Annotated in this window: 34 protein-coding genes (1 of these 34 running past the window's edge); 13 read left to right on the plus strand and 21 right to left on the minus strand. The window is 68.6% G+C overall.

Annotated features, from left to right (window positions below; translation table 11 throughout):
- Together ACTJLF_RS20990 and ACTJLF_RS20995 are read left to right on the plus strand one after the other, a co-directional pair.
- Positions 1-46: the 3' portion of a Crp/Fnr family transcriptional regulator gene (locus ACTJLF_RS20990; RefSeq protein ID WP_440883863.1), read on the plus strand. Its footprint begins 602 nt before the window's first position; the window shows 46 of its 648 coding nt (coding positions 603-648); the start codon falls outside the window, past its left edge; its stop codon occupies positions 44-46.
- Positions 47-134: 88 nt separating this feature from the next.
- Positions 135-773, plus strand: a complete 639-nt coding sequence (locus ACTJLF_RS20995) for a Crp/Fnr family transcriptional regulator (RefSeq protein ID WP_240649957.1) — start codon at positions 135-137, stop codon at positions 771-773.
- A gap of 51 nt (positions 774-824) precedes the next feature.
- Here the strand turns inward: ACTJLF_RS20995 and ACTJLF_RS21000 are convergent, their stop codons facing one another.
- From ACTJLF_RS21000 to ACTJLF_RS21025, 6 genes are all read right to left on the minus strand, one after another.
- On the minus strand, positions 825-1,607 hold the full coding sequence (locus tag ACTJLF_RS21000; protein WP_019657054.1) for a Crp/Fnr family transcriptional regulator: 783 nt from the start codon (positions 1,605-1,607) through the stop codon (positions 825-827).
- Between the two features lie 85 nt (positions 1,608-1,692).
- Positions 1,693-6,417, minus strand: coding sequence for a beta strand repeat-containing protein (locus ACTJLF_RS21005; protein WP_440883864.1), 4,725 nt, complete (start codon positions 6,415-6,417; stop codon positions 1,693-1,695).
- 108 nt (positions 6,418-6,525) lie between these two features.
- Positions 6,526-7,929 carry a CsgG/HfaB family protein gene (locus tag ACTJLF_RS21010; RefSeq protein ID WP_026346647.1) on the minus strand — a complete coding sequence of 468 codons (1,404 nt, stop codon included), beginning with the start codon at positions 7,927-7,929 and terminating at the stop codon, positions 6,526-6,528.
- 28 nt (positions 7,930-7,957) lie between these two features.
- Positions 7,958-8,554, minus strand: coding sequence for a hypothetical protein (locus ACTJLF_RS21015; protein WP_126183331.1), 597 nt, complete (start codon positions 8,552-8,554; stop codon positions 7,958-7,960).
- Between the two features lie 55 nt (positions 8,555-8,609).
- Positions 8,610-8,897 (minus strand): hypothetical protein, encoded by a 288-nt coding sequence (locus tag ACTJLF_RS21020; RefSeq protein ID WP_354327895.1) that lies wholly within the window; start codon positions 8,895-8,897, stop codon positions 8,610-8,612.
- Positions 8,894-10,165, minus strand: a complete 1,272-nt coding sequence (locus ACTJLF_RS21025) for an EAL domain-containing protein (protein WP_440883865.1) — start codon at positions 10,163-10,165, stop codon at positions 8,894-8,896. Before ACTJLF_RS21025 ends, ACTJLF_RS21020 begins: the two co-directional genes overlap by 4 nt.
- Before the next feature lie 776 nt (positions 10,166-10,941).
- On the opposite strand from ACTJLF_RS21025, the gene ACTJLF_RS21030 reads away from it, so the two are divergent.
- Positions 10,942-11,550 carry a trimeric intracellular cation channel family protein gene (locus tag ACTJLF_RS21030; RefSeq protein WP_440883866.1) on the plus strand — a complete coding sequence of 203 codons (609 nt, stop codon included), beginning with the start codon at positions 10,942-10,944 and terminating at the stop codon, positions 11,548-11,550.
- Positions 11,551-11,609: 59 nt separating this feature from the next.
- On the opposite strand, the gene ACTJLF_RS21035 is transcribed toward ACTJLF_RS21030, so the two are convergent.
- Positions 11,610-13,052: an MFS transporter gene (locus tag ACTJLF_RS21035; protein ID WP_440883867.1), complete on the minus strand. Its 1,443-nt coding sequence runs from the start codon at positions 13,050-13,052 to the stop codon at positions 11,610-11,612.
- Between the two features lie 144 nt (positions 13,053-13,196).
- Here ACTJLF_RS21035 and ACTJLF_RS21040 point away from each other — a divergent pair, with 144 nt between their 5' ends.
- Positions 13,197-14,129, plus strand: a complete 933-nt coding sequence (locus ACTJLF_RS21040) for a LysR family transcriptional regulator (RefSeq protein WP_354422365.1) — start codon at positions 13,197-13,199, stop codon at positions 14,127-14,129.
- 118 nt (positions 14,130-14,247) lie between these two features.
- Positions 14,248-15,288 (plus strand): sensor domain-containing diguanylate cyclase, encoded by a 1,041-nt coding sequence (locus ACTJLF_RS21045; protein ID WP_440883868.1) that lies wholly within the window; start codon positions 14,248-14,250, stop codon positions 15,286-15,288.
- Between the two features lie 18 nt (positions 15,289-15,306).
- On the opposite strand, the gene ACTJLF_RS21050 is transcribed toward ACTJLF_RS21045, so the two are convergent.
- Positions 15,307-15,741 carry an SgcJ/EcaC family oxidoreductase gene (locus ACTJLF_RS21050; protein ID WP_020723271.1) on the minus strand — a complete coding sequence of 145 codons (435 nt, stop codon included), beginning with the start codon at positions 15,739-15,741 and terminating at the stop codon, positions 15,307-15,309.
- A 146-nt stretch (positions 15,742-15,887) separates the two neighbouring features.
- Positions 15,888-16,244 (minus strand): hypothetical protein, encoded by a 357-nt coding sequence (locus ACTJLF_RS21055; protein WP_145761767.1) that lies wholly within the window; start codon positions 16,242-16,244, stop codon positions 15,888-15,890.
- Between the two features lie 156 nt (positions 16,245-16,400).
- On the opposite strand from ACTJLF_RS21055, the gene ACTJLF_RS21060 reads away from it, so the two are divergent.
- The 3 genes from ACTJLF_RS21060 (at position 16,401) to ACTJLF_RS21070 (ending at position 18,404) form a co-directional block, all read left to right on the plus strand.
- Complete coding sequence (locus ACTJLF_RS21060; RefSeq protein WP_440883869.1) at positions 16,401-16,526, plus strand: hypothetical protein; 126 nt, start codon at positions 16,401-16,403, stop codon at positions 16,524-16,526.
- Positions 16,523-17,329 carry a DUF1295 domain-containing protein gene (locus ACTJLF_RS21065; protein WP_019657066.1) on the plus strand — a complete coding sequence of 269 codons (807 nt, stop codon included), beginning with the start codon at positions 16,523-16,525 and terminating at the stop codon, positions 17,327-17,329. Before ACTJLF_RS21060 ends, ACTJLF_RS21065 begins: the two co-directional genes overlap by 4 nt.
- A gap of 76 nt (positions 17,330-17,405) precedes the next feature.
- The gene (locus ACTJLF_RS21070; RefSeq protein WP_440883870.1) at positions 17,406-18,404 is read left to right on the plus strand and encodes an alpha/beta fold hydrolase; all 999 of its coding nucleotides are present in this window, start codon (positions 17,406-17,408) and stop codon (positions 18,402-18,404) included.
- Positions 18,405-18,430: 26 nt separating this feature from the next.
- Here ACTJLF_RS21070 and ACTJLF_RS21075 read toward each other — a convergent pair whose 3' ends face one another.
- Together ACTJLF_RS21075 and ACTJLF_RS21080 are read right to left on the minus strand one after the other, a co-directional pair.
- The gene (locus ACTJLF_RS21075) at positions 18,431-21,553 is read right to left on the minus strand and encodes an autotransporter outer membrane beta-barrel domain-containing protein (RefSeq protein WP_440883871.1); all 3,123 of its coding nucleotides are present in this window, start codon (positions 21,551-21,553) and stop codon (positions 18,431-18,433) included.
- Positions 21,554-21,865: 312 nt separating this feature from the next.
- Positions 21,866-22,570, minus strand: coding sequence for a TetR family transcriptional regulator (locus ACTJLF_RS21080; RefSeq protein ID WP_206169132.1), 705 nt, complete (start codon positions 22,568-22,570; stop codon positions 21,866-21,868).
- An 82-nt stretch (positions 22,571-22,652) separates the two neighbouring features.
- On the opposite strand from ACTJLF_RS21080, the gene ACTJLF_RS21085 reads away from it, so the two are divergent.
- Together ACTJLF_RS21085 and ACTJLF_RS21090 are read left to right on the plus strand one after the other, a co-directional pair.
- Positions 22,653-23,318, plus strand: a complete 666-nt coding sequence (locus ACTJLF_RS21085) for an O-methyltransferase (RefSeq protein WP_440883872.1) — start codon at positions 22,653-22,655, stop codon at positions 23,316-23,318.
- A 170-nt stretch (positions 23,319-23,488) separates the two neighbouring features.
- Positions 23,489-24,718, plus strand: coding sequence for an arabinose transporter (locus ACTJLF_RS21090; RefSeq protein WP_416490390.1), 1,230 nt, complete (start codon positions 23,489-23,491; stop codon positions 24,716-24,718).
- On the opposite strand, the gene ACTJLF_RS21095 is transcribed toward ACTJLF_RS21090, so the two are convergent.
- The 6 genes from ACTJLF_RS21095 to ACTJLF_RS21120 form a co-directional block, all read right to left on the minus strand.
- Positions 24,681-25,052 carry a hypothetical protein gene (locus ACTJLF_RS21095; protein WP_132755021.1) on the minus strand — a complete coding sequence of 124 codons (372 nt, stop codon included), beginning with the start codon at positions 25,050-25,052 and terminating at the stop codon, positions 24,681-24,683. The genes ACTJLF_RS21090 and ACTJLF_RS21095 overlap by 38 nt on opposite strands.
- Positions 25,053-25,097: 45 nt before the next feature.
- On the minus strand, positions 25,098-26,417 hold the full coding sequence (locus ACTJLF_RS21100) for a c-type cytochrome (protein WP_440883873.1): 1,320 nt from the start codon (positions 26,415-26,417) through the stop codon (positions 25,098-25,100).
- Positions 26,414-28,693: a molybdopterin cofactor-binding domain-containing protein gene (locus ACTJLF_RS21105; RefSeq protein WP_440883874.1), complete on the minus strand. Its 2,280-nt coding sequence runs from the start codon at positions 28,691-28,693 to the stop codon at positions 26,414-26,416. The genes ACTJLF_RS21100 and ACTJLF_RS21105 overlap by 4 nt, the downstream gene beginning before the upstream one ends.
- Positions 28,690-29,193, minus strand: coding sequence for a (2Fe-2S)-binding protein (locus ACTJLF_RS21110; protein ID WP_019657075.1), 504 nt, complete (start codon positions 29,191-29,193; stop codon positions 28,690-28,692). The genes ACTJLF_RS21105 and ACTJLF_RS21110 overlap by 4 nt, the downstream gene beginning before the upstream one ends.
- Positions 29,194-29,389: 196 nt before the next feature.
- Complete coding sequence (locus ACTJLF_RS21115) at positions 29,390-29,614, minus strand: DUF1059 domain-containing protein (protein WP_019657076.1); 225 nt, start codon at positions 29,612-29,614, stop codon at positions 29,390-29,392.
- A 21-nt stretch (positions 29,615-29,635) separates the two neighbouring features.
- A complete protein-coding gene (locus ACTJLF_RS21120; protein WP_026346650.1) occupies positions 29,636-30,697 on the minus strand; it encodes a class I SAM-dependent methyltransferase in 1,062 nt (353 codons plus the stop codon).
- Positions 30,698-30,858: 161 nt separating this feature from the next.
- On the opposite strand from ACTJLF_RS21120, the gene ACTJLF_RS21125 reads away from it, so the two are divergent.
- Positions 30,859-31,317 (plus strand): helix-turn-helix transcriptional regulator, encoded by a 459-nt coding sequence (locus tag ACTJLF_RS21125; protein WP_126183350.1) that lies wholly within the window; start codon positions 30,859-30,861, stop codon positions 31,315-31,317.
- Between the two features lie 18 nt (positions 31,318-31,335).
- Here the strand turns inward: ACTJLF_RS21125 and ACTJLF_RS21130 are convergent, their stop codons facing one another.
- The 3 genes from ACTJLF_RS21130 to ACTJLF_RS21140 all read right to left on the minus strand — a co-directional run bounded on the left by ACTJLF_RS21130 (position 31,336) and on the right by ACTJLF_RS21140 (position 36,154).
- On the minus strand, positions 31,336-32,658 hold the full coding sequence (locus ACTJLF_RS21130; protein WP_019657079.1) for an MFS transporter: 1,323 nt from the start codon (positions 32,656-32,658) through the stop codon (positions 31,336-31,338).
- A gap of 62 nt (positions 32,659-32,720) precedes the next feature.
- Entirely contained in the window at positions 32,721-34,361 is a 1,641-nt protein-coding gene (locus tag ACTJLF_RS21135; protein WP_132755027.1) for a choline dehydrogenase, read from the minus strand.
- A gap of 155 nt (positions 34,362-34,516) precedes the next feature.
- Positions 34,517-36,154, minus strand: a complete 1,638-nt coding sequence (locus ACTJLF_RS21140) for a methyl-accepting chemotaxis protein (protein WP_132755087.1) — start codon at positions 36,152-36,154, stop codon at positions 34,517-34,519.
- 344 nt (positions 36,155-36,498) lie between these two features.
- Here ACTJLF_RS21140 and ACTJLF_RS21145 point away from each other — a divergent pair, with 344 nt between their 5' ends.
- Both ACTJLF_RS21145 and ACTJLF_RS21150 read left to right on the plus strand, forming a co-directional pair.
- Entirely contained in the window at positions 36,499-37,320 is an 822-nt protein-coding gene (locus tag ACTJLF_RS21145) for an IclR family transcriptional regulator (RefSeq protein WP_126183354.1), read from the plus strand.
- 89 nt (positions 37,321-37,409) lie between these two features.
- Positions 37,410-38,621 carry a DUF2252 domain-containing protein gene (locus ACTJLF_RS21150; RefSeq protein ID WP_440883875.1) on the plus strand — a complete coding sequence of 404 codons (1,212 nt, stop codon included), beginning with the start codon at positions 37,410-37,412 and terminating at the stop codon, positions 38,619-38,621.
- Between the two features lie 183 nt (positions 38,622-38,804).
- Here the strand turns inward: ACTJLF_RS21150 and ACTJLF_RS21155 are convergent, their stop codons facing one another.
- Positions 38,805-41,906, minus strand: a complete 3,102-nt coding sequence (locus tag ACTJLF_RS21155) for a putative Ig domain-containing protein (protein ID WP_440883876.1) — start codon at positions 41,904-41,906, stop codon at positions 38,805-38,807.
- Between the last annotated feature and the right edge of the window lie 73 nt (positions 41,907-41,979).

The raw sequence follows: 41,979 nt of genomic DNA on the forward strand, positions 1-41,979 counted from the left end.
CGCGCATGCGGTGCATGTCATGCATACATTTGCGCGTGCCGCCTGAGCGCATCGCATGCACGGCCTCCCATGTTTGTGTGTTCCCTCGAAGCGGCCTTGGGAAGCACCATTCGATGATGTACCTACATCCCCTGATGGCGAGTCTGCCGCTGGCGGAGCGCACCAAGCTCGGCGAATCCACCCGCCTGCATTCCTACAAGCGCAATGAAGTCGTGCTTGCAGCCGGCGATTCAACCGACCAGATCTACTGCGTGGCGAGCGGCCTGCTGCGCGTGGTCTCGTTGAATCAGCGAGGCGACGCGGAAATGACCACGGAGTTCATCGGTCCGAACGACTTCTTTTTCCATCTGTCGATGCAGGAAGACAGCTACTGCTCTAAGAAGACCTTGATTGCCGCACTGCCCTCGTCGGTGTATCTGATTCCGATCGGAGAGATGCGCAGCCTCTGCACCAGGCATCCGGAAGTGGCGCTCGGCCTGCTGGGGCTCGCGATGAAGCGCATGAGCACCTTGCGCGGCCAGTTCCATCGCATCTCCGTGCTGACGGCGGAAGACTCCGTGCTTCGCGTACTGCAGCAGCTCACGCGGCTCGCGCCGGCAGGCGAGCAAGGCTATGACAAGCGCATCACGCAATCGGTGATCGCCTCGTACGCCGGGCTGTCGCGCGAGGTGGTCAACAAGACCATGCGCGACTTCGAGCTGCGCGGCGTGGTGCGCCGTGACGACGACGGCGTGTACGTCGTCGACGATTTCGCGACGACCGACTTCGCCTGATCCGCTCGAGGTAGGGCAGGGGGCAGGCAGGCCGCAGCCGGCCTGCCGGATTCAATCTTCCTGCGATTCGCCGCTTCGGCCTGCGTGCCGCATGTCGAAGAACTCCGGCGGAAGCATCGGGTCGTGCTGGTAGGGCTCGACCGCCGACAGGCTCTGCTCGATGGGCAGCAGCCCGCCGAAGTCCGTGGCGGCGAAGTCGGGCTGCACATGAATTCCATCCTCGTCGCGCCGCACGAGGCCGCGGTTCTCCATGTCGCGCATGGTCTTGTTGACCACCTCGCGCGAGAGGCCCGAGTAGGAGGCGATCACCGATTGCGTGATGCGCTTGTCGTATCCGCCCGAACCCGCGGGCGCCAGCAGCGTGAGCTGGTGCAGCACACGGCCCACCAGGTCTTCGGCCGACAGCGCCGAGATGCGTCGCAGCTGGCTGCGGATGACGCTCATGCGCTTCATCGCAAGGGTCAGCAGGCCGATGGCCACTTCGGGATATGCGCCGCACAGCCGACGGATGGCGGCCACGGGCACCAGGTAGACGGCCGAAGGCAGCGCGGCGACCAGCGTCTGCATGGCCTGGTAGCGGTCTTCGGCGAAAGAGGGGCTCAGGAAGAAGTCGTCCTGGCGGATGAAGTCGGTGGTGACGTCGCTGGCCTGTGCGCTGCCCTTGCCGTGGGCGACCACACGCAGCAGCCCGCTGGCCACGCAGTAGATGCGGTCGGTCCAGGTGTCGGCCTCCAGCACGATTTCGTTGCGCCTGAATGAGCGCAGCTCGCAGCTCTGGACGAGCGCGGCTCGCTCCGCTGGCGGCACGTTGGCGATGAGTGGATGCAGGTACATGGTTCGCGCGAATGCCCGGCCCGGAGGCGGGCGGAAAAAGCCCCGGCAGGGCGCACAGCGCACCGGCCGGGGCAGGGGACGATGCTCAGCGGGCCGAGGCGATCGTCGACACGGCGGAGTTGCCCACCGCGGTCGCCGTCACCTGGTTGCCTGCGGCGCGCAGAGTGCTGCCTGCGGCCGCACCGGTGACGCCCACGCCGTAGTTCACGGCGGTGGCGGTCGCGGTGATGGCGCCGCTGTTGGTCTGGTAGTTGCCCACCGCGACCGTCGGACGGTTGGCCGCCGTGGCAGCCACGGTCACCGCGTTGGTGGCGGTGTTGCCGTAGGCCTGTGCGGCGACGGTGTTGCCCGTCAGCGCGGCGGTGCCGTTCGTGATGCCGGGGGCGGTGCCCGCGGTCACGCCGTTGAGCGCGACCTGGTACGTGCCGCTCGCACTGGCCGACACGTTGCCGCTATTGCCCTGCGTGTTGAGCAGTGCCGCCGTGGCCTGCGTGGCGCCGCCGGCCGAGCTGCCCGCGACCGGCGATGCCGCGGCATAGCCGCTGCCAGCCGACACGTTCAGCACGTTGCTGGCTGCGTTGCCGCGTGCCAGCGCCGTGGTGCTGTTGCCGTCGATGGTGATGCCGCTGTTCAGCGCCGCAGCCGTGGCCGGCGAGGTGCCTTCGAGCTTGAACGTCGCCGAGGTCGACGCGTTGGCCGTGACGGCCGCGCTGCTCGACTGGCTGTTGTTCAGGCCGGCGCTCGCGCCCAGCACCGCCGCGCCGTTGAGCGCAACGCTGTTATCGGCACGGTTGGCCGAGGCTTCGGCGGTCGTGGTGTTGCCGCTGATGGTTGCCGTGCCGTTGGCCAGGCCCGTCGTGGCCGAGGCCGTCTGGTCCTGGTTGTACAGGCGCGTGGTCGCGTTGCTGCTCACCGAGGTGGTGGCCGTCTGCGCGTTGTTCAGCACGTGGTCGCCGTTGGCGGTGCCGGCCGTCAGCTGTGCGTTGATGGCGGCGCCTGCCGGCGTCACGTTGGAGGCCGTCACGCTCAGCGAGTTGGTGGCATCGTTGATCACGCCCAGCGACACGTTCTTGTTGCGCGACAGGTCCACCGACGACGCGGAGACCGCGCCAGGCGCATACAGCTCGAGGTCGGAAGCCGCCGATACGGCCGCGTTGCCCGACTGCGCCGACGACAGCGCCGAGGTGCTCGCCACGTTGGTGCCGGTCACGCTCAGGCTGTTGGTGGCCGTGTTCGCCACCGCGCTGCCGCGCTGGCTGTTGTCGGACACGCTCAGCGTCGAGCCGGAGATGACCGCGCCGGCCGCCGCGTCGATGGCATAGGTGCCGTAGACGCTGGTCGACAGCGCCGCGCCGCCCGTGACCTGCTGCACGTTGGAGACCGTGTGGTCGGCCTGTGCGCCGGTCGCGCCGAGCGCGAGGCTGCCTGCGCTGGCCGTGGTCGCACCGCCCGAGGCGATCGCGTTGCCCGTGACCGAGGCGCTGTTGGTCGCGCTGTTGCCGGTGACGGCCGCGCTGCTGCCGTTGCCCTTGACGGCGAGTTGCGAGGCGGTGACGTTGCCGCCCACGGCGACGGTGACGCCGCCCTGGTTGGGGATGGCGGCGACGGCCGACGTGCCGGGGATGGTGGCGCCGAACGCGACCGACTGCGCGTTGCGCAGGTTGTCGTACGTGGTGGTCGTCACCGTGCCCAGGATGCTCGCCGGTGCCGTGAGCAGGCCACTGTTCACGCCAGTACCGACCGTCCAGCCGTGCGAGGTCAGGTAGGCGATCTCCTGCGAGGTCAGGCTCGACTGCTGCACGCCCAGCGTGCCGCTGGTGATGGTCGTGTTGCCGCCGAGCGTGCTGCCGCCCAGGGCATCCGGGTCCAGCACGTGGGCGTTGTACGTGAACGGCGTCGCAGGCGACGCGGGCGTGCCCGGCGTGCCGGCCTGGCCGGCGAGTGCCTGCACCGATGCGCTGCTGCCCTGCACGTTCTGCACCGCGCTGGAGGTCGAGAGGCTGTTGCCCGCGAGCGTCAGGCCGTTGGTGGCGCTGTTGGCCGTGGCGGCTGCGCTGGCGCTGTTGCCGTTCGACACCACGCTGGAGCCGGTCACGTCGCCGCCGATCTGGGTGCGGATCTGCGAAGCGGTCGCGCCCGGGGCGTCGCCGGAGCGCAGCGAGGCGGTGAGGCTGCCCGAGGCGGTCTGCGCGCTCTGCACGCTGAAGGCGGCATCGGTCGTGGCGGTGCCGCCGGCGATCACGGCGCGCGGCTGCGCGGTGACGGTCGCCAGCGTGTTGCCCGAGACGTCGAGCGTGTTGCCGCTCGCGCGGTTGCCGTAGGCCAGCGCCTGCAGCTGGTTGCCGGAGGTCGCGACCGTGGAGGCGGCGACGTCGTCCTCGATGGCCGTGGCCACCACGTTGGCGCCCGAAGCGGTCGCGGTGATGGTCGAGCCGGCGGCGTTCTGCACGCTGGTGACGTTGCCCACCGGTGCCGCGCCGGCCAGGGTGGCGCCCGTGCCCAGTGCCAGCTTGGCGGCGTTGGTCGCGTCGTTGCCGTAGGCGGCGGCGACGAAGGCATTGCCCTGGTTCGACACGCTGCCGCGGGTGACGTTGCCTTCGATCAGCACGGTTTGCGCGCCGATGGGCAGGATGCCTGCGCCGTCGGCCACCGCGCTCACTGCGCCGGCGGCCGTCTGGTTGCTCAGCACGCCATAGGCCGCGGTGACGGTGGCGGTGCCCAGCGCCGGCGTCGCGACCGATGCGGGCGAGTCGATGGCGGCCACGGTGGCGCTGTTGGCGGTCACGTTCAGGCTGTTCGCTGCCGAGTTGGCGTAGGCCACGGCGCGCTGCAGGTTGTTGGTGAGCGCGACGGTGCTGTCGGTGGCGTGCGTGCCCAGGTAGGCCGCGGCGGTGGAACCCGAGAGCAGGGCGCCGACCGGCGAGCCGCCGTCGGTCACCTGTACGCTGGAAACGCCTGCGCCCGAGCCCACGGTGGTGCCGGTCAGCGACAGTGCGTTGCTTGCGCTGTTGCTCACGCCCACGGCTTCCTGCGTGTTGCCGCCCACGGTGAAGCTGCTGGCGTGGATGGTGTCGCCGCCGGTGCCGCGCGAATCGGCCAGCACCCCGACGACGGAGCCCACCGTCTGCGCCGAGACCGGCGCCGAGTAGTTGCTCTGCAGGTTGGTGACCGTGGCCGCGCCGAACGCGTTGACGTTGCCGTCCGGCAGGCTGCCGCCTGCGAGCACGGCCGTGGTGCCCGACAACGGCAGCGCGTTGGCTTCGAGCGCGAGGCTCTGGCTGGCGTTGTTGCCGTAGGCGGTGGCGGCCGAGCGGTTGCCGGTGACCGAGACGGCTGCAGCGTTGTTGGTGCCGTTCTCGGTGCCGGTGGCGGCGCCGATGACGGTCGGGCCCGAGACGGCGCTCACGCCGCCGTTGTAGTTGCTCTGCTGGTTGGCCAGGGCGGCGGTCGCGGTGAACGCGGCGGCATCCTTGCCGCTGAGGATCGCGTTCGACGCGGCATTGCCGGTGGCCGAGGCGGTGGCCGCGTTGTTCGCGACCGTGACCGCGCCACCGTCCACCGACTGCGCGAAGGCGAGTGCGCCCGAGCCCTGCGTTGCGGCGGAGAGCGACACGCCCACGTTGCCCTGGCTGTTCGACACGGCCAGGTCGGCCATCAGCACGCTCGACAGGTTGCCGGCGCTGTACGAACCGTTGTTGATCGCCGGGCCGCCGGAGCCGGAGACCGACACGCCGTCGGCCAGCACGATGCGGTTGCCGGCCGTGCCGGCGGTGGCGCCGAGCGCTTCGTTGCCGGTGGCGGTGCTGGAGATGGTGTTGCCCTGAACCGAGAGCGAGCCGGTCAGCGTATTGGTGTCGCCGGCGGCATTGCCGCCGATGGAGGCGATCACGCCGTTGCCGGTGGCCGAGGCCGTGTGCGTGACGGGAGCGATCGACTGGTTCAGCTGCTGGTTCGATACCACGGCCGAGCCGGTGAAGGCCGGCGCGCCGCCCGACTGGACGCTGATGGTGCTGTTGGCGGTGTTGCCCTTGAGCGTGGCCGAGACCGTGTTGCCGTCGAGCGCGGGTGCGGCGGCGACGCTGTTCTCGCCATCGGCCGTCAGCGTGAGCGACACCGTGTTGCCGCTGGCGGCGGCGGTGGAGGCCGCGCCTGCGCCTTGCTGCACCGAGGTCGAGACCAGGCTGCCGCGCACGGCGCTGCTGGCGCCCACGGGCGAGTAGTTCAGCATGACCGAGCCGGGGGTGGTCGATGCGTAGTCCACCGGCACCGTGCCGGAGATGGTCGAGGAGCCGCTGTTGAGCGTGGTGTTCGCAGAGATGGTGTTGGCGGTGTTGGCCGCGCCGCCGCTGGAGAAGCCGTCGAGCTCGACCTTCACCGTGTTGCCGGTGGCGGCGCTGGAGATCACGCCGCTGTTGGTCTGCACGCCCAGCGAGGCCGCGCCTTCGGCGGGCACCGGGCCGGTGCCGCCTGCGAGCGACAGGTCGACGGCGTTGGTGAAGGTATTGGCCGTGGCGCTGGCCTTCACGCTGTTCTGCGTGACGGTGTTGTTGCCGCCGGTCTGGCCGCCGTTGGTCGTGACGTCGATGACGCTGCCGGCGGCGGTGGCCGTCACGGGCTGCGACTTGTCCTGCACCGACTGCACGCTCTGGTAGGCCGTGGTATTGACCGCCACCGCGGGGATGGTGGAGACGGTCGTGTCGGCTGCCTGCGCGCCGCCGGCCACGAGCGTGGCCAGCACGGCCAGGCCGATGCTGCTGAGCGGTGCGCCGTTGGCGCGGCCGCGCGGATTCCTGCTGCGGTTCTTCTGCATGGTTCTTCCTTTGATGGATCTGGAAAAAAGACTGGTTCGATGAAAAAAAGCGGGACGACGGACGTCGCGTCGTCCTGTGGTGAAGACTTGCTGGTGCCTTTCGGTTGCTTACTTCCCTCCGGTTGCGTTCTCCTCACGGACCGGACGGGCCGGCCCACCCCTTCCCGCGCCCTGGACGCGGAGCTTGGCGATCTCCTGCAGGCCGGGCCCGTCGCGGTGGATCGACGTGTCTGCCTTGTCCGGCCGCCATGTGACGCTGATGCCGCCGGGCGCGATGCCGCGCGAGGCGAGTGCGGTGGTGACCACGCCGATGCGCTGGTCGATGAGCAGGTCGCGCTTGCCCGCGTCCCAGTTCTCGGTGTCGCGAGCGACCAGCACCACCTCGGTGGGGGCCTTGGCAGCGGCCGCCGCGATCTGGTCGATGAGGTTCAGCGTCCCGCCGGTGAGCGCTGCCGCGCCGAACTCGAAGGGAATCTGGAGGCTGGTGCCCGTGAGGCTTGCGCCTGTCTGGCTGGCCGCGTTGACGGCCTCGCCCTGCTGCACCGGCATGCCCGAGGCGTCGACCAGCGGGTTGGGCACCGTGCGCATCTGCTCGGCGGGCTTGAGGCTGAGCTCGCCCGTCATGCGCATGCCCAGGCACGGGTTCGGGTCGACCTTGGACACCGCAGCCACCAGGCGCACCACGCCCTCTTCGAGCGCGGCGCGCACGCCCATCTGCACCGGCTCCTGGCCCTTGGCGCCGACGTCGATGTCGTAGAGCTTGCTGCCGAAGAAGCGGAAGACGTTGAAGCCGACCTCGTAGCCGTTGAACTGCTTCGTCAGGCTGATGGTCTTCACGATCATCAGCGTCTTGGTGTCGACGATGCGCAGGTCGATGCCCACCGACTGGCTGAAGGTGCGTGCCTTCACGCCCACCTGGTTCACGCCGATCTCGGCGCCGCCCGAATTGATGTTGTAGTTGAGCTCGGTGATGCCGCCGACGATGAAGTAGTCGGACTTGTTGATCGAGCCGCCGAAGTAGGGCAGCCACGGCACCGTCTGGCCGCCGTTGGGCCCTGCGAGCTGGTGGGTGCGGCCGTCGCCGAGCTGGCGCCGGTCGGCGTAGCCGAGCTCGCGCTCGGCGATCACCGGGTCGAAGCGCTCGGCCACCTGCACCGCACCTCCGAGCTTGCCCAGCGCCGAATACACCATCAGCGCGCCGCCCTGCGTGATGGCGTTGCCTTCGTTGATGCTGTACTTGCCGGTGTAGTCCTTCACGTCGCCCACGGTGATGACGATCGGCGGGCGCTGCGTGGCAGCCACGTGGTCGCCGAAGCAGGCGAGCACGGCTTCCATGGGCGTGACGTTCTCGCGCACGGCCGGGCCGAGCACCACGGGCGCTTCCTTGGGCGCCATCTGCTGCTGCGGCGCGACGACGCAGCCGGCCAGGCTCGTGACGGCCGCTGCGGCGGCCAGCGCGCGCGATGCGGCTTTTCCGCGCGGCAGCGCGCGGATCGACTTGAATGGGGTCATTCCTTTTTCTTCCCTGTCGGTTGGGTGGTCAGTTGAGTGCGCCGAATGCGCAGGCCGAGCTGCCGCTGATGCTTGCGCTCTGGCTGCCGGTGTTGGTCTGGTTGGAGTTCAGTGCCTGGCTCGACCAGCCCTGCACGTTGCTGGTGGTGGAGCCGATCACGGCCGAGCCCACGGCGCCGCTGTTGGCCTGGCCGGTGCTCACCGTGCCGCCGCCGCCCATGCCGGTGTTCGAGTTGCCGGTGGAGTTGGCCGACGCGCCGCTGGTGCCGGGCGAGTTGGCCGTGGTGCTGTTGGTGCCCTGGTTGCCCTGCGCGGTCGAGGTGACGTCGCAGTTGTACTGGCGGCCGATGTAGTTGTTGGTGGTGTAGTTGGCCGCGCCGTACGAGCCGGCCTTCTTGCGCTGGATCATGTCCTGCACGGCGGCCTGGTTGGCCTTGTCGGCGGCGGTCTGGAACTGCCAGGCGCTGTTCTCGCCGACGTTGTTGGCCGACGCACATGCGCATGCCGCGGTGAGCAGCAGGCACAGCGCGGTGCGCGCGGCTGCTGCCGAAGAGGAGACGGTGGACGGCCGCCGCGCACGCGCTGCACGCACGTTGCCGGAGACCTGGTCGAGTTGGATGGGCATGGAAGTCCTGCGAAGGGAAATGGAAAACATGGAGACCGGGCGAGCGCTCGCGCGCTCAGGCGCGCATCGCCCGCTGCACGGGTGGTGGAAAGCCGGGCCAGGCGAGCAGCTCGCCGCCCTCGCTGCGCTGCGAGCCCGGACCCGAGCCCGAACCCGGGTGCCTCGGCGCATGCAGCGCGGCTTCGAGCGCGCGGTACTGCGCTGCGGCGATGAGGTCCTGCTCGCTGGCGCCGGGGTCGCGCGGGCCGCATTCCTGCATGAGCTCCAGCACGGCGCGCTGCATCTGCAGCAGGTCGGTGCTCAGCCGCGCGAGGCGCAGCTGCATGTCGGCGGGGATGCTCATGGCTTGCCCCCCTCGCGGCCGATGCCGTAGCCCTGCAGCCACTGGGCGCCCGCGTCGGCTGCGATGTGCACGTCGTCGTCGCGCTCCACGCCGTCGACGACGACGTGCGGCGCGAAGTGCGCGCTCGTCGCCAGCATTCCGCGCAGGCACTCGCGGCCGAACTCGCTGTCGCGCGCGCGGCGCAGCAGGGCCGCGTCGAGCTTCACGATGTCGGGCTTGCAGGCCTGCACGGCCGCGACGTTGTCCGCGCCGCCGCCGAAGTCGCGGACGGCGATGCGGCAGCCGCGCATCTGCAGCTGCACGCAGAAGTCGTGCGCGGCCTCGAGGTCGGGCAGCGAGGCGCTGCCCGCGATCTCGATCACCAGGCGGGAGGCCAGCGCGGGCTCCCTTTCGAGAACCGCGAGCAGAGAAGCCCACCAGTGGTCGATCTGGATGCTCTGCGCCGAGATGCTCACGCCGATGTGCGCCGAAGGCTGCAGCCGCAGCGCGGCCACGGCCCGCCGCATCGCGGTGCGGTCGAAGGCGCGCGTGAGGCCCAGCCGCTGCAGGCAGGGCATGAACACTTCGGGCGCGAGCGAGGCCGCATCGCCGCGGCTGGGTGCGATGCGAGCGCGGCCCGATCGGTACAGCATGGTCGCGACGCTGCCGGGATGCACCACCGGCTGCCACGAGAACGAGAGCTCGTCGGCGCGCAGCGCTTCGCTCACGCGCACGGCGACGTCCATGTCGGCGCGATAGAGCTGGCGCCATCCGTCGGCGCGGCTCTCGCGCGAATCGGGAAAGGGCTGCGCGGTCCACAGCGTGAGTTCGATCTCGGAGGCGCCCATCTGCTGCGGCGAACGCACGTCGATCCAGTCGGCATGCAGCTGCACCAGCGCGGCGATGCCGCCGGAGCGCACCGGCTCCGCACCGAGCACCGCGAGCAGCGTCTCGACCGGGTGGCTCGCTCGCCGCGAGGCGCCCGATGCCTTGCCCGCTTCGTGGATGCCGAAGGGGCCGCATTCGAAGGCCTCGTTGGCCCACACCAGGAAGCAGTCGTCGCGCAGCCGCGCCATGTCGGACGAGGGCAGCGAGGTGAAGCCGGCGCACAGCCTGCGCTGCACCTCGAGGCTCGCGGCGGATGCGAAATCCTGCCCGTAGGCTTCGGCCAGGTGCGGCAGGTTCGCGATGAACACGAAGGCGCAGGCCCTGCGTGCGGCGGCGCGCTCCACGGGTGCGCCGGAGGCCCTGGACGTGGGCTCGGCTAGCGGCCCATGGGCGTCATGCATGCCTTGCGTGCCTTGTGCGCCATGTGAACCATGTGCGCGGTTGGCCGCGGACGTACGCTGCGCCCATGCGGCGGGCCGGTGCGTGCCTGCAGGCCAGGCGGTCGGTGATGAGAGAGCGGCCATTTGCGTCCTCGATCGAATTTCTTTTCTCGAACCCGGTGAAGGGAGAAGGGGCCGCGTTTCTTGCGGCAACACTTCTCCATTCCGCGCGGTGGTGCGGAATCAAGACGGAAAGCAGGAAATCACCGGACGTGCGAATCCCTCACGCAGTACGGCGCTCCTCGGCGGAGTGCCGGCGATCGGCTATCGGGTCACAGGTGGGAAAGGGGGCGCTTCGCCAACGGCGTCGCGCGGTACGCGGCGGCTAGGTGTACGGCATGGATGTGGCCTTCGGCTCGGCGGGGCCACGCGTTCGTGCGGCGGCCCCATGAACCGCATCGAGCGGCTCGTACGTTCGGTGGAACGAGGGTCTGCAGGCCATCACGTGCAAGCTCCGTAGGACAGTTGTGAAACAAAATGAATACTACGGATTGCATTAGGACCCCGCATTCGCTTTCGGACCGCGAATGTGTGCCAGTTCACATTTGTCAACACTGACCAGGACAAATCGCGGTTTCCGGGTCGAAGGCGGGTTCTCGGCCCGGCCCGAGCGGCTTCGCGGCGCCCTGCCTTGTTCGTGCATGCAGAATGCCGGGCACCGATTTCTCAGCACTCTTCGCCATCGCCGCGGCCTCCCCGCGGACCATGGCGGGAGTGGCACCGCACCGAGGGAGTCCATGCTGTTGTATCTGTTCGATCTCGCGGGCGTCGCCGTGTTCGCGATCAGCGGCGTGCTGGCCGCCGGACATGCGGGGCTCGACTGGCTGGGCGTGCTGGTGATCGCCTCCGTCACTGCCGTGGGGGGCGGCACCCTGCGCGACCTGCTGCTCGACCGCCATCCGGTGTTCTGGATACGAGACGTGCGCTATGTCTACGTGATCCTCGCGGCGACGGCGGCGGGCATCGCATGGGTGCACTTCATGCCGCTGCCCGAGCATGCGCTGGCCTTGGCCGATGCGCTGGGGCTGGGGCTCTTCGCCATCACCGGGGCTCAGATCGCCGAGGAGCGGCGGCTGCCCGTGGTCATCGTGACGCTGGTCGGCACCATGACCGGCGCGGCCGGCGGGCTGGTGCGCGACGTGCTCACCGCGCATGTCCCGCTGCTGCTGAGCAGCGGCATCTACGGCTCGGCCGCCATCGCGGGCATCGCCGCCTACCTGCTGCTCCAGGCGGCCGGCGTCGGCAGGCGCTGTGCCTTCCATGCGGGCGTGCTGGTGATCGTGGCGCTGCGCCTGGGCGGCATCTATGGCGGCTGGCATCTGCCGCTGCTGCGGCTGCCGGCCTAGATCGATGACTCCTTCCTGCTTGTTCCGGCGGCACGGCCGAGGTGGCCGAGCCGCTTCGCTCAGGCCGCGGCGGCCCTTCCGGGGCTCCTGAGCAGGCTCACCACGCTCCCCGCGAAAGCGGTCGATGCCGCCAGCGCGAGTCCCAGGTGGACGGCCGTGTGCGACGGCAGCAGCCCGAACAACAGGCTCATCGCGAGGCTTCCGAGCGTCAGCCCGGTGAGTCGCGCCGTTCCCTGCGCGCCGCCGGCCGCGCCGCTGCGTTCCTTGGGTGCGGACAGCAGCATGTTCTGGTTGTTGGGCGTCTGGAAGAGCCCGAAACCGAAGCCGGCGAGGCTGGTGAAGAGCGCGATCGGCAGCGCCGGGTTGCCGTGGATGGGCCACAGCGCGCACAGCGCCAGCCCGGTCGCGAGGAACGCGCTGCCCGCCGCGCAGAGCCATGCGGTGGGCACGCGTTGCGCGAGTCGCGCCGACAGCGGCGCTGCCAGCATCACCGCAAGGGGCCAGGGCGTCATCAGCAGGCCGGTGGCCGCGGTGCTCTGGCCCAGCTCGTGCTGGATGTAGAAGGGCAGTGCCACGTAGCTGGCCATCTGGCCGGTGAAGCAGCAGACCGAAGCGATGATCGAGATGCGGAAGGAGTGCACGCGCAGCAGGTCGAGCGGCACCAGCGGCGCCTTCCTGCTCGTCTCGCGTCGCACCAGCAGGACCATGGAAACCACCGCCACGCCGAGCAGTGCGCCGCCGTGCGTCAGGCTCGACGGCAGCCGGTCGCTTCCGAGCACGAAGGTGGCGAACATGACCGCGTTGAGCGCGATGCTCCAGAGATCGATGCGGTCGCTCGTCGATGCCGGGCGCGGCAGCTTCGTGCATGCGAGCAGCACGAGGATGCCGATCGGCAGGTTCACCGCGAAGAGCCACGGCCAGCTGGCGGTCGAGAGGATGAAGGCGCCGATGGAAGGCCCCGCCGCGGTGGCGCCCGCGATCGAGAGCGCGTTCCAGCCGATGGCGCGCGCCAGCAGCCGGCGCGGATAGGTGAAGCGCAGCAGCGCCAGGCCGAGCGGCATCACCGCGGCGGCGCCCAGCCCCTGCAGGCAACGCGCGGCAACCAGCCACGGCAATGACGGAGAAAGCGCGCACAGCACCGACGCGGCGGTGAACAGCGCGATGCCGCCCGCGAACACGCGGTGATAGCCCAGCCGCGCGCCGATGGCCGAGGCAGGCAGCAGGAACATGACGACCGCGAGCTGATAGGCCGTGATGATCCAGACCGCATCGGCAGCCGTCGCGTTCAACTGCCCGGAGATGGTCGGCAGCGCGACGTTGGCGATCGCGCCGTCGAGCACCACGAGGGCGCCCGCGCCGAGGATCGCGGCGGCGGCTGCGATGCGCCGAGGCATCGGCAGGCCGTCGGCATCGTTCGCCGCCTCTGGGGCAGCGGTGCGGGAATCGGCGGCAGATGAGTCGGCGGAGGAAGTGGGGGAATGGATCGGGGGTGAAAGCAGCATGGGAGTGGCCTTGTGGAGTGAAGACGCTCGATTGCGTGAATCCAGAATAGGACGCGGCGCAGCACCGGCCCAGAGCGCAGGACGCAGGTTGTTCCTGCATGCGGCGCCTGTTCCCGCACGCGGCGGCTGTGCTAGCGTCCGGTCATGCCGGACGCCGACCTCAACCTGCTGACCGCGCTCGACGCGCTGCTTTCCGAAGGCAATGTGGCGAAGGCCGCCGAGCGCATGGGGCTGAGCGAATCGGCCATGAGCCGCACGCTGGCGCGGCTGCGCGAGGCCACGGGCGACCAGCTCCTGGTGCGCGCAGGACGCGGCATGGTCCCCACGCCGCACGCCCTGGCACTGCGCGAGCGCGTGAGGGACCTGGTGCAGGAGTCGCACGCGGTGCTCCAGCCCGCCGATGCGGCCATGGACCCGCGCACGCTCCAGCGCCTTTTCACCATACGGGCCAACGACGGATTCATCGAAGCCTTCGCGCACGTGCTCGTTGCCCGTGTCGCGAAGGAGGCGCCCGGCGTCCGCCTGCGCTTCGCGCCCAAGCCCGACAAGGACGTGCGTCCGCTGCGCGAAGGACTGATCGATCTCGATGTGGGCGTGCTGAGCGATTCGGCGGGGCCGGAAGTGCGCGTGCAGGCGCTCTACCGGGACCGGTTCGTCGCCGCGGTGCGCGAGGGCCATCCGCTGCTGGCCGAAGCCGCGATCACGCCCGAGCGCTACGCCGCATGCGACCACGTGATCACTTCACGCCATGGCCGCAAGGAAGGACCGGCGGACGTGGCTCTGGCGGCAATGGGATTGAAGCGCAACGTCGCCGTCACGGTGCCCAGCTTCGGTTCTGCCCTGTCGATCGCGGCTGCGACCGATCTCGTGGCGCTGATACCGGCCTCGTACTTCGAGCGCCTGAGGGCCCAGAGCACGCTGCGCTCTTTTCCGCTACCCATGCCCACCGACCGGATCACCATCTCGCAGATGTGGCATCCGCGCATGGATCGCGATCCCGCGCACAGGTGGCTGCGCGGCATGGTGCTGGAGCTGTGCCGGAATCTGACGGGGGACGAGGGCCCGCCCGCGCGCTGACGGGAGCTGGCGAATGGTTTCTTCGTATCTTTCCTGATGTTTCGCTGACTCCGTAACCGTCGGGTAAAGGTCGCAGAGCGGCGCCTGGGGCGGGCGCTTCGCCGTCAAAATATCGTGTATGCAATCTCTGATCGAACAACTCTCCGACTCGGTGGCTTCGGCCAGGACGCTGGAAGACCTGACGCGTCCGATGCTCGAGATGCTCGGCGCGGTGACCGGGCTGGAATCGACCTATCTCACCACCATCGACCTCGACAAGGGCCAGCAGCACATCCTCTTCTCGCGCAACGCTAGGCAGCTGAGCATTCCCGAGGGGCTCACCGTGCCCTGGGCCGACACGCTGTGCAAGCGGGCCATGGAGGAAGGGCGCACCTACACCGGCGACGTCGCCAGCTGCTGGGGCGATTCCGGGGCGGCCAGGGAGCTCGGCATCCAGACTTACGTGAGCACGCCGGTCAAGACCGAGAGCGGCGACCTGTTCGGCACGCTGTGCGCCGCGAGCTCCGAGCAGCAGTCCCTGCCGCCGCATGCCGAGCCCGTGCTGCAGCTGTTCGCGCGTCTCATCGGACAGCAGGTGGAGCGTGAGCTGCTCTACAGGAAGCTCGAGAAGGCGCACGCAGAGGTCGTCACGCTGGCTTCCACCGACGCGCTCACCGGCCTGCCGAACCGCCGAACGCTCATCGACGGGCTGCGCCGGATGATGGCCCAGGGCGAGCGCGACGGCACCAGCGTGCTGGTCGGCTTCATCGACATGGACGGGTTCAAGAAGATCAACGACACGCACGGCCACGACGTAGGCGACGAGTTCCTCGTCGCCATGGCCGCGCGCCTGTCGGCGTCGATGCGCGCGGGCGACATGCTGGCGCGCAACGGCGGCGACGAGTTCGTGGTGATCGGTGCCGGCCCTGCCTTCGGAGAGTCGCCCGATGCGGCGGCTCGCTCGCTCGCCGACCGGTTGAGCGAAAGCACCATCGGCGAGCTGCGGCTTCCGGGCGCCACGCTCGACTATCGTGGCGCGAGCGTCGGCGTGGTGGCCGTCGATCCGCGCAGCACCTCGGCCGCGGATGCGTTGCGGCTGGCCGACGAGGCCATGTACGCCGTCAAGCGGAAGCGCTACGCGGTCGCCAGCGCGGGCAGCCGCGAAATGGCCGCGGCCTGAGCGGCTGCGCGCTCCGGCTCATCGAGCGCCGCGGTCCCGCAGCACCGTCTTTCCGGTGCGGGGATCGGTCAGCGTCACGTTCTCCAGCGCCTTGATCCTCCACGCGCCCGCCTGGCGCGTCAGCACGGCAAGGATCAGCGTATCGACGACGTGCGGCCCTGCCGGATGCGCCGCGCCGGCGGCGAGGCGGCTCCAGAAGTGCGTGACCGCCGCGTCTTCGCCCAGGGCCACGACGTCGATCAACTCGTTCTCCAGCGTCGAATCGCTGTAGATGCTCGCGTGGATGGGGGCGTGCATGGCGACGATCTCCTCGACGCCGCGCACGTAGTGCCCGAAGCGGTTAACGAAAGTCGCGTCCGCGTGGAACAGCGCGCCGAGGGCCTGCATGTCGTGGGCGTTCCATGCGGCCTGGAAGGCGCCGGGAATGTCTTCGGGAAGGCTTGGATGGGGCATGGTGATCTCGTCTTCCTTGTTCAGCTTGCGCCGCGATCTACAGCGATCGACAGCGGCTTCGCAACGACCCCTGCCGCCGTTGCGGTCGAACCTGGCCGATAGCGGCCGATAGAGGCCTTTCCTGCTCTTGCGGATGTTGCGGACGATCAGGCCCTGAACCAGATCCTGAGCGTCACATACAGCGCGTACACCAGCGCCGCCACCATCCACGCAATGAAGAACACGTTGGCCCAGAACTCGCCGGGGTTGGCCGCGAGCGTGTAGATCTGTCCCGAGCAGGCCTTGCCCACGCATGGCACTTCGCGGCGGACCAGTGCGCGCAGCATGTAGAAGAGGAGGTAGCAGGAGATGCCGCCCGCCATCAGGAAGCCCACAGGGCCGACGATTCCCTTGGTGAGCTCGTCGTTCTCGTCGCGCGGCCCCTTGCGCAGCAGCTTCTGTCCGAACCTGTACCAGGCGAATCCGAGAAGCAGCATCAGCGAGTAGTAGAGGAAGTCGCGCATGTCTTGCGGGCAGAGGAGGGATGCAGCCGGTCGAGGCGCCGGGTGGTGGCCGACTTTAGCTCAGGCGGGCATGATCCAAAAGCCGGGCCGGCGCGTATCGCAAGCGATGGGAGCGCGCCATCCGGCGCATGCCCGACGAGGAAAAAAGAAACGCATATGCCGAAGGACATCGCATCCGCCCACGACATGGTCCGCCAGGGCGCCCGTGGGTTGCGTCAGGACCGCAGCGCCGAGCGGCGGCAGGATCTGGCCGACTGCATCGAGGCGTCGGACCGCGCATGACCGGCAGCCTCACCACCGTCGCGCTCGCGGGCCTTGCCTGGACCGCCTCGCTCGCGCTGGCCACCTGGGCCGTGAGCCTCGTGCGGCACGATGCGAGCCTCGTCGACCGCGTATGGGCGATCCTGATCGCGGGCGCGGGGCTCGTGTACCTCGCGCTGCTGCCGGCGCCGCAGACCGCGCGCGGGTTGTGCATGGCGCTGATCGGCAGCGCGTGGGCGCTTCGGCTTTGCATCTACATCACCTGGCGCAACTGGGGCCACGGTGAAGACCGCCGCTACCAGGCGATCCGCGCGCGCAACCAGCCCAACTTCGGTTTCAAGAGCCTGTACCTGGTGTTCGCGCTGCAGGCGGTGCTCGCCTGGATCGTGTCGGCGCCTTTCCTGCCGGGCATGGCGGCCGAGCGGCCGCTGGGCCTGCTCGATGCGCTCGGTGCTGCGCTGGGGCTGTTCGGCTTCGTCTTCGAGGCCTTGGGCGACGCGCAGATGGCGCGCTTCAAGGCCGACCCCGCGAACCGGGGCCAGGTGATGGACCGCGGCCTGTGGCGCTACACGCGCCACCCCAACTACTTCGGCGAGGCCTGCGTGTGGTGGGGCATCTGGCTCATGGCCATCGGCGGCGCGGGGTGGAGCGGGGCGTGGAGCATCGTGTCGCCGCTGCTCATGACCTGGCTGCTGCTGAAGGTCTCGGGCGTGCGCATGCTCGAAAGCGACATCGGCGAGCGCCGCCCGGCCTATCGCGACTACATCGAGCGCACCAATGCCTTCGTGCCGGGACCGGTGCGCGCCGCACGGCTGAAGCCCTAGCCGGTGGCCCTGGCGGCCCGGCGGTGGCACGATTGCCGCGGTGAAGCCTTCGTCCAACAGATCTTCCGCGGCAGCGATGCGCATCGTCCTCTGGAGCACCGCATTCCTCGCGCTGGTCGTCCTTGCGGGCGTGGCGTACGAGCAGCTCGGCCGCTACCGGGCGCAGCGCGACTTTCCCCCGCCGGGAACGATGGTCGACGTCGGCGGCGGGCGCCGGATCCAGCTCGACTGCCGCGGCTCCGGCTCGCCCACCGTCGTGTTCGAGGCCGGGCTGAGCGTCGATGGCTCGCTGAGCTGGTCGGCGGTGCAGCCGGCCGTGGCGGCGCGCACGCGCGCGTGCGCCTACAGCCGCGCCGGGCTGATGTGGAGCGATCCGTCGAATGCGCCGATCAGCGCGAGGCAGGTGGCGAGCGATCTGCACGAGGCGCTCACCCGTGCGGGCGAGCGCGGGCCCTTCGTGCTCGTGGGCCAGTCGCTCGGCGGCCTCTTCGCGACGACCTTCACGCATCGCTTCGGCAATGAGGTGGCGGGGCTGGTGCTGGTGGACCCGTCGCACCCCGACCAGGTGGCGCGCGTCGCGGCCTACATGAAGGAGACCCGCTCGCTGCGCTCGCGCATCGCGGTGTCGCTTTCCTGGAGCGGCCTGCTGAGGGCGATGACGCCGAGGCTGCTGCCCAGGGCGCCGAACCAGAGCGAGCACGATGCGCAGGCGATACGGGCCTACGCACCGAAATCCATGGTCACCCAGATGGCGGAGGGCGACGCGACCGACGCGATGCTCGCCGAGGCCGGCGCCTTCCGCGACCTGGGCAGCCGCCCGCTGGTGGTGCTCACCGCGATGGCGCCGTACACGGAAGAAGAGCTTCGCGGAATGAAGATCACGCCCGAGCAGGGCCGCGAGGTGCTCGCCATCTGGCGGCAGCTTCACGTCGAGGAGGCGGCCTGGTCTTCGCGCGGCAGGCACCTGTCGCTGCCGAAGTCCAGCCACGACATCCAGTTCGACGACCCGGCCGCGGTGACCGAGGCGGTGCTTTCGGTGGTCGACACGGTCCGCGCGGAAGGCGGCAGGCGCTAGCTGGCAGCCTCGCTTGGTGGCAGCCGTCACCAGCGGATCTTCACGCCCACGCTCCCTTCGATGCCGTTGCTCCTCGTGCGCACGGCGCCGCCCGAGGCCCAGGTCTTGCCGAGCTCCGCATACAGGCTCGCGTTCTGCGTGAGCTGCAGCGTGGCGCCCGCCGCCAGCTCCGTGCTCGTGCCGCCGGTGCGCGTGGCGATGTCGGTGTAGGCCGCCGGGCCGACGAAGCGGCTGATGTCGGTGCCGCTGCCGCTGCGGTAGACGTTGAAGCGCACATAGGGCTGCAGCAGGCCGGCGGAGGTGGCGATCTCGCCCTTCACCCGCACGCCCGCGCGTGCGAGCCAGCCGCTGTGGCTGTGCTGCTGCACCAGTGCGGCGGCGATGCCGGTGTCGTCCAGGCTGATGCGCTGGTGCACCAGCTGCAGCTGCGGCTCGATGGTCCAGCCCGGTGCGATGGCGAACGCCTGGCCCACCTCGATGGAGGCCAGCAGGCTGCTGCCCTTGCCCGTGCTGGAGAAGCCCAGCGTGGGCGACGCCGTGTAGCGGTGGCGTCCGGCCTGCAGCACGCCGTCGACGTACAGGCCGCTGTCGTTCTTCCAGGTGGCATAGGCGCCCAGGTACTGGCTGCGCAGGTCGTTGGTGCCGGCTGCGTAGTTGACGATGCCGCGTGCGAAGCCGCTCACGCTCATGTCGCCGTTGAGCTCGCCGACGTAGACGCCCGCGCGCCAGTGGGCGTCGGCCCAGAGGTCGGTGCCTGCCTGGAAGCCCGAGAGGCGACCCTTGCTGGTGGGGCTCACGGTGCCGCCCTGGCTGATGCTGCGGTCGGTGCTGATGATGCGCGCCCAGGCCTGGCGGTAGCCCTGGTCGGGCATGGCGGGACCGGCATCGTTGCCGGGCGGCGGGCCGTCGTCGCCCAGCCGCTGGCGCATGCTGCCGAGCATCGTCAGGTTGGCCTGGCGGAACTGCTCGGGCAGCGCGGCGTACAGCGGTACTTCGGCGCGGTAGGTGGGGACGGAGATGCCGCCGCCTCCTCCTGTGCTGCCGCCGCTGCTGCCAGCGCCGCCATTGCCTCCACTGCCTCCGCTACCGTTGGCCGGCGGCGTGACGACCGCGCTGGAGCGCAGGTACCAGTTCTCGCCCGCGCCGCTCGCGTCGGCTGCGTAGAGCCGGTATTCGTAGGCGCCGGCATCGACGTGGCCTCCTGCCAGCGCGAAGGCGCTCTTCGTTGTCTGCGCGGTGGTGGTGGCCCCGTTGATCGCGCTGACGACCTCGATGCCGTTGCCGGTGGTCAGCGCGCCCAGGCCGCCGAGGTTGGTGATCTGCACGTTGGTCGTGCCGCTGGCGATGGCGGTGCTGCCGCTGAGCACGAGCCTGTCGGTCGCGCTGCTGCTGTTGCCGAGGGCCGTGCCCAGGCGCAGCGTGCCGCCATTGCCGACCCAGGGGCCGGTGACGGTCAGCGTGGTGCCCGGTGCGGAGCCGACCAGCGACACGGTGCCGCTGTTGGACATGGACGCGACGGTCTGGCTGTTGCCGGCGAGGTCGAGCGTGGCGCCGGAGCCCACGGTGAATGCGCTGGCGCTGCTGAGCGCACCGGCCGCGCCGGCGCGCAGCGTGCCGGCGTTGATGCTGGTGGGACCGGTGTAGACGTTGGCGCCCGACAGCGTCAGCGTGCCCGCGCCGCTCTTCACCAGGCCGGCAGCTCCGGAGATGGGGCCCGACCAGCCCATGTCGTGGCCGTTGGTGTCGATGGTGCCGGTGCCGCCCAGCAGCAGCGGGCTGCTCAGGCTCAGGCCGTTGGCGCCCGCGACGATGCTGGCGGTGGCGCCGCCGTCGATGGCGACGGCGCCCGTCAGCGCCGCGCCGGCGTTCAGCGTCAGGCTGTTGCTGCCGCCGGTGAACTCCACCGCGGCCGCGCGGGTGACGCCGTCGCCGCCCAGGCCGCCGGTGATGCTGCCGCTGTTGACGATGCCGAGGTTGGCGCCCAGCACGCCCACCCCGCCCGCGCCGTTGGCGCCGCGCGCGCCGCCGTTGCTGTTGGTGCCGCCGACGCCGCCATTGCCGCCGGTGATGGAGCCGCTGTTGCCGAGCGCAGTGCTGCTGCCCGACGCGCGCAGGCCGATGCCGCCGTCGCCGCCCGCGCCGGGTGCACCGGTGCCGCCGACCCCGCCGCCGCCGGCACCGCCCGCGCCTCCTGCGCCACCGGAGACCGCGCCCGAATTGGTCACAGTCAGCGCGCTGCCAGTCAGCGTGATGCCGATGCCGCCCGCACCGCCGCCGCCGCCCGACGCATTGCTGCGGGCCGGCAGCAGCTCGGAGCCGCCCGCGCCGCCGGCGCCGCCGCTGATGGCGCCGGTGTTGGTGAAGCCGAGGCCCGGCGTGGTCGCGTTCAGGAGGAAGCCGCCGCCACCGCCGCCGCCACCACCGCCTTGGGAGAAGGCGTCGCCGCCCTTGCCGCCCGCGCCGCCGGTCGAACTGCCGGTGGCCGTGTAGCTGCCCGTGGGCCCGAGCAGGATGGAGCCGTAGCCCCCCGCGCCGCCGCCGCCTGCCGCCCAGTAGCCGTTGCCGCCCGCGCCGCCGGCGCCGCCCGTGTAGCTGTTGGAAGAAGAGCCGACGCCGCTGCCGATGGTCGCGCCCTGGAAGCCGCCGCCGCCGCCACCGCCGTAGCCGTTGCCGTTGCTCATGTCGCCCGTCTGCGACTGGCCGGCCGCGCCGTTGTCGCCCTGCAGAACGCCGGGGCTGACGGTGTTGCTGCCGGCTCCAGCCGCGCCGCCCGTGCCGGCGGTGGCGCCGGCGAAGGTGCCGGTGCTGGCGGCGGAGCCGGCCGTCGGGCCGGCGCTGGTCGACGATCCGCCGGCGCCTCCGTTCGCGTTCACCGTGGTGTCGTTGAGTCCGCCGCTGCCGCCGCTGCCGTCGGCGCCGCCCGATCCGGCGTGCAGCGAGGTGTCGTTGGTGGGCTGGCCGCCGGCGCCGCCTGCGGCCAGTGCCGGGCCCGCACCCAGCATCAGCGCAGCGAGGGCAGGCGCCAGGGCGAGGTGGCAGGTTCGCGGCTCAGCCGACCTGGCGGAGCGCGCGTGGCCGCGCGAGGTTTCGGGTGCGGCGACCCAGGTGCCGCGGGCTGGATTCCAAAGGGTCCGAAAAACCTTGTTCATGGCTTACCAATTTGTTCGTTCGTTCCTCGCCTGAACGGGCAGGCTCCCGCGTGCGGGCGCGTGTCTGTCCACCGCCTGCACATGCCGTCGTTTTCGATTTGCAAGTCAAAAATGTAAGTACGCGTTGCGACCGGCGATATGCCCGGAAGCGGGTACCTAAGCGGGCCCTGCCGGATGCCCGAAGCGCGATAACGCTGCGTGGCCGCAGCGGCGATTGCGGCCCAGCGGGCTACGGGCGATAAGCCGCGTGGCGCGGATATCCCCTGAACTGCGTCAAGAGGTAAGCAATGTTTCGCGCGAAATACAAAGAAGCTAGCGGCTCGCCGGGCGGCGAGGGCGCTTTCCGGCCTGCCCGCGCTTCTGCTGCGGCTGCAGCGCTTGCTCCTGCCCGTGCCCGAGGCTGCGGAGGTAGGCGCAGAACATGTCGGCCATGGCGTCCGAATACGCGGCGATCTCGGCGTCGGTGCGCGGACTCTCTGAGAACTGCTTGCCGACCGCGCTGAACGTGGTCGTGATCAGGTCGGCGGCGATTGCGCGCGTGGCCTCGACGGCGTGGGGCAGGGCTTCGCGCATGAAGGCCTTCATGACGCGGTCGCCGGCGGCGCGTGCCTCGTGCGCCTCGGGGGCGTCCCGGTAGAGCGGGGCGGCGTCGCTGAGCGCTACGCGCATTCCGGCTTCCTCGCACTCCGAGCGCACGAAGGCATGCACCAGCATGCGCAGCCGCTCCAGCGGCGGGCGCTGCGTGTCCTCGAGGATGCCGCCGAGCATCTCGCTCGTCTGCTTCCACTCGTCGCTCTGCAGCCGGAAGAGGATCGACGCCTTGTTCGGGAAGTACTGGTAGACCGATCCGACGCTCACGCCGGCCCGCTCGGCCACGCGCGTGGTGGTGAAGCGCTGCGCGCCTTCCTTCTCCAGAACCTGAAGGGCTGCCTCGAGGATGGCCGCGACGAGGTCGTTCGAGCGGGCCTGCTTGGGCTTTCTTCTAGAGGAGATCGGCGAGCTTTTGCGGTCGGCCATGGGCGTGGTTCGCAACGCGAATAGGAAATGTGAATGTTCCTTCATATTATGAGCGCACCTTCACTCCAACACGAAGAACCCTGTGACAACCCTCACCGACAAGCCCTTGGCGCCCCTGCTGGAGCGCCTGTTCCAGGAGGCCGCCGAGGCATCGCCCGCGACGAGCGCCGCTATCGCCGGCCTCTCCGACGAAGACCGCACACAGCTGATGCGCAGCAAGACCGGCTACCTCGATCTCTACGCGCGGCTCAAGGACGTTACGCTGCCGGTCTCGCGCGAGACCGGCCTGCTGCTCTACATGCTCGCGCGCAGCGGCGCCGCCCGGAACATCGTCGAGTTCGGCACCTCCTTCGGCATCTCGACGCTGCACCTCGCCGCGGCCCTGCGCGACAACGGCGGCGGCCGGGTCGTCACCACCGAGTTCGAACCCTCCAAGGTGGCGCGCGCCCGCCGCAACCTCGAAGCCGGCGGGCTGGCCGACCTGGTCGAGATCCGCGAGGGCGACGCGCTGCAGACGCTCGCCGCCGGCCTGCCCGACTCTATCGACCTGCTGCTGCTCGACGGTGCGAAGGCGCTCTACCCCGAGATCCTCGCGCTGGTCGAAAGCCGCCTGCGGCCGGGCGCCTTCGTCGTCGCCGACAACGCCGACCACAGCCCCGAGTACCTGGCGCACGTGCGCTCGCCCGCCTCGGGCTACCTGTCCACGCCCTTCGGCGAGGACGTCGAGCTGTCGATGCGCCTCGGATGAGCCCGCCCGCGCATTGAATCCCACGCGGACGCCGCGGCGTCCGCAGTGCCAGTCGCACTGGCCGTAAGCGTCTGACGTCAACCAACGCACTCCACGATCCTTGCCGGTCTGGGTGCGTCCGCGTGCGCGCTCCGACCGGCCGGGAGAACACATCCAACCCGGACGACACCATGAGCATCCCATCGACACCATCTGCGACTTCATCCTCATCACCACCTTCGGCATCGACGCGCGACCCCGCACAGGGCCGCCTGCTGCTGCTGACGGCCATCCTCTTCATCTCCTATCTCTGCGTGGGCATGTCCCTGCCGGTCGTGCCGATCTTCGTGACGGGGCAGCTCGGGCTGGGCAACGTGTGGGCGGGGCTCGGCGTGGGCATCGCCTTTCTCTCGACCGTGCTGAGCCGGGCGTATGCCGGCACGCAATCCGACCGCGCCGGGGCCAAGTCCGCCGTGGCGCGCGGGCTGGTCTTCTACGTGAGCGGGGCGCTGGTCTCGCTGCTCGCGGGCCTGCTCGCGCCGTCGCCCTGGACGGCCTACCTGGTGCTGCTCGCGGGGCGGCTGCTGGTCGGCCTCGGCGAAAGCCTGGTCGGCGTCGGCATCATCGGCTGGGGCATCGGGCTCGTCGGGCCGGCGCGCTCGGGCAAGGTGCTGGCTCTGGTCGGCGCCGCCATCTACGGCGCGCTGGCGGTCGGCGGGCCGATCGGGCTCGTGCTGCAGCAGCGCTTCGGGTACGCTGGGGTCATGAGCGTCGGCGTGATCCTGCCCTGCCTCGGCATGCTGGCGATCTGGCGGCTGGCCGGGGTGCCAGCGCACCCCGGTGCCGAGCGCCCGCCGTTCTGGCGCGTGATCGGTCAGGTCTGGCCGCACGGCACCATCGTGTGCCTGCAGGGCATCGGCTTCGCGGCGATCGGCGCGTTCTTCACGCTGCACTTCCTCGACCAGCACTGGCGCTTCGCCGGGCTGGGCCTGACGGCCTTCGGCGGCGGCTTCGTGCTGGTGCGGGTGCTCTTCGGGCATCTGCCGGACCGCGTGGGCGGACTGCCCGTGGCCATCGGCTCGCTGGCCGTGGAGACCGTGGGGCAGGCGCTGATCTGGAGCGCTTCCGATCCTGTGCTCGCCCTCGTCGGCGCGTTCCTCACGGGGCTCGGCTGCTCGATGATCTTCCCTTCCATGGGGCGCGAGGTCGTGCAGCTGGTGCAACCGCATCTGCGCGGCACGGCGCTGGGCGGCTTCTCCGCGTTCCAGGACGTCGCCTACGGGCTGACGGGTCCGCTGGCCGGGCTGCTGGCCGACAGGGCGGGGTATGGCGGCGTGTTCCTGGCCGGAGCGGGCGCGGCGGCTGCGGGGCTGGTGATCGCGATCAGCCTTCGCCGGGCTCAGACACGCTCTCGGCCCTGACCGCGCAGGAGGCCTTCGCCTTCAGTTCGGCTTCGAGCTCGGCCTTCAGTTCGGAGGCGACCTTCTGCGGCTCCAGCCGCAGCTCGACAAGGTCGCGCTCGCCGACGCAGAGACCATCGAGCCGCACGTAGATGCGCGAGAAGTTGCCTCCCAGCGCACGCGCCACGTCGCCGAGGCAATCGGCCAACGTGGCGAAGCCGCCGTTGCGGTACGAGCTGGGAGGTATCACGCCCCTGGAGCGGGGCGCGCGAACGGAGTAGGCGTACGACGAGGCATCCTTGCGCAGCTCCACCACGGGCTGCAGTCCACGCTGTGCTTCCCCTGTTCTCTTCATGGCCGCAGTGTAGATGCGGCGAAACCCCGTGACCAGCCGCCCAGGTCAGGGGCTCGGCCCCAGCGCGCGCTGCTTCGCGACGAACTCCGGCGTGATCGCGGCCTGCTTGTTGCCGAACTGCGCGATGACGTAGTTGGCCAGCGCCGCGACCTCGGCGTCGGTGTAGGCCTTGCCGAAGGCCGGCATGTAGATCTCCCTGTCGTGCACGTGCATGCGCACACCCTGCAGGATCATCTGCGTCACGTTGGAGCCGTCGGGGTCGTTCACGCCGCGCGTTCCCAGCAGCGATGCGTCGGCGGTCTGCTGGCCCTTGCCGTTCCACTGGTGGCAGCTCGCGCAGGCGGCAGCGAAGAGCCTGAGCCCCTGCTCGTGGCCCTCGGCCGTGTTGGCGGCCGGCGCTGAGGCATTCGCCGCAAGCGCCCATGGCGCCTTCGCGTCGATCTCGATCGGGTTCTTGCCACTTTTCGCTGGCACCGTGCGCAGGTAGCTCACGAGCGCCGAGGCGTCTTCCGTCTTCAGGTACTGCAGGCTGTGCTCCACCGCCTCGCCCATCGGCCCCGACGCCGAGCCGCGTCCCTCGGCATGGCCGGTCGTGAGGTAGGCGGCGATCTCGGCGTCGCTCCAGGCGCCGATGCCGTTCTTCGCGTCGGAGGTGATGTTGTAGGCGCGCCATCCCTGGATGGATTCGCCCGCGAGCTCGTTGCCCTTGTCCATCGCGAAGGCGAAGTTGCGCGGCGTGTGGCATTCGGCGCAGTGGCCCAGCGCGGTGGCGAGGTATTTGCCCTGGTTCCAAGCGAGCGGCTTCGATGCGTCGGCCTCGAAGCGGGCGCTCTTGAAGAAGGCCGCGTTCCAGAAGCCCATGGCCCAGCGCTGGTTGAACGGGAAGCCGAGGTCGGGCTCCCGGTTCGGCTGGTTCACCTTGGGCAGGCTGAACAGGTAGGCCTTGATCGCGAGCACGTCGCTTCGGCTCAGCGCGGTGTACGAGGTGTACGGGAAGGCCGGGTACAGGCGCTTGCCGTCGGCGCGCACGCCGTCGTGCAGCGCGCGCACGAACTGGTCGTCGCTCCACTTGCCGATGCCGGTCTCGGGGTCCGCTGTGATGTTCGACGAGTAGATCGTGCCGAAGGGCAGCACGAAGGGCAGGCCGCCTGCGAAGGGCTCGCCCTTGCCGCCGGGCACCGTGTGGCAGGCGATGCAGTCGGCGGCCTTGGTGAGGTACTCGCCGCGCACGAGCAGCGCTGCATTGCTGGGTGCGCCGGCCAGCACCGGCGCCTCGCCCGCGGAGCCGTCGGTGCGGTTCAGGAAGAAGTAGAGCGCGGCGCCGACGACGACCAGCACCGCCAGGGTCTTGAAGAACCGCTTCATGCCGACCTCCCTTCGTCGAATCCCTTGCCGGGCCGTGCATCGGCGACCTTCTTCTTCAGCGCCTCCTTGTCCTGCGCCAGCAGCGCGCGGTTCACCGGCAGCGCGCGCAGTCGCACCCCGGTCGCGGCGAAGATCGCGTTGGCCAGCGCCGGTGCCGCGATGGCCGTGCCGACTTCGCCGAGTCCGCCCGGGGCTTCGGCACTCTTCACCAAATGCACCTCGATGGCCGGCGCTTCGTTGATGCGCAGCGTCCGGTAGTCGTGGAAGTTGCTCTGCTCGATGGCACCGTCGCGCAGCGTGATCTCGTTGTAGAGAGCCGCGCTCAGCCCGAACAGCAGCCCGCCCTGGATCTGCGCCTCGATGGAGCTCGCGTTCACTGCGATGCCGCAGTCCACCGCGACCACCGCGCGCCGCATGCGCACCTCGCCCTGCGGCGAGACTTCGGCCTCGATGATGGCGCACACGCGGCTGCCGAAGGCATCGCCCACGGCCACGCCGCGCCCCACGCGCGCGGGCAGCGAGCCCTGGCCCCAGCCGATCCTGCTGGCCGCGAGGTCGAGCACCGCGAGCGTGCGCGGGTTCTTCTGCAGCATCGCGCGGCGGTAGGCGACCGGGTCTTTCTTCGCGCGTTGCGCGAGTTCGTCGATGAAGCTCTCCATCACGAAGAGGTTGTGCGTGGGGCCCACGCCGCGCCACCAGCCGACGTTCAGGCCAGCCGGCATGTCGTGCCGCACCCATTCGACCTTGAGGTTCGGCAGGTCGTAGCAGGGCTCGGCCACGCATTCGATGAGGTCGCCGTCCATGCCGTCCTTGCCCATGAAGGCGGGCGCCCAGCGGCCCAGCACCGTGCCGCCCGAGATGCGGTCGCCGAACCACTGGATGCGGCCTTCGCCGTCGACCACGGCCGAGATCTCGTCGTGGTACATGGGGCGCACGATGTCGTGGCGGATGTCTTCCTCGCGTGTCCACACCACCTTGAGCGGATAGGGCACCTGCTTTGCGAAGGCCACGGCCTGCTCGACCGAATCGGTTTCCAGCCGGCGGCCGAAGCCGCCGCCCAGGTACTGGTTGTGCAGCACCACCTTGTCTTCGGCCAGGCCGGTGATCTTCGCGGCCACGCCCACGCAGCGCGCCGGCACCTGCGTGCCCACCCAGATGTCGCAGCCGTCGGGCCGCACGTGTACCGTGGTGTTGAGCGGCTCCATGGTCGCGTGCGCGAGCATCGGCAGGTCGTAGGTGGCCTGCACCAGCGTGCCTTCGGGCCGCTTGCCGGTTTCCTTGCCGACGATGGCCTTGTCCTTCGCGAGCGCATCGGCCAGCGCCGCGCGCAGCTGCTGCGTGGTCAGCGTGGCGTTGCGCCCCTGCGTCCACTTCAGCTTCAGCGCCTCGAGGCCGCGCTTCGCGGCCCAGAAATGCTCGCCCACCACGGCCACCGCGTCCTTGATGCGAAGAACGTCGATCACGCCGGGGATTGCGCGCGCGGCCTTGTCGTCCACCGAGGCCAGCACGCCGCCCAGCGTGGGGCTCGCCCTGACCGTCGCCACCTTCATGCCGGGCACGCGCACGTCGATGCCGAACTGCGCGGTGCCGTTGACCTTGCCCGCCGAGTCGACGCGCCGCAGCGGCTGGCCGATGAGCCGGAAGTCCTTCGGCTCCTTCAGCGCCACCTTGGCCGGCATCGGCAGCTTTGCGGCGGCGCCGGCCAGCGCGCCGAAGCCGAGCTGCCGGCCCGAGGCCGCATGGCTCACCACGCCGCGCTCCACGGTGCAGCTCGCCGGGTCGACCTTCCATTGCGCCGCGGCGGCACTCACCAGCAGGGTGCGCGCCACGGCGCCGGCCTCGCGCAGCACCCCGAAGGTGCCGCGGGTGCTGGTCGAACCGCCGGTGATCTGGCCGCCGAGCAGCGGCATGCCGTAGAGCGCCTCGTTCGCCGGCGAGTGCTCCACGCGCACCTGGTCGAGATCGACGCCCAGCTCCTCGGCCAGCAGCATCGCCGAGCCGGTGTAGATCGCCTGGCCCATCTCGGCCATCGGCATCACCAGGCGCACGCCGCCGTCGGCATCGATGCGGATGAAGGCATTCGGCGCGAAGGCCGGGTTGCCGTCGGCGAGTGCGGCTGCCGCGTCGCCCGGCTGCTGCCTCGGGTTGATGGCGGCGAAGGCCTTGCCCGTGCCCAGCCACGTGAAGGCCAGCGCGAGGCCGCCGGCCTGCAGGGCCGCGCGGCGGCTGATGCCTCCGATGCCGATGCCGCTGGCGGGACGGTCGAGGGTCTTCATGATGCGCTCCTTGCCGGCATCACCGCCACCGACTGCATCACCTCGGCCTTGCCCGTGGCGGCCTGCTTGATGGCTGCGCGGATGCGCGAGTAGGTGCAGCACCGGCAGACGTTGCCCGACATGGCCAGGTCGATGTCGGCGTCGCTCGGGTTGGGCGTGCGCTGTATCAGCGCGGCGGCCGACATGATCTGGCCCGACTGGCAGTAGCCGCACTGCACCACGTCGACGTCGAGCCAGGCCTTCTGGATGCTCTTGCCGGCCGGCGTCTGCTCGATCGCCTCGATGGTGGTGACCGCCTTCTTCCCGATGGCGCCCACCGGCAGCACGCACGATCGCACGGGCTGGCCGTCGAGGTGCACGGTGCAGGCGCCGCACTGGGCGATGCCGCAGCCGAACTTGGTGCCTGTGAGTCCGACGATGTCGCGCAGTGCCCAGAGCAGGGGCATGTCGTCGGGTGCGTCGATGGCAACGGACTGGCCGTTGATGTTGATGTCGATCATGGGCCTTGCCTTTTCTCCGGTTCGCCGTGGGTGGAGCGAACCATAGCGCGACTTTGCAAAGCGCGCTTGGCGGGCAAGGGTGTGTTCGACCGGCGCGCGATGCTTTCATCGCGGGCGCCGGCCTGCGTTCATTCGAAGGTATTCATCGCTGCCGTGCACTGCAGCAGCGTCGATGCCCCGGGCGGGCGAAGCGGCGTCAGGCAGGCATCTTCTGAACGGCCGGCGCCTGCAGCGGCGGCGTGCCGTTCTTGAACAGGCTCGCGAGCTGCTTGCGCAGCTCGGGCGAGTCTGTGTGGCCGTGAACGGTCACGGCGTGCTGCACCGCGGCATCGAGCAGTTCGCTCTCGCTGTCGGCGCAAAGCGCGACGCTGCAGTTCGTCGTGCTCGGGTACTCGCGGCAGTCGATGTATTGGCGTGGCATGGCGACTCCTTGAATATGTCCTCACGGACGTGCTTCGAAGATCAGGTTGAAGGGCGTCTCGCTGGCGCGGCGGAAGTGCGTGAAGCCACCCTTGGCCGCCACGTCGCGAAGCCGCGCCTCGCCGGCCTGCGCGCCCAGGCACAGGCCCACTTCCTGCGAGCGCGATGCGGGCGTGCAGATGAAGTTGGAGGCCGAATAGAACACCCGCCCCACCGGGTTCATGTTGTCCTCCAGCCGGTCGTTGGCGAAGGGTTCCACCAGCATCCAGGTGCCCTGCGGCCTGAGGCTGGCGCGCACGTGCGCCGCCGCGCCCACCGGGTCGCCCATGTCGTGCAGGCAGTCGAAGAAGGCGACGAGGTCGTAGTCCCTGCCCGGAAAGTCCTTCGCGCTCGCGACCTCGAAGCTCAGCCGCTTCGGATCGTCGATGCCGGCCTTGCGCGCCGTCTCGCGTGCGCGCTCGATCGACGGCGCGTGATAGTCGAAGCCGACGAAGCTCGACGCTGGATAGGCCTGCGCCATCAGCAGCGTAGAGGCGCCATGCCCGCAGCCCACGTCGGCCACGCGCGCGCCCCGTTCGAGTGCGGCGGCGACCCCTTCGAGGGCCGGTATCCACTGGCTCACGAGGTTGGCCGCATAGCCCGGCCTGAAGAAGCGCTCGGTGCCGTGGAACAGGGCGGGGTCGTGCTCGTGCCAGCCGATGCCCAGGCCCGTGCGCATGGCCTGGACCATCTTGGGCACGGCCTTGAACTGCGCCACCGCGATCTGGAAGGCGCCGGGCACGAAGGCCGGGCTGCCTTCCTCGGCGAGCGCGAAGGCCTGCTCTTCGGAGAGCGAGAAGACCTCGCCCTTCGGGTCGTACTCGACATAGCCGCTCGCGGCCTGCGCCGAGAGCCATTCGCGCAGGTAGCGCGGATCTGTCTCGGTGCGCCGGGCCAGCTCTTCCGCCGTGCCCGGGCCCTTCGCCATTTCCTTGTACAGGCCGAGCTGGTCGCCCACGACGATGGTCGCGGCGTGCATCACGGCGCCGATGTCATGGACGAAGTTACCCATGAACGCGTTAAGCCTTGTTTCGTCGATAGCCATGTGTTTCCCCTTCGCCGGCGGACGGCTCGCGCGTCCCCTGCCTGCCTATACTGGTTTCGCGGCACGGGGACAGCGCGACATCCTCCGCCCCGGTGCATGCAGGCGCCATACGCAGCAATGCGTATGCGGCACGAAGAAGAAAGCGAGACAAGGGGCACGCCATGACGCATCTCACGCGCGGCGATTGCGCGAGCGCACTTCGCCTGCTGGAGCAGCTGGAATCCGGGCAGCCGCTCGTGCGGCATCACGGCGTGCATGCGATCCGCCGCAACGCGGCCAAGGCACCCCGCAAGCGCGAGTTCCGCCGCGCCTCGATGCAGGCCGAGCACTACCGCCGCGCGGGGCTGGAGCACGCGGTGGCGGTGGCCCTGCTGTACCGGCTGGCCTGCCGGGCGGAGGAGCCGGCGCGGCCCGCCTTGCCGCCGGTGCTCACGCCGCGCGAAGGCGAGGTCATGCGCTGGCTCTCGCGCGGCAAGACCGACGCGGAGATCGCCGCCTTGCTCCAGATCAGCCCGCGCACGGTGCACAAGCACCTGGAGCACGTGTACGTGAAGCTCGGCGTGGAGACGCGCACCGCGGCCGTGATGCGCGCGCTCGGCATGGGCGCCGGGGCGCCTTGAGGCTGCGCCGGAGGGCTCTCAGCGCGTCGTCCGCGGATGCGCCGGCACCGGCGCATCCGCGGGCGACGCACTGCGCCCGATCATCCAAGCGCACGCCGCCGACACCACGCCCGCAAACAGAACGTACAGGCAGATCTGCCACGGCTCGCCGCCGCCCGACTTCAGCAGCGCGGTCGCGATGATCGGCGTGATGCCCGAGGCGAAGATGCCCGAGAACTGGTAGACGAAGCTGATGCCCGTGTAGCGCACCTTGGCGTCGAACAGGTCGCAGAAGAGGGCGGCCTCCGGCCCGTACACCGACGCATACAGGATGCCGAAGGGCACGATGATCGACAGCCATATGAGCAGCACGTTGCCGCCGCTGTGCGTCATGAGCCAGAAGCCCGGGAACGCCGAGACGGCCGTGATGAGCGAACCCCACATGTACACGCGCGGCCGCCCCAGCCGGTCGGACATGCGCCCGAAGAACGGAATCGCGAAGCACATCACCACTGCCGCGGCCATCACGCCCAGCAGCGCCTCGGTGCGGTTGATCTTGATCGTGCTCGTCAGGTAGTTGATGGAGAACACGCCGAAGATGTTGAAGAACACCCCGTCGATGTAGCGCGCGCCCATGCCCTTGAGCACGTTGCCGGGGTAGCGCCGGATCATGTCCATGAACGGAATGCGCAGCTCGGCGTTGCGGGCCTTCACGGCCGCGAACTCCGGCGTTTCCTTCACGTGCAGGCGGATGTACATGCCCACCATCACCATCGCGCCGGAGATCAGGAAGGCGATGCGCCAGCCCCACGACAGGAACTGCTCGTCGGTCAGCAGCCACGACAGCAGCGCCACCACGCCCGAGGCCAGGCACAGGCCGATGGCCAGCCCGATCTGCGGCAGCGAGGCATAGAAGCCGCGCTTTTCCTTCGGCGCGTATTCGTAGGCCATGAGCACCGCGCCGCCCCATTCGCCGCCCAGGCCTATGCCCTGCGCCACGCGCAGAAGCAACAGCAGCAGCGGCGCAGCGATGCCGATCTGCGCATAGGTGGGCACCAGTCCGATGAGGAAGGTGGCCACGCCCATGATCATCAGCGTGATGACGAGCATGCTCTTGCGGCCGATCTTGTCGCCGAAGTGGCCGAAGATCACGCCGCCCAGCGGCCGCGTGACGAAGCCCACCGCGAAGGTGGTGTAGGCCAGCAGGGTCGACACCACCGGGTCGCTGCCCGGGAAGTAGAGCTTGTTGAACACGATGCCGGCCACCACGCCGTACAGGAAGAAGTCGTACCACTCGATGGTGGCGCCTACCAGGGCCGAAACCACCACCCTGCGAATCGCTTTCTCGTCGCTTGCACTCATGTCTGTCTCCGATGAGGTTTGTCGTGGCGGTCTCTGCGGACCGTGGGGTTCGAAACGGGAACTCAGTGCGCGGCCGCTGCCGCTCTCGCGTCCTCTCTGATCAGGTCGACGGCCTTCTCGGCCATCATCACGGCGGGTGCGTTGGTGTTGCCCGACACCAGCGTCGGCATCGCCGAGCAGTCGATCACGCGCAGCCCCGCCACGCCGTGTACGCGCAGGCGCGCATCGACCACGGCGAGAGCGTCGCTGCCCATGCGGCAGGTGCCGGTGGGGTGGAAGATGGTGGCGCCGTTGTTGCGGCAGAACTCCAGCAGGTCGGCGTCGCTCACCGCGCCCGGGCCGGGCTTCACCTCGCGCTTCACGTAGGGGCGCATCGCGGGAGAGTCGGCGATCGCGCGTGCGGCCTTCACGCCGGCCACGGTGGTCGCGCGGTCGAGTTCGGTCGAAAGATAGTTGGGCTGCATCTCGGGCGGCTCGGCCGCGTCGAGCGAGCGGATGCGCACGTGGCCGCGCGACTCGGGCCGCAGCTGGCACACCGACATCGTGAAACCCGAGTACGGATGCACCTTGCCGCCCGCCATGTCGGCCGAGAGCGTGGCGACGTGGAACTGGATGTCGGGCGTGGCCGCCACCGGCCGGCCTTCGGCATCCTTCAGCGCGCGCATGAAGCAGCCGCCCTGGTTGATGCCCACGGCCAGCGGGCCGGTGCGGTGCAGCAGCCATTCGAGGCCCATGCCCATCTGTCCGAACCAGGAGTTGAGCTGGTCGTTGGTGGTGATGGGCTTGCTGCATTCGTAGCCCAGGCGGATCTGCAGGTGGTCCTGCAGGTTCTCGCCGACGCCGGGCAGCTCGTGCTGCACCGGGATGCCGAAGCGGTCGAGCAGCGCACGCGGACCGATGCCCGAGAGCTGCAGCAGCTGCGGCGACTGCAGCGAGCCGGCCGACAGCAGCACCTCGCCGCGGCAGCGCGCGGTCTTGAGCTCCCCGCCCTGGCGGTAGCTGACGCCGGCGGCGCGCGTGCCGTCGAACAGCAGCCGCCCGGCCATGGCCTCGGTCTCGATGCGCAGGTTGGGCCGCCGCTTCACCGCCGGCGTCAGGTAGGCCTTGGCGGTGCTGCAGCGCCAGCCCCTGTGCGTGGTCAGCTGGTAGTAGCCGGCGCCTTCCTGCTCGGCGCCGTTGAAGTCGTCGGTGCGCGGCACGCCGGTCTGCCCGGCGCCCTCGATGAAGGCTTCGATCAGCTCGTGCTTCGCCGTGATGTCCGACACCCTCAGCGGCCCCTCGCCGCCATGGAAGGCGTCGCCGCCGCGCTGGTTGCCTTCGGAGCGGATGAAGTAGGGCAGCACCTCGTCATAGCTCCATCCGGGGTTGCCGAGCGCGGCCCAGTGGTCGTAGTCCTGGCGCTGGCCGCGGATGTAGATCAGGCCGTTGATCGAACTGGAGCCGCCCAGCGTCTTGCCGCGCGGCCAGTAGATGCGCCGGCCGTTCATGTTCGGGTCGGGGTCGGTCTCGAAGCGCCAGTTGTAGGTGGGGCTCCACATCGTCTTGCCGTAGCCGATGGGCAGGTGAATCCACAGCGACCGGTCCGCCGGGCCGGCCTCGAGCAGCAGCACCCGCGTGGCCGGGTCTTCGCTGAGCCGGCCGGCGAGCACGCAGCCGGCGGAGCCCGCGCCGACGACGATGTAGTCGAACTCTTCTTCAGGCATGCAATGGTCCCGGGGGAGGTTCTGGAAGGGCGAGCGCCCTCGTTCGAACCGATCCTAGGTCATTGATTTTCGGAACGCAATGTTCCGTTTTTAACGTTTACCCGCATGCCGCACGTCGGCGGCACGGGTGCGGACTCCTTGGCGCTCGCGCCGTCTTACGCCGGACCGCTTTCGGCGGCGAGTCGAAGCGCCGGTTCCACGGCCCGCCGCGGACGCCCGCCCTGGCGCGGGTCGCCGACCCGGAAGGCCGAGACCGCATGCGCCAGCTGCTCGACCTGGAAGTTCATGCTCTGGGCAGCGGCCGCGCTCTGCTCGACCAGCGCGACGTTCTGCTGCGTGGCCTGGTCCAGCTGCATCACCGCCGCGCTGACCTGCGCGACACCGGCGCTTTGCTCCGAGCTGGCAGTGCTGATCTCGCCGACGATGTTCGCGACCCGCCTGATGGAATCGACGACCTCCGCCATGGTGGCGCCCGCGCGGTCGACCAGCGCCGAGCCGGCCTCGACGCGATCGACGCTCGCGCCGATGAGGGCCTTGATCTCCTTCGCGGCATCGGCCGATCGGCCCGCGAGACTGCGCACTTCGGAGGCGACGACCGCGAAGCCCCGGCCCTTCTCCCCTGCGCGCGCGGCCTCCACGGCAGCGTTCAGCGCCAGGATGTTGGTCTGGAACGCGATGCCGTCGATCACGCCGATGATGTCGGCGATCCTCCTGCTGCTGTCGTTGATGCTCTTCATCGTCTCCACCACCTGCACGACGACCTCGCCGCCGCGCATCGCCACGCTGCTCGCGCCGTTGGCTAGCTTGTTCGCCTCGGTGGCGCTGGAGGCGTTGCGCCTGACGGTAGCGTTGAGTTGCTCCATGGAGGCGGCCGTTTCCTGCAGCGAGGACGCTTCGGCTTCGGTCCGCCGGGAAAGGTCGTGGTTGCCCTGCGCGATCTCGGAACTCGCGACCGCGATGTTGTCGGCGCAGGAGCGGACCTGACCGATCAGCCCCACCAGCTGGCGCTGCATCGCGACCATCGAGGCGAGCACGCTGCCCTGCGGCGCCTCGTGCGCGCCGTCGATCTCGCCGAGGTCGCCGTCTGCGACCTTGTGGGCCGCCACGCTGAGCATGGCCGGCTCCCCACCGAGCGCCGAGAAGAGTCGGCGCGCGATGAAGACGCCAAGCGCTACCGCCGCGAGCACCGCGAACGAACTCAGCGTGAGCAGCAACGTCAGCTGCCGCGAATAAGCGGAGGCCGAAGACTCGACATCCTTCTGCGAAATTTCCGCGTTGTAGTCGGCGTATTCGACCGAGGCGAGCAGAAGCTGCATGAGCAAGGGCCTGCACACCGTGTTCATTCTTTCAATCGCCTCCTCGCGTTTTCCGGCGGCGGCGAGCTCGACGATCGACAGGGCGACCGGCAGATATTCTTTTTCGATCCTTTCCATCTTTTCGAAGATGGCGCGTTCGCGGTCGGTGACGTCTGCGCCCGTGTCGAGCGCTTTTTTTAGTTCCTTCAACGCGGACCCCAGCTTCTCGTTGCTGCCGACCGCCATCGCCTTGGCTCGGTCTCGCTCCGCGCCCGGGGCCACCAGCACCATCTCGCGCACGCCGATGGCTCGGCGGCTTGCTGCAATGCTGATCTCGCTGGTCAGCGTCTTGCGGTGCGCGATGCCGGCGACGTAGCTGGAGAACCGATGATCGGCTGCATTCAGCGAGCGCAGGGCCAGCAGGCTGACGAGCAACACCAGCAACGCGAGGATCGTGAAAGTCCCGGCGAGCAATTTCCGGGTCGAGAAAGTTTTCATAGGTCCGGTATCAGGAGTAGAAAAAAACGAGAGCGCAAGGAGCGCCGTCGGAATTGCCGATTTCTTCAATCGCGCACCAATTCCGTGCTTTTCTTTTCGGATGCAATTGCCATTTCTTGAGGTCGTGCACAGTCTTTTTTTTGATTACAAATTCTTTAAAGTTGTTGGCAAATATTGCCAATTCTTTCTCCGGTGATTGCGTCGATGCGTCCCTGAGCCCTTTAAGCGGCAGATGGGAACAGCACAGGCAATGCGAGAGCCGGGCGGTGGAACAATCGCCGGTAGGTCTCCTCTCTCACGGCCATCGGTTTCCGCACCGACTTTCCTTCGCAAGGTTCATCCGCATGCCACGTTCCGCGCGCGCATCCGCCGCAGTGATTCCCGCCACAGCCCCCATTCAGGACGAGGCGGAGTCCGCCGGCCTCTCCGGTTCCTCCGCCGAGCGCAGCCTGCGCCTGCTGGCGCTGCTCGCCAGTGAAGGCCGGGCCCTCACGCTGGCCGACCTGGCCGCGCAGCTCGGCCTGCCCAAGGGCACTGCACACCGTATCTGCACCCAGCTGCTGGCCACCGGCTTCCTGGCCCGCGACGTCGACGAGCGCTCCTTCACCGTCGGCCCCGCGCTGCGGCGGCTGGCCTTCGACACGCTGAACCACGGCGTGGTGCGGGGGCTGCGGCACGAGGTGCTGTCGGCGCTGGTGCGCCAGGTCGGCGAGACCTGCAACCTCACCACCCTCGACGGTGCGCAGGTGCTCTACCTCGACCGCGTCGAGGCGCAATGGCCGCTGCGTCTGACGCTCGACGTGGGCTCGCACGTGCCGCTGCACTGCACGGCCAGCGGCAAGCTGTTCCTGGCGCAGATGCAGGCCAAGGAGCGCGATGCGTTCATCGACGGGCTGCCGCTGGAGCGCATGACGCCCAACACCATCACCAAGGCCGCGGCGCTGCGCGCCGAATGCGAGGCGATCGCGAAGCAGGGCTACTCCTGCGACCGCGAGGAATTCATCGCCGGTCTCGTGGCCGTGGCCGTGCCGGTGCGCGATACGGCCGGCGCGGTGCGCGCCGCGCTGGCCGTGCATGCGCCCACGGCACGCATGTCGATGGACGACGCGCTCGGGCGCATCGATGCGCTGAAGGCGGCGGCGCAGAGGATGGCCGGGCTGCTCTGACTTCGGCTTCGGCTTCGTCAGCTTCGAGTGGGCGCGCAGCCCCAGAATCCGCCGCTCGCGACCAGCGCAAGAGGAAGAAAGACGAACGCATGCCCAACGCCGCCAAGACCATCCGAAGCTTCAACGCCGGGCGCGATCCCGAAAGGCTGGCGATGAAATACGCCAACCTGCGTTCCAGCCCCTTCGTCTTCCTGCGCGGCACCTGCCACCTCTTCTACGACCGCCTGCCGGCCGGCGCGCTGTTCTCCAAGGCGCCGGCGGCATGGCTGTGCGGCGATGCGCACCTGGAGAACTTCGGCAGCTACAAGGGCGACAACCGGCTCGTCTACTTCGACCTCAACGATTTCGACGAAGCCGCGCTCGCGCCGGTGACATGGGAGCTGGTGCGCTTCCTGTCGAGCATCCTGGTGGCGGGCGAGGGCCTGTGCAAGAGCACCGCCGACGCGGACGCCCTGTGCAAGACCTTCCTCGACTCCTATGCGGGCGCGCTCGTGCTGGGCAAGGCCCGCTGGATAGAGCGCGACACCGCCGGCGGGCTCGTCAGGGACCTGCTCGACACCCTGAAGGCGCGCACCCGCCCCGCGTTCCTCGACCGGCGCAGCGACCGCAAGGGCCGCAGACGCTCCATCCGCTGCGACGGCAGGCATGCGCTTCAGGCCACCGAGGCGCAGCGCGAACGGGTCACCAGGCTCATCGACAACTTCGCCGCCTCGCAGCCCAACCCCGGCTTCTTCAGGGTGCTCGACGTGGCCCGCCGCATCGCCGGCACCGGCAGCCTGGGCGTGGAGCGCTACATCGTGCTGATCGAAGGCAAGGGCTCGCCCGACGCCAATTTCCTGCTCGACCTGAAGCAGGCGCAGCCGTCCTCGCTCGTGCCGCACCTGAAGAAGACCAGGCAGCCCGAATGGCCGTCGGAAGCGCACCGCGTGGTCGGCCTGCAGCGCCGCATGCAGGCCGTGTCGATGGCCTTCCTGCACCCCATCGTCGGCCGCAAGTCGTCGTACGTGCTGCGCGGCCTCCAACCCAGCGAAGACCGCGTGATGCTCGACGTGAACCGCACGCGCCTCGCCGACATCCGCGGCGTGATCGCCGAGATGGGCCAGCTCATGGCCTGGGCGCAACTGCGCAGCTCGGGCCGGCAAGGCTCCGCTATCGCGGATGCGCTGATCGACTTCGGCGCTTCGGCGAAGTCGTGGTGCGGGGATCTGCTGGACGCGGCGCATCAGTGCGCGGCGCAGGTGGTGGAGGATTGGGGGCTCTATTGCGAGGCGTATGACGCGGGGCTGATGGTTTCTTCCTGAGAGAGAGCCCAGGTCCTGTGTCCCGTATTAGCTCGAATATTTGGCTGCTTTCCGATCGAACCGAATAGGTCCAGATATCAGCATGTCGCATCCAATGTCTTGTCGCGTCGAGTTCAACAGAAATTGGGCCGCCGCTGGTTCTCCAGAGGCGGCCCAACAATCGCTGATAAGCAGCTTGCGGGGCTACTGCCAGTTTGCGGCAATTACCGAGTTCAACCCGTTCTGATAGGTACTTGGCAACGTTGTTTGCCCTGCGGCAGGCGGCGAGAATGCAGCCATCGCATCAACAAGACCTTGCACTCGACTGTCTAGCAAAGTCTTCCCGTCCGCAGTCTTGAACTGCTCGATGCGATAGTCGTTCGATGCGTACCAGTTGCTAATGGTCAGTCGGTTGTCGGCGTCGATGTTGCCGATCGGGTGGTCACTGCTTCCACTGCTGAACCAAAGCTGGTCAGCTGAGGCATTTTCCCGGAACTTGGTAGTCTCAGCATTGCGTGCGGTGGGGGCGTAGTCGAAGAAGGACTCGTAGAGATGGACATAGAAGGAGGCGTCTCCGAAGCTGTAGATGTCGTTCTTGTCCAGCCCCAAGAGACGCGTCATGTCTCTGAAAGCATATAGTTTTTCATCGCGTTGCATGTCTGAGAGCATGCCGCTGTCCGGCAGGGCGGCGACGCTGAGTTGGAACTGCTGAATTGCAGTGGCTGAAGCGCCGTCAGTTACCGTTACCTTCAATGTCAAGCTGCCGACTTGCGCTGCACAGGGCGTACCGCTGAAAGTGCGTGCCGTCCCATCAAAGCTCAGCCACTCGGGCAGCTTTGACCCATCTGCGAGCGTTGCATGCCAAGCCAAACTATCCCCGGCATCGATGTCGATGAATGCGTCCTCTGGCAGCGTGAAAGACCACAAAGCATCTTGTGTCGCATCTTGAGCAGCCAGCGTGACCAAGCTGGTTGGCGCGTCATTGACATTCACGACACGTAGCTGGAATAGGTTGATTGCGGTTCGCCCGCCTCCATCTTCGGCAACAAGCTCCAGAGCCAGCTTCCCGACATGAGTATTGGAAGGCGTACCGCTCAACACTCGCGACAGCGGGTCGAAAGACAGCCAATCTGGCAGTGCGCCGCCTCCGGCCAACCGAACAACGACGTTCAAGCCTTCGGAACTGCTGAACGTGCTGGCAGGGATGGTCCAGTTGATGGGCTCATCCTCCCTTACCGACAGCTCCTTGATCGGCGTGTCGATGGAGAGCCCCTCGAACGTCAAGGGCAAGTCTTGGACTGTGCCATCTGCATACCGGACGCGCTCTATGCGTGTTTCCTTTCCGTTGTAATCTGGCGAAGTGAAATGCCGTCTGATGGTGATCGTCTCATTGGTTTGAAGTGCACGCACTATGAGGTCTTCTCCGCGCTTGGCAAAAGCGATGCCACCAGGGTCAATTCCTATCAGAGAAAGTGTGTCCTGGCCCCCACCGTAATACGGCCGATTGGTGTCGTCGATGGTGTCGTCGCCGGAGCCGATACCCCACAAATAGGTGTCGTCGCCTTCCCCGCCCGAGAGCAAGTCGTTACCAATACCGCCATCCAGCGTGTCGTTTCCGTCCATACCGTTCAATTCATCGTCGCCGGCATCGCCATTGAGTACATCATCTGTTTCGAAACCAAAGATCTGGTCATTGCCCTCGGTGGCCACCAGCGCACGATCGAAGACATCCTCGATCGTCCAGATAGTTCCGTCAGCAAACAGAAAGGTCCAGGGATGGTTCCTGAACTCCTCTTGGCGGAAGGCCCCGGACCACCCGGCGAACAGGTTGTAGATCACAACGCCGTTCAGATCGTCCTTGAAGAAAACCAAATTACCACCCGCACGCACGGTGACGTTGTCAGGCGTGAAACCGGGGACGAATTTCACGACATTGTCCGCATAAGTCGCCGCCCAGACGAAGTCACGACCGTCACCGACGATGTAGGTCGCTGAGCCACGGCCGCGGAACTCATCGTTACCGGGACCCCCATCCATGATGACGCCGCCATCAAGATAGTCGTCACCGTCACCGCCCTCCAGCCAGCCGCCGCCTTGCAGATAATCGTTCCCGCCCAACCCTTGGATATGGTCGTCTCCATCGAAGCCGACGATCGTGTCGTTTTGTTGCGTTGCACGTAAAGCCTGCTCGCGCAAATCGGCAGCCGACAAGATGGTGCCATCGGAGAACTTGACGCGGTCCAGAACGTCCGGCACGCCATTGACGCGCTCGATTCGCAATATCTCTCCGGAATCTGCAACCAGTTCCAAGCGACCGTTGTCGCTGCGTGCTCGCAGCTGCGAAGGCAACAGTCCCGATACCTCCAAGGTGTCGAACCCCGAAACATCGTGAATTCGATCCGTACCGTCACCCGGCCGCCAGCGGTAGATGTCGTTCCCGGCTCCGCCTTCGAGATAATCGTCGCCAGTGCCTCCATCAAGAACGTCGTCGAAGCTGCTGCCTGTGAGACTGTCATCGCCAGCACCTCCAAGAAGCAGGCTTGGCCGGCTGAATGCCTCAATCTGATCCGCGCCGTCACCGCCTTGCACGGCGTGCCCAGAATCGAGCAAGCTCGCCAGCGTCGCAGACTGCCCGCCAGCACGCACGACGATGCGTTCCATCAATGCCTCTAAATCCTGGCCGCCCATGCTTAAGAAAACGCTGTCTGTCTTGGACTCGCCGGGATATACACGAATCGCGTTGCCAGATGAGCTCTTGAGCAGTCCCAAACGAACGGTCGACAGGCTGAGGCCTTCCCCGAGCACCAAGGTCAAATAGTTGGTAGCCGCCACTAGTGCCGGGTTGAGCCTCACGTGATCCGAACCATCGCCCACCCGAAGCACCATCTCGTTGCCGACGGCGTTGAAAGTAATGAAGTCGGCCTCGGCGCCGGGAATCACTCTGTTGCCTGTGCCATTGACGGTGATGATATCTACGCCGGCACCCGTCATCACTTGCTGCGAGTTGCCGTTGATCGTCGGGTATTGCGGCGTAGGAGTAGTCCCCTGTAGCCATTCGGCGTTGTACCAAGTGCCGTTGACGCTCAGCGCCGTGAGCGAGCCGTCAAGCCATCCCGAACCTTGCAGCGTGAGGGTTCCTACTTTCACAGACTGTGTGAAGTCTGAGAGGTACAGAATAGGTTTCAGATTTTCACCAGTGGCGTTGATGATCTCGACCCGGCTGCCTGCCTTGCCTGAATCGGTCAACCAAACGTAGCCGCCTTTCGCAGCATTGATGACGTAGCGATTGGTCCCGTTCGAGTCCAACGAGGTGTCGAGCCCGTCTGTTGATTTCCATGCAATCCTGACCCGCGATTTCCATCGAGTATTGACCCACCCT

Origin of the sequence: Variovorax sp. 22077, assembly GCF_052044195.1 — a bacterium.
GTDB lineage: Bacteria > Pseudomonadota > Gammaproteobacteria > Burkholderiales > Burkholderiaceae_C > Variovorax > Variovorax atrisoli.

Excerpts from the sequence above, each read along its gene's own strand:
- ACTJLF_RS21120 (WP_026346650.1), bottom strand. The coding sequence starts at position 30,697 with ATGGCTATCGACGAAACAAGGCTTAACGCGTTCATGGGTAACTTCGTC.
- ACTJLF_RS21110 (WP_019657075.1), bottom strand. The coding sequence starts at position 29,193 with ATGATCGACATCAACATCAACGGCCAGTCCGTTGCCATCGACGCACCC.
- ACTJLF_RS21115 (WP_019657076.1), bottom strand. The coding sequence starts at position 29,614 with ATGCCACGCCAATACATCGACTGCCGCGAGTACCCGAGCACGACGAAC.
- ACTJLF_RS21010 (WP_026346647.1), bottom strand. The coding sequence starts at position 7,929 with ATGACCCCATTCAAGTCGATCCGCGCGCTGCCGCGCGGAAAAGCCGCA.
- ACTJLF_RS21145 (WP_126183354.1), top strand. The coding sequence starts at position 36,499 with ATGCCACGTTCCGCGCGCGCATCCGCCGCAGTGATTCCCGCCACAGCC.
- ACTJLF_RS21090 (WP_416490390.1), top strand. The coding sequence starts at position 23,489 with ATGAGCATCCCATCGACACCATCTGCGACTTCATCCTCATCACCACCT.
- ACTJLF_RS21045 (WP_440883868.1), top strand. The coding sequence starts at position 14,248 with ATGCAATCTCTGATCGAACAACTCTCCGACTCGGTGGCTTCGGCCAGG.
- ACTJLF_RS21025 (WP_440883865.1), bottom strand. The coding sequence starts at position 10,165 with ATGCATGACGCCCATGGGCCGCTAGCCGAGCCCACGTCCAGGGCCTCC.
- ACTJLF_RS21075 (WP_440883871.1), bottom strand. The coding sequence starts at position 21,553 with ATGAACAAGGTTTTTCGGACCCTTTGGAATCCAGCCCGCGGCACCTGG.
- ACTJLF_RS21000 (WP_019657054.1), bottom strand. The coding sequence starts at position 1,607 with ATGTACCTGCATCCACTCATCGCCAACGTGCCGCCAGCGGAGCGAGCC.
- ACTJLF_RS21015 (WP_126183331.1), bottom strand. The coding sequence starts at position 8,554 with ATGCCCATCCAACTCGACCAGGTCTCCGGCAACGTGCGTGCAGCGCGT.
- ACTJLF_RS21125 (WP_126183350.1), top strand. The coding sequence starts at position 30,859 with ATGACGCATCTCACGCGCGGCGATTGCGCGAGCGCACTTCGCCTGCTG.
- ACTJLF_RS21135 (WP_132755027.1), bottom strand. The coding sequence starts at position 34,361 with ATGCCTGAAGAAGAGTTCGACTACATCGTCGTCGGCGCGGGCTCCGCC.
- ACTJLF_RS21060 (WP_440883869.1), top strand. The coding sequence starts at position 16,401 with ATGCCGAAGGACATCGCATCCGCCCACGACATGGTCCGCCAGGGCGCC.
- ACTJLF_RS21080 (WP_206169132.1), bottom strand. The coding sequence starts at position 22,570 with ATGGCCGACCGCAAAAGCTCGCCGATCTCCTCTAGAAGAAAGCCCAAG.
- ACTJLF_RS21030 (WP_440883866.1), top strand. The coding sequence starts at position 10,942 with ATGCTGTTGTATCTGTTCGATCTCGCGGGCGTCGCCGTGTTCGCGATC.
- ACTJLF_RS21035 (WP_440883867.1), bottom strand. The coding sequence starts at position 13,052 with ATGCTGCTTTCACCCCCGATCCATTCCCCCACTTCCTCCGCCGACTCA.
- ACTJLF_RS21130 (WP_019657079.1), bottom strand. The coding sequence starts at position 32,658 with ATGAGTGCAAGCGACGAGAAAGCGATTCGCAGGGTGGTGGTTTCGGCC.
- ACTJLF_RS21065 (WP_019657066.1), top strand. The coding sequence starts at position 16,523 with ATGACCGGCAGCCTCACCACCGTCGCGCTCGCGGGCCTTGCCTGGACC.
- ACTJLF_RS21070 (WP_440883870.1), top strand. The coding sequence starts at position 17,406 with ATGCGCATCGTCCTCTGGAGCACCGCATTCCTCGCGCTGGTCGTCCTT.
- ACTJLF_RS21020 (WP_354327895.1), bottom strand. The coding sequence starts at position 8,897 with ATGAGCATCCCCGCCGACATGCAGCTGCGCCTCGCGCGGCTGAGCACC.
- ACTJLF_RS21055 (WP_145761767.1), bottom strand. The coding sequence starts at position 16,244 with ATGCGCGACTTCCTCTACTACTCGCTGATGCTGCTTCTCGGATTCGCC.
- ACTJLF_RS21040 (WP_354422365.1), top strand. The coding sequence starts at position 13,197 with ATGCCGGACGCCGACCTCAACCTGCTGACCGCGCTCGACGCGCTGCTT.
- ACTJLF_RS21100 (WP_440883873.1), bottom strand. The coding sequence starts at position 26,417 with ATGAAGCGGTTCTTCAAGACCCTGGCGGTGCTGGTCGTCGTCGGCGCC.
- ACTJLF_RS21050 (WP_020723271.1), bottom strand. The coding sequence starts at position 15,741 with ATGCCCCATCCAAGCCTTCCCGAAGACATTCCCGGCGCCTTCCAGGCC.
- ACTJLF_RS21150 (WP_440883875.1), top strand. The coding sequence starts at position 37,410 with ATGCCCAACGCCGCCAAGACCATCCGAAGCTTCAACGCCGGGCGCGAT.
- ACTJLF_RS21095 (WP_132755021.1), bottom strand. The coding sequence starts at position 25,052 with ATGAAGAGAACAGGGGAAGCACAGCGTGGACTGCAGCCCGTGGTGGAG.
- ACTJLF_RS20995 (WP_240649957.1), top strand. The coding sequence starts at position 135 with ATGGCGAGTCTGCCGCTGGCGGAGCGCACCAAGCTCGGCGAATCCACC.
- ACTJLF_RS21105 (WP_440883874.1), bottom strand. The coding sequence starts at position 28,693 with ATGAAGACCCTCGACCGTCCCGCCAGCGGCATCGGCATCGGAGGCATC.
- ACTJLF_RS21005 (WP_440883864.1), bottom strand. The coding sequence starts at position 6,417 with ATGCAGAAGAACCGCAGCAGGAATCCGCGCGGCCGCGCCAACGGCGCA.
- ACTJLF_RS21140 (WP_132755087.1), bottom strand. The coding sequence starts at position 36,154 with ATGAAAACTTTCTCGACCCGGAAATTGCTCGCCGGGACTTTCACGATC.